We start from the raw sequence: 57,671 nt of genomic DNA on the forward strand, positions 1-57,671 counted from the left end.
CTGATGTATATGCAAGGGTCTATAAATCAGAAAATCCACATCCTAACCACCCTGCTGTGGTTTTTGTTCACGGTGCAGGTTATTTACAAAATGTACACTTTGGCTGGAGTACCTACTTCCGTGAGTTTATGTTCAATAATTTGCTGGCCGATAATGGTTACACCGTAATCGATATCGATTATACCGGAAGTTCGGGCTATGGTCGTGATCACCGTACCGGTATTTACCGCCATATGGGTGGAAAAGATTTAACCGATCAGGCAGACGGAGTTAAATTTTTGGTCGAAAAATACGGTGTTAATCCAAAGCATGTAGGCTTATATGGGGGATCGTACGGCGGTTTTATCACGTTGATGGCCATGTTTAACGAACCAGATGTTTTTGCCAGCGGCGCGGCTTTGCGTTCAGTTACCGATTGGGCACACTATAATCACGGCTATACATCGAATATTTTAAACGAACCATTTAACGACCCAATTGCCTATAAAAGAAGTTCTCCGATTTACTTCGCCGATAAATTAAAAGGCAATTTATTAATGGCACATGGTATGGTTGATGTAAATGTACACTTTCAGGACATTGTACGCCTAACGCAACGTTTTATCGAATTGGGTAAAAATAATTGGGAACTTGCGGTTTATCCGGTAGAAGACCATGGTTTTGTTGAGCCAAGCAGCTGGACAGATGAATATAAAAGGATATTTAAATTGTACGAGAATACATTGAAGAAGTAAATTTTCATTTTTTTGGTCGTCATTGTGAGGAGGAACGACGAAGCAATCTTACTATAGCTACCAGCGTGCGCTTTAGGATTGCTTCGTGCCTCGCAATGACGAGTTTTTTATTGGAGCTTATTAATGGTAAGCATAAAAGTATCCTTAAAAGATTTCCCAACTTCCTGTACTCCGCTCGAAATGAAGTAATCTTTGAAATAGAACTATACTATACTTCAAAACAACATTATAGTTTTCGTCTATATCCTTATCAATAAATACAATTAACTATTAACCTAACGGTGTTGATAGGCAACTGTTTTAGCCTTACCTTTGTGCCAACAAAAATTAAAGACAAAAAATTATGGCAATAGTAGGTAAAAAATTCCCAAGTGTTAGTATTGATGCAATGTCAGACATGGGTGATGACTTGAAAATCAACGTATTTGAAGAAGCTGTAAACAAAAATAGCAAAGTGTTATTATTCTGGTATCCAAAAGATTTTACTTTCGTTTGCCCTACAGAATTACATGCATTCCAAGCTGCTTTACCTGAGTTTGAAAAAAGAAATACAATCGTTATTGGTGCATCTTGCGATACCAACGAAGTTCACTTCGCCTGGTTAAATACACCAAAAGATAATGGTGGTATTGAAGGTGTTACTTATCCAATCTTAGCAGATACCCACAGACAACTATCAGGCATTTTAGATATTTTAGATCAGGAAGTTAACTACGATGAAGAAGGAAATGAATCTTTTTCTGGCTCTAACGTAACTTTCAGAGCGACTTACTTAATCGACGAAACCGGTAAAGTTTTCCACGAAAGTGTTAATGATATGCCACTAGGTAGAAACGTTAAAGAATATTTACGTTTAATTGATGCTTACGCTCACGTTCAGAAACACGGAGAAGTTTGTCCTGCAAACTGGGAAGAAGGAAAAGAAGCGATGAGTGCAAACAGAACTGGCGTAGCTGAATATTTAGCCGCTAACTAATTAAACAAAACGTTATGTTTTTAGAATTAACAGAAGATAATCTTCAGCAATACCTGGCCGATCACTCAAAGGTAATGGTTCAGTATGCTGCATCGTGGTGCGGAAACTGTAGAATCATGAAACCTAAGTTTAAAAAATTGGCTTCGGAGAATGAAGATGTAGCTTTCCTGATTGTTGATGCCGAAAAACTTCCAAACTCACGCAAATTTGCAAACGTTGATAATTTACCAACTTTTGCAGCTTTTGAAGGCGGAGCTTTGATAGATCAGGTACAAACCAACAAAGCAGAAGGCTTGATTGAACTATTTAACAAGATAAAGTAATGAAGATTCCGGTTATAAGACAATTATTTCAAAACACCACTCCCGCTCAGCTGGAGACCACTTTGGAGGTTTTGGAGGCTTTCTGCGAATTTAGAGGCGTTAGCGAGCACGAAGTTGATGTGGCGGGTGAAATGATTACCAATATCTGCGGTGCATTAGAAGTACACCAGATGGTAAGTGAAGGTGCTGCCGAAAAAGATGCATTAAATGCTTTTGGCCAAAAAGTAATGGGTTCGATTGACAGATAATCGTCTTAAGCTTTAAGCTGGCTTTTTCGAAATATAAAATCCTTGTAGACTGATCTACAAGGATTTTTTTTTATAAATGACTTCATTCTGAACGCAATCAAGAATCTGCTACCGAGGAACCATAAAGTTCTATATCACATGGTAACGCACAACTATGCAGCTTTTGTCAGAGATTCTTCGTGCCTATTATAGGCAGAATCTATAAGTACGGCGTCATTCTCGCGCAGGCGGGAATCTTAAAACGCCCGCATTACGATTCCTGGCACATTCCGCTAAAAACATCTATCATTCATATTGATTTTATACAATTAATTACCCCTAAGAATGACAAAGACAACAAAATTGGACAAAAAAAGGCCTGTGAGGACACAGACCTTGGAAATATGTTATAAACCTGTTAGGTTTTAAAAATCTTACAGGTTTGGCTTAACTAAGCCAAATTCCTTCCAGCATTCACAATACCAAATACTGTTCTTACCGCAAGCTTTTCTAAAGCATGCTGGTCTTTCTCGTTCTGATCGTGCTGCAGTTTCTCTAAAGCAAAATGCTGAATCAGTACTAATGGCAAAATAATTTTTTCGCGTGTAGCTATTGATTTTTTATCTACCGGATAATTTGCCATTAAAGTTGGCTGTCCGGATAGTTTTAAGAGCATCTCTTTAGTTAATTTAAACTCCTCGTGTAATTGAGTCCAAAAGGCACCAAACTCTTTATCATTGGCTAAATGAGCCGTAATCACAAAGTCTGATTTACTCATACTCATCATACAGTTATCCACTATGGTTTTGAGGTAATCAGAATCTGCATAAACCTTTGCTACTTTATCCCAGTTTCCGGCATTTTCCTGATTCTTCAAAGCTGTTCCCATTCCATAAAAGCCAGGTACGTTCTGTTTTAGCATGCTCCAGGCGGTAACAAAACTAATGGCCCTTAAATCTTCAAGTTTCATCTCGCCGCCCCCGTTTCTTTTAACCGGCCGACTGCTGATATTTGCCTGAGATAATAGTTTTAGAGGAGATAATTTCTCTAAATAACTTACAAATAATGGGTGTTCGCGAAGATCAACAAAAGCTTTATAACTATCTTCGGCCATTTCATCAAGCAGGGCTTTATTGTCAGGATCAATAAGAATATTATGTTTCTCTTTCAATCCGGACGTTAGTCCGGCATTGATTAATTGCTCAATATTGAATTCAGCACTTTCAACCGAGCCATACTGAGAACTGATGGTTTGACCTTGCACGGTCAGCTGCATATTCTTGTTCGCAATTTCCTTCCCCATGGAAGCATAAAAGCGGTGTGTTTTACCTCCACCACGTGCAGGTGGGCCACCACGACCATCAAAAAAAGACAGCTGAATGTTATGCTTTGCCGCAACCGCTGATAAGGATGTTTTACCATTAAAAATAGACCAGTTAGCCATTAAATAACCACCATCTTTGGTACTATCAGAATAACCCAACATGATGTGCTGTTTATTGCCGCGTTTAGCCAGATGTGCTTTATAAAACGGATTGCTATACAGCGTTTCCATAATGGCCGCAGCACCCTTTAAATCATTTACCGTTTCAAAAAGTGGTACGAAATCAATAGTTAACGAATCTTTGCTCCAACCGTTCCAGAGGAAAAGTTCGATCAACTGAAGGATATCACTCGCCTGCTGACAATTGCTGATAATAAAACGGTGACAAGCCTTTTCTCCATTACGCTTTTGGATACCTTTAATTTCTTTAATTACCTCAATCGTATCATTTGTTAAAGCATCAGCTTCACTGGCGTAAACAACGGTTGCTTCTTTAAATGAAATTAAAGCTAGTTTTTCTGCTTCTGAAAGCTGATCATAATTGGCAGGATACAATGACGAAATTGGTTTATTTTCACGACAATAAGCATGCACTTTCCTGAGTATACGGCTATCCTGACGGATATCCAACGATGCAAAATAATTGCCGTATAAGTCTATTTTGCGGATCAGATTATTAACCAGATCAACAAACAGACCTCCGTGTTCTGCCAATAAGGTTTCTTTGATTTTATTCAGGTTATCCCTTAATTCATCAGAAATATCATGAAGCTCACAGGTTTGATCGAAAGCGTTCTGATAAAGCACATCATGCAGTTTGGCAATATTTTCTTCAACACCTCTAAAAGTGATGCGGCGTTTAATCACCCTGAAATCGCGGTAATAACAGCGGAACAGGATTTGACGCAACATTTTAGAAACTTCTAAGGTCGTATCAGCGTGGATATTTGGATTTCCATCGCGATCTCCCCCAGGCCAGAAACCCAGTTCTAAAATTTTCTTGGTTTCCAGATTATATTCGTCAAGGTTCTGGTCTATTTCCTGCTGGATATTGGCCGCAGCAAAATAAAAAGTATTTTCCAAGAACCAGGCCAGATTTAGGGCCTCATCGACAGGCGTAGGCGATTTTTTATTGAAAAACGGTGTTTTACCCAGCTGCTGCAGCAATGAGTTCATCAGGGTAAGATCATTATCCCTGATGGCTTTGGTTAAATCGGTGATAATAGCTAAAACACTACCAGGGTAAAACTGCGTCGGATGTGCGGTTAACACCAGGCGGAGCGAAAGCTCATCAATCAATTTTTCAATTTTTGATAACATTGGTCTGTTATCGGCATTCTTATTTAGAATAAATGACAATGTACTCTGCTCGTCAGTGGTATTTAACTTCGTAAACGAGGCATCCTCTACGGCATCAAAAAGCACCACCTGTCTTTCGATATACTGAATAAACCGAAACAGAAGGTCAATAATATCTTTACGATCGGTATAACTGGTATACTTGGCGAAAAATTCTTCGATAATTTCTGCAGGTTTTGCCCCGTTGGCAATGCCTTCTTCACAGCTTTTAAAAAACAAAGGAAGTAACGTCCCGGTATCCTTAATTTTGTAAAAAGGCAAGGTTAGAAATAAACTGTTGAACAGTTCAAATTTTGAGATCACCTCATTATTGAAAATAGATTCCCGTTGTGTAGTTAAACGAAGTTTCGGCATAGTTTACGCAATAGTTTTGTGTACCGTAATACTACAAAAAATGCATAAGGTATTAAAATTCTAAGGCTTACAATTTGGAAAATTGTAGAATAAATTTTATTTTTAAAATCTTATTTGGCCACTATGTGGTTAAGTAAGAACATTTGCAATGTTTAAGGGCATTGCATTGATTGTTAATTTTTTGGGTTAAAACAGCCGATGTAATAAAATACACCGGCTGTTTTTAGTTTTTGCCATTATTTTTGGCTTTTTGTTGCAAACTTTAGTGCACATCCGCAGGAATGTTTGCGTTTTTCTTAAACTTTTGAAGATATAGTAAAGGTATGGAGAATAACATAATCAACCCTGCAATCCAATAGGCATCATCATAAGTAAGTAACATAGTTTGCCTGGTTACGATTCCTTCCATCGCCTTTGCTGCCATAATTTTCGCATCGAATAAAGTCTGGCCTTTAGCCATAAAACCTTTAATCAAACCATTAAAACGATCAACGAATGGTTGGTTATACTCATTAAGAGTGGTTAGCAGGTTGCTTCTGTGGAAACCCGAACGGATATGGATCAGGGTAGTTAAAGCTGCGATACCAAAAGAGCCACCCAACTGGCGCATCATGTTGTTTAAACCTGAACCCTGACCGATTTCCGGTCCTTTCAAATCCTGAATAGCCAGTGTGGTTAGTGGAACAAACAATAAGGCCATACCTATCCCCCTAATTACCAATGGTAAAAAGAAATCACCGGTACCTGATTGAAGTGTTGATTTACTCAGCATCCAGCAAAAAATAAAGAACGCCAGCATACCAAAGGTAGCCATGAACTGTGCAGGAATACCTTTTTTAAGCATAATACCAATAAAAGGCATCATGATAATGGTACACAAACCACCAGGGAATAATAATTCTCCTGTTTGCAGTGCTGAAAAGCCCAGTAAATTTTGACAGAATACGGGAAAGATAAACACAGAGCCATATAAGCCAAAGCCTAGAATAAAAGAGGTAAACATACCCACAGCAAAACTTCTGTGGCGCATAATCTTAAAGTTCACAATTGGGTGGTCGGTACTCATTTCCCTCCAGATGAAAAGCAATAAGCCAAATACCGATGTTGCCGCCAAAGCTGTAATGTAAGGCGTAGCAAACCAATCTTCGCTCTCTCCTTTTTCAAGCAATGTTTGTAAACTACCTACTGCTATTGCCAGTAAAGCGATACCCCACCAATCGACAGGTTGACCCTGCCCTTCTTTCGGGGTGGCCCGTACAAAGGAATAGGTGCAGTATGCCGCGAGTATTCCGACGGGAATATTCACATAAAAAATCCACGGCCATGAACTGACATCCAAAATGTATCCTCCAATGGTTGGTCCAACAGTTGGTCCAACTACCGCTCCCAAACCAAACAAAGCCGTTGCGATACCCACATCTTCACGTGGCCAGGTCTCAATAAGAATAGCTTGTGCTGTCGATATTAAACCACCGCCGGCCAATCCCTGAATAACCCTGAATAAAATAAGCTCGTTCAATGAGGTGGCATTTCCGCATAAAAAGGAAACGAGTGTAAAAACGATAATGGAGGTAAGAAAATAATTTTTCCTGCCGAACCGGTTACCCAGCCAGCCCGACATTGGCAATACAATAACGTTTGCTACCGCATAGCCGGTGGAAAGCCAGGCCACATCCTCAAGGGTGGCGCCCAGGTTTCCCTGTATCTGTGGAATTGCCACATTCACGATAGTCGTATCAATCAACTCCAGCAATGAAGCTGTGATTACCGTAAATGTAATAATCCACTTTTTTAAACCTACTTCGGCCATTTTTAATATTATTTAGTAGATACTGAAGCTTTAACGCTCATTCCTGGACGTAATTTAGCCAACAGCTCTTTTGATGGATGGATTTTGATTTTTACCGGAACACGTTGTACAACTTTAACAAAGTTACCGGTAGCATTATCGGGTGGCAATAAAGATCCTTTTGCACCAGTAATTGGTGAAAAATTATACACTTCACCTTCAATTTTTTCATCAGGATAAGCATCTACTTCAATTTCTACTTTAGAACCCTCTTTAATTTTTTCCAATTGGGTTTCTTTAAAGTTTGCCGTTACATAAATACTTCCATCGTTTACGATAGAGAATAAAGACTGACCTGCCTGAACCAATTGTCCTTTTTGTACATTCTTTTTAGAAACAATACCGGTTGCAGGGGCTTTAATATCCGTATAAGATAACTGAAGCTTTGCAAAATCGATATCACTTTGGCGCTGGCTGATTACATTGCTGCTAACCGCCAGTTGCGATTGGGTGGTACCCACTTGTTTAACCGCTGCATTATACTGATCTACCGCTGCCTGGTAAGCCGCTTGTGCTGATTCCTTAGCTGCTTTTGCCTGGTCGAAAGCCTGTTGGGTGATCGATCCGTCTTTAATCAGATTGGCGTAACGGTCATAATCTTTTTGTGCAAGATTTAATTTAACTTTTGCTGCTGCTACGTTTGCTTTTGCAGTACTGGTATTGGCTTCTGTTGCAGCAATTTGAGATTGCGCCACACCCAACCCTGCAGTAGCACCTTTTTGACCGGATTGAGCCTGCTCTAATTTTACTTTGTAATCGTTATCATCAAGTTTAACCAAAACCTGCCCCTCGGTTACATGCGTATTTTCTTCAAAATTAATGTCTTTTACATAACCGCCAACACGCGCAACAACAGGACTAATATCACCATCAATCTGTGCATCGTCTGTATCCACGTGTTTGCTATAATAATTCCATTCTACAATCCCGAAGATTATACCTATTACTAGTAAAACACCTAAAATGATGGGTACTACTATGTTCTTTTTTTTCTTTTCAGTTGTCATTGCCGTATTTATTGCGTTATTTTTCCTGTTGATTTTAATAAAGTATAGTAAGCCAAACCTGCGTCTGCCTTTGCTATCTCCAAGTTTATTTTTGCCTGATATAATAGCGTTTCAGCATCGATACGGTCGGTAACCGAAGCCACATTGTTTTTGTATTTCGATGCCAATAATTTATCGTTTTCAGTAGCCTGTGCAATTGAGGTTTCCAAAACCTGTATTTTGTTCATGGCCACCTGGTAATTTTGAAAGTTTTTATTGATGTCGGTTTTTACCTGATCAGATAAAATATCTTTCTGAATAGTAATTTCCTTTTGCTCAATTTTGGCCTGGCTTACTTTATTTTTATTTGTCCATAGGTTTCCAAAATTCCACGAAACCGTTGCGCCTACTGTAATAGGCATGAGGTACTGGTTTACCGGCGGAATAAAATTACCGCTTGGATTAATGTAATATAAGTTGGCGCCAATACCAACAGTAGGTAAAGTATTTGCCTTAACGGTTTTGATATTAAAATCAGCAACTTTGTTCTGTACATCAAGTTGCTTTAGCTCCTGGCGGTTAGCCATTGCCAAGCCGATGTATTCGTTTAATGAACCTGATGTTTTTATGCCGGCAGTTGGGTCAACAATTTTAACTTCAGTATCTTCCGGTAAACCCAAAAGGATATCTAAGTTATAGTTGATTACTTTACGGTTGCTTTCAATATCCATTTGTGTAAGCGTAACATTTGCCTGTTGCAATTGAAAGCGCAACACATCATTTTTGGTTACAATGCCTTGTTCAAAGAAACGCTGCGCCTGTTTAATCTGCGCGGCAATCGATTCTAAATTCTGCTCAACTACTTTTCTACTTTGTAAAACCTTGTATAAAGAATAGTAAGTATTGATCACCGCATAGGTGATTTCTTCTTTACTCTTATCGGCGTCCAGACGTGCAACTTCAGCCAATAGCTTGGTTGATTCTTTTGCGTATTTTAATTTACCACCACCATAAACGAGTTCCTGCACCGCTGCCGTACCTACAAAAGCATCGGCCCTTTTAGGCAGGCGAAAAGCTGATTCGCTACCTGGTAAAGCAAAAGTTGTGGTTGGTATTTCGGCATGATTGTACATAAAACTCGCATTTGCCGTTGGCAAGGCATTGTCTTTAACCACCTCCAGTTGGGCTGCTGCCTGGTCGATTTTGTTTTGGGAGAGTTTTAGGTTTTTACTATTGGCTATGCCAAGTTCTATTGCCTGATTGATATTTAATTCCTTGCTATTCTGTGCAAACAAAGCAGCTGGAATTAATGATGCCGCAAGCATTAATTTTATTGATCTGGGTATCATTTTTTTGTTGTTAAATAAACTGTTGTTAGATCTTGTAAGTGAGCGATTGCCCGCTCCTTAATCATTTTTTTATCTTTTGGGTCGTTCAGGTCGAAGTTGGAGCATGAGATCACCTTTTGGGGCGCAATAACAATATTGGTTATCGTACCCATAATGGTTGCAATTACCATCCTTACATCTACTTTATTAAAGGTACCATCTTCAATTCCGCCAGTAATAATGCGGTCAATAAGCTGCATGTTGTGGCTCATGGCATCCTTAATTTTATCATACATTGCTGGTCTCTGGGTTAAAGAAAGCTCCCGGTGCATCATTTTATGAAATGCCGTGTTATTCAATATCCTGTTAACATAGCCTTCTATAACCCTGTGCAGTTTTTCCAATGCCGAAATCTTATCTTCATTGATGATTTTCAGCTGAGAAGCAAAACCAGCAATACGCTCGTTCATAATCTCTACAAAAACTCCTTCTTTAGAACCGAAATAATAATTTATCATCGCCATATTCGCTCCAGATTCCTTCGCAATCTGCCGGGTAGAGGTACCTTCATACCCGGTTTCGCAAAACAGCTTTTCAGCTGCTTCCAGAATGGCCTGTCTTTTATCTACTTTTTCTGTTTTCATTTCTTTTTAACGGCACAAAATTAATCAAACGATTGATTAACTTCCAAATGTTTCTTCACTTCTTTTACATTATCTTGATAAAACCCTGATTTATTAGGTAGAATGCTTATTGAACGGGGATTATTAGAACAGTAATTTTAAAAGCAAATTTTACTGGATTTGATCTTTAATTAGATTCGCCAGATAGATTAAAATTTAAAATAAATATTAACTTTGCCTCCAAATAACAGAAAACATGAGTGTACAACAGAACAGCAGCAATAATTTCAACTGGTTATATTATGCTTTAGGTTTATTCTTCGGGGTGCTAACCGGAGCAATTATTACGCAAAACTATATTTTTGCTTTATTAGGTGGTGTTTTAGGTTTGTTAACAGCAGGCTTATTTTTAAACGCTATCGTAAAAGGAAGAAAATACTAGTTTTAGCCCTTTTAACCAGATCTTAGGGATCCAGAATAATTAAGCGATATAGCTTTAGTATTTTACAACAAAAGTAAAATCATAACTACTCATCGCGAATGAAAACAAAAGCCTACAAATGAGAAATATCTTCATTATTGTTTTCGCTCTTTTTTGCTTTAATGCTAAAGCCCAACAAAGTGCTTCTGCTGAAGTAAAATTTCCTGCTGCAGATCCAAGTCCGGCAGATATTGTCTATTTTCCGCTAAATGCCCCTAAAGCAAAGGCCGGAGATCCGACAAAACCAGTGATAAAAATTGTTTACTCGCGTCCACAAAAAAAAGGCCGTGATATTTTTGGTGTTCTTGAGCAATATGGTAAGGTATGGCGTTTTGGAGCCAATGAAAGTACTGAAGTACGTTTCTTTAAAAAAGTAAACATTGGTGGCAAAAAAATTAAACCGGGAACCTATAGCCTGTTTGCCATTCCAAACAAAGATTCGTGGACAATTATAGTGAATAGCGAAACAGACAAATGGGGTGCTTTCACCTACAACCAGGCTAAAGATATTGTTCGCGTAAATGTTCCTGTGAAAACCTTGTCTAAGCCGATTGAATACTTCTCTTTAACCTTTACAGAAATTAACGGGGGAGCCAACCTGATTATGGGCTGGGACAGAACCCAGGTAGAATTACCAATTACTTTTTAAGTAAAAACGCAATAAAAATATAAGTCCCGACAATAGCAGCCGGGACTTTTTGTTTAAATCGGTTTTTTATCTTCGTACGATTACCAATAGCATGTAAAGGCCAATAAACATAAGTTCTACCAAAGAATACCCTTCTTTTGAGCGATATTTATTTAAACGTTGCCCATGTACGGATCGGTTTGTGTTATTTCTCCGGTTTCTATTTTGCCTGCATAACGGTGTTTAAATGTCGGATTTCCTTTCTGTACCATACTGAAATCGTACCAATTCGCATTCTTTGCCAGGTTAAACGAAATATTTGCATTGGATTTTGGCCTGATGTTTACTGTTTGACTTCCCGATTTATATTTGTTGTCTAAAATTTGAAGTGTAACCAAGCTGGTACCTGTATTTTCAACAGCAAAAACCAATTTACCTGTAAGCTTTTTGTTTATCAAACCAGTGTGCTCCGGATATACCTTAACAATAATGGAAGGATTTTTTTTGCTACCTGCAAAATTCCTGTAAAAACCATTCGGACCATTTACGGTAAGATCATAAATTTCATCATCGAAATCATCCAGATTAATGGTATCCTTTAGTACATCACCGGCTTTTACCGCATAGGCCCATGATTTACCCTTAACACCTTTAAACCTGGCAATCGTATTCATGTTAAAAGGTGCACCAACCGTTTCAAATTCGCTGCCAAATAAAGTTTTTACCGATTGAAAAGTAAGTACAATTTCATGATTGATTAAATTTGCATCAACCGTTAAGTGATAGGGCAATGCACAGGCATGTTTAGTGCCATTTTCCTGCCTGGGGCATGACTGGAAGTTTCACGTGAAAAAGACTCAAATTTATTGATTTTATCTACTTCCGTTTTATTTAATGCAGTAGGACCAACCTGGGCAGGCTTGTTTCTTGCGTTACCAATATTGGCCACCACAACATCGCGTTTTAAGGGTTCCGGAGATTTAATTTCTTCTCCGTGATACGGCCTGAAAACGGAGGTTAGATCGCCACAGATATTTCTTCTCCAATCGCTAATGTTATTGCTTTTTATGGTTTTGCCTGTCTTCTTCGCCAGCCATTTTTCCATAAACATGATTGATGACGTATGATCAAAAACCTGTGAGTTTACAAAACCACCTTTGCTCCATGGGGAGGCAATGATCAATGGAACACGGTAACCCAAACCTATCGGACTTCCTTTTCTCGCTTCAAAATCAGTAGCATAATTTATACCTTCGGATGTTTTTCCACTGCCTGGATCATCAGGATTCGGAACTACAAAAGGTGGCTGGTGATCAAAATAGCCGTCATTTTCATCGTAGGTTAAAACAAAAATTGTCTTCTTCCAAACTTCAGGGTTTTTGGTTAAGATATCCAGTGCTTCACTTACATACCAGGTTCCATATAATGGCGAACTGGTGTGGTCAGAAAAACGTTGAGGGGCTACCAACCATGAAACAGTTGGTAATTTTCCACTATCCACATCCTTTCTGAACTGGTGAAAAATATCTCCTTTTGGAATATTTATGGTTTCCGATTCTCCCTGATCGTTTTTGAATGTGAAGGGTTCGAGTTCTAAATAATCTTTTTGAGAAATATTGGTGGTAAAGGCTTTATCAATTAGATTCTTTTCTCTTTGCGATAGTTTATCGTATTTAGCCTGTACCTCTTTTGCAGTTAACGCTGGTTTAACCGTATTATCGCCATTTTTTCTAAAATAAGCCGATAACTTAACATTGTGCCGGCTCACATATTCTACAGGATTATCACCATAATTTCCCAACCAATCATCTATTTCACCCTCCGGAAGTTTTGATGTCCAAAGTTCATTTTGGTAAATGCGCCAATCGATGCCATTATCCTCTAACGTTTCCTGAAAAGTTGGCCAATCTACGAATACATTATTCTGAGATTCCGCCTGGTCGTTGTTCACCACTGCAATCCGATTGGCACTTTTTTCTCCGCGAATAGTACCTGTAAAAAAGAATAGTCTGTTAGGCGTTGTTCCGGTCAATGACGAGCAAAAATGCTGGTCACAAATGGTAAAAACATCGGCCATGGCATAATAAAAAGGAATATCATTCCGGTCATAATATGCCAGGGTCATTGCTGTTTTAACAGGCAGCCATTTATCGTAACGGCCACCGTTGCGGGCAGCTACCTGATCATTCCACGAATGGGGCAAGCCCCCCTGCCAGGTAATTTTTGTTTTGTTGATATCAACATGAAAGGGAGCATAAGTATAGCCCTGCCCATCTTTTTGCAACCAAACTTTGTTGCCATCAGGCTGAATATGTGGGTGTGGATCGTTAAATCCGCGTACACCTTTCATTTTACCAAACATGTGGTCAAAAGACCGGTTCTCCTGCATCAGGAAAACAATGTGCTCTGCATCATAAAATGTACTGCCCGGTTCAGGGTTGATGGACATCGCTTTCAATACTGAACTGGGCAAAGTATTGGCTATGCCGGTAGCTCCGGCAAACAAAGCTGCTTTTTTTAGAAATTCTCTGCGTGAATCCATAAATGATACGATTTAGCTTAGATACTGTTTTTGAAGTTTTCAGTTACCATGTTACGGTTGACAGTTCGTCATCAGTTAACCGATTTAAACAATTAACCATTTAACCGAATAATAGACAATGAATGCTCGAATTACTTCTGGAACACCCTTACATAATCCACTTTCATAGTCGCAGGGAAAGCAGCATCATCCACCCCTTTTTTTCCACCCCAATCGCCACCTACGGCAACGTTTAAGATCAGATGGAAGTTCTGATCAAATGGCCAGTCGCCAGATCCCTTTTTGGTATTTTTAAAAGTGAGGTATTTTTGATCGTCGATAAAGAAATCGATATGATCGGTAAACCATTCTATCGCATAAACGTGGTATGTGGCATACGGATTATTAACCTTTAGGGCCTTACCCACCTGTGTATGAATTACATGGTTGAATTTTTCGGTGTGTACGGTTCCATGAACGCTATCAGGATCGTAACCTACATGTTCCATAATATCGATTTCGCCACTCCTGGGCCAGCTACCATATTTCGAATCCGTTGGAAGTGCCCATATGGCAGGCCACAAGCCTCTGCCCTTAGGTAACATTGCACGGACTTCAACCCTACCGTATTTAAAATCGAATTTATTTTTGGTTACCAACCTGGCTGAAGTGTAGTTCCTGTTTTCCTTATCAGCTTTTAGCGCTATAATATTCAGGTTTCCTTTTTTAACAACTGCATTTGCAGTATCGGCATCGGTATAATATTGCAGCTCGTTATTCCCCCAACCTCTGCCACCTACATCGTAGCCCCAGTTTTTAGTTAACGGCAATCCGGCATCGTCAAATTCATCTGCCCATTTTAACTTCCATCCCTGGGCAACCGGTGTTTTTTTAATCTCGTCGAAAAGCAATTCAGGCTCGTTGGTGGTAATGTATTCTACATTGTGGGCCAATAACCACTGCATTTCAGGCACTGTATTTACCGTCCATGCATTTACCGTTAAACCCAATTTTTGCGCATTTTCAATCCAATTATCTTTTTGGTAAACACTATAATGGTAATCAACACCCGTTAATTTATCTGCCTTCATCTGCTCAGCACTAATTTCACCTTTTAAATAAGCAACTTTTGCATTTGGCAATAAAGTTAAAATGCGTTTGCAGTAATCGTAATCAAAGCTGATGTATTCAACCCAATCAGTTACTTTTAGTTTCTTAACCATTTCTATGCATTTATTAGTTACCTCGATACCACGTTCTTTGCTGATCAATGAGGGTTTTATTTCCAAAATCAGCTTGGTGGTTTTCTGTTTTTTACCTGCTAATAAATAAGCTTCCAATGTTGGAATTTTTTCACCATTGCTCATGTTTTTGGTCAACAGATCTGCATAATTTACCTTCTCGATGGTTAAACCCTGAAACTCGGGATCGTGGTTAACCACCAGAATATTATCTGCCGTCATCCATACGTCGAATTCCGAACCATAACAACCCAGTTTTACGGCTTCATTTAATGAAGCAATGGAATTTTGAGGAAAATTGTTTTTTTTCCACGCACCACGGTGAGCAATTACCTGATTTTTATTCCAGTTAAATTTCTGGCCGAAAGAAGCAGTAAAAAAGAATAACATTAGTGTAGAAATAAGAATTCGTTTCATATGGGCATGATTATACAAAAAGCCAAAAGTAGATTTTTATCAGAATACTCGTTTAAAATCTATGTAACCTTTGTATTAATATAACAAGATAAAGATTTTCAAATTAACGCGTGGTTAATGTGATCATAATTTGTTGCAGAAACCTTGGTAGCATGCTTCCCTTTATAAAAACGATGTTTTAGAAGCGCTGAGCTGGTACGGCTATTAAAGGTTTTTGCCGTACTGCACCTTATCCTTTCACGGTGCTACAGGGATGCCGCTACGTCCCGGGCTAAAAACTTCTGATCTTTAAGAAAGAACCCCATTCTTACATTCACTATTTAAACCCAGGCTGAGTTCAATATCCTTTTTCATTAAAGCTTACCTGGATAATAAACAATTTGAAATAAACGCGTTACCTTAAATACTTTCCTTTTAATTGACTGGAACAATTTTTACATTTACGGAGATATGGTGAGCAATAATTACAACGATTTGTTGCGGAAGATAGATGAGTTTATCCGCAAGTTTTACCTGAATAAAATTTTGCGGGGCAGTATTTATGTTGCGGCCATACTTCTGGCCCTGTATCTCATTGTTTTTTTAAGCCTTTATTACCTGAACCCAACAGCTGGCTTTAAAACCTTTGTATTTTTTGCTTATCTGCTTACAGGTGTATTGCTGGTCGGCTTTTTAATTGTTAAGCCACTGCTTGCCATGCTAAAATTAGGCAAACACCTTACTTTGGATGAAGCATCGGTTATCATCGGAAATCACTTTTCCGATATTAAGGATAAATTATTGAATACGCTGCAGCTTCATCATTTAGCGGAGAAAAATCCTGAAAATAACCGCCTCATTATGGCCAGCATTGATCAAAAGATTATTGAACTCAGGCCCGTTCCATTTTACACGGCAGTTAAGATTAACGATAACCGGAAATATTTAAAATATCTTTTTGTTCCCCTATCCATCATCCTGCTCATTGCCATTATAGCGCCCACAATTTTACGCGACGGTACAAACAGTTTCTTTCGGTACGATGAATATATTGCCCCAAAAGCGCCATTTAGCTTTACCATTCTAAATAAAAGTTTAACCCCTACACAAGGTGATGATTTAACACTGAACCTAAAACTGACCGGTGATGAACTTCCTGCAGAGATTTATGTAGAAGATGGCAAGAACACCTATAAATTGGAAAAAGAAAGCATTAACAAGTTTAATTATAGTATCAAAAATATCCAGAATGATAAAAAATTGATTTTCAAAGGCGGTGGTTTTAGTTCTGCCGTGTTTACCGTTACCGTTAAACCTCGCCCGGAATTGCTCAATGCCACAGCTACATTAAATTATCCTGCTTATTTGGGCAAAAATACAGAATCGGTTGACAATGTCGGAGACCTGCTCCTTCCCGAAGGTACCAAAGTAACGTGGAGCTTAAAGACTGAAAAAAGCGACCAGGTCCTGTTTATGCTTAATGGATCCGAAAACCTGCTTAAAATCAATAACGATGTGGCTCATTTTAGGGCTACTATCAAAAACAATTCAAGATATAGTATCGTTCCAAAAAATCAATATGTTACCATAAGAGATTCTCTTTCACATCAGGTTACGGTAATCAAAGATCAGGCTCCACAGATTAATGTAGAAGAAAAGCTGGATTCTCTTAGCAACAAAGTATTATATTTTAGCGGACAGGTAACTGATGATTACGGATTTAGCCGCTTGAGCTTTAAATACAACCTCAGAGAAAATAACCGTATTGTTGGTACCGTTACCAAAAACATTGCCATTAAAAGTAATGCGACTTCAAATAATTTTTTTTATTTCTGGGATTTAAAAGTTGTTGCCGCCAAACCTGGTCAGAAAATTGAATATTATTTTGAAGTAGCCGATAACGATGGCGTAAATGGTGCCAAGGCTACCCGATCTGAAATTAAAACCTTTAAACAGCCAACTAAAAAAGAATCCGCCGAACAGGTAAATGCAAGCAATCAGGCGTTAAAGCAGAAAGTGCAATCGGCCATACGCCTGGCCAACACGATCGAAAAAGAAAGCAAAAAAGTAGCCGAAAGCCTTATTGATAAAAAACAGATATCTTTTGAAGATAAAAAACAGATTGAAGCCCTTCTAGATAAACAGAAGCAACTGGATGAGGCTATGAAGGAGATTAAAGCGCAAAATGATAAAAATATCCGGCAACAACAGGATCAAAAACAGACAGAAGAACTTATAGAAAAACAAAAACAGATCAAAGACTTGTTTGACCATGTATTGGATGACAAAACAAAAGAACTTTTGCAAAAACTTCAGGACCTGATGAATGAGAAAAATAAAGATCAGACGCAGAATGAACTGTCAAAAATGCAATTGGACAATAAAACCCTTAAAAACGAACTTGACAGAATTTTAGAGCTTTATAAACAGCTTGAATTTGAGCAGAATCTGCAAAATGACATTGACCGGCTAAATGAGTTGGCAAAACAACAAAAAGAACTTTCACAGCAAACAAAAGATAAAAAGCAAGATTATGAATCGTTAAAGCAGAAACAGGATGCACTAAATAAGGAGATGAAAGACCTGAAGGATGACCTGAAAAAACTGGAAGAAAAAAATAAATCCTTAGACCGGCCAAATCCTTTCGAAAACCCGGAAAAGGATATTCAGGATATACAAAAAGATCAGCAAGACAGTAAAGATGCCCTGGATAAAAAAGACGCTAAAAGTGGAAGCCAGAAGCAGCAAAAAGCAGGTGAGCAGATGGAAAAACTTGCTAAAAAGATGAGTGAAATGCAGCAACAGGGCGAGGAAATGGAGAATAACCTGAATGCTAAGGAACTGAGACGACTACTTGAAAATCTGCTGACCACTTCTTTTGATCAGGAAAAAGTAATGCTCGCTTTAAAGAAAATGTCTGCAACTGACCCATCTTACACCAGCAACGTTCAAAAACAACGAAGCATTAAAGATAATCTTAAAACCATTTCTGACAGTTTGTATAGTTTAAGTAAACGCGTTCCGCAGATAGAATCCACTGTTAACGAGGAAATGAATAAAATTAATTTTAACCTTGATAAAAGCTTAGAAAATCTAGGCGACAGAAGAACATCGGAAGCTAACCGTTTCCAGCAATTTACCATGACTTCTATCAATAATTTAACTTTAATGTTAAGCGAAGCACTCAGTCAATTGCAAAATATGCAGAAAAACAGCAAAGGTGGTAGTGGGAAAAAACAAAAACAGGGTATGAAACAACTGTCGCAAATGCAGGAACAACTAAATAAGAGCATGCAAAAGGCCCGTGAACAGCTGCAAAAACAAGGCGGTAATCAAGGTACAGTTGGTAAAGGACAAATGAGCCAGGAATTTGGTAAAATGGCACAGCAACAACAAATGATACGTCAGGCTTTAGAAAAACTTAACCGTGAAGAAAATAAAGACGGTACCGGTAAGTTGGGTAACCTAAATGAGGCCATTAAAGAAATGAAACAGACGGAGAGTGATCTGGTAAACAAACGTCTACAACAGGAAACCTTAAACCGACAGAAAGATCTCCTGACCAAATTGTTAGAAGCGGAGAAAGCAGAGCGCGATCAGGAAGAAGATTCGAAACGGGAAAGTAAGGCAGCAAAAGAGTTTCCTCCATCCTATCAAAAAATGCTGGATCAATTTAAAAAACAGCAGCAAAATGGCAGTGATATACTGCAGAAAATTCCTCCTGGTTTAAATTATTACTATAAAAATAAAATAGCAGAATATTTAAAATCGTTGAATGTAGAGCGATGACATGCTCGTCATCTCAATCGAAGAGCAGTCCCGAACATTAGAGATAGACTAAGACAGAAAGATTTCTCGACTTCATTGCACTCCGCTCAAAATGACGAAAATATATTTCTTAAATTTGCAGCCATTAAACACTACAGTATGCCTGCAATTTCTTTTTTTACCGAATCCATTAGCTATAGCCTTCCTCAAAAATTAAAAATCAAAAAATGGGTGAAAGCCACTATCGAAAAGGAAGGGTATCAACTGCAGGAACTTAATTTCATTTTTTGTAGTGATGAATATCTTTTAAGCATCAACCAACAATATTTAAATCACGATACCTATACGGATATCATTACCTTCGATAATTCTGAAGAAGAAAAACTGATCATAAGTGATATATTCATCAGTATTGAGCGTGTAAAAGAAAATGCTAAAACCTATAAAACTTCAGCATTTGATGAGGTTTGCCGCATTATGATTCATGGAACCCTGCACCTGTTGGGTTATAAGGATAAAGGAAAAGCTGCAAAAACCCTGATGACACAAAAAGAAGATGAATATTTAGCTTATAGAAGTGAATTTGGATTAGTTTAGCCTCCCATTTCTAATTCTAAATGTCATTCTGAGCGCAGCGAAGAATCTTTACCTTTAGTGTATTTGTAAAATACGCCTCGTCTATTTATTCTGTTCGTCTAAACGATACTGGTGTTCGTCGATAATTATACACTACTGGTATAATCCTGTGAACCTCTCTGCAACATTTCCCAATTATTAAAGTCTCATTTTAAAAGCAACGATAATAACAACGGGCATAAGTCATTATTCTTAGCCATTATTCAAGATAAAGTTTAGTTTTAGTTAATGATTGAAGCAGCGGTGGAGCGAGTCCAACCGCTGTTTTGTTTTAGAACCACCATTGATGACATTCAAAACAATCACAATACATCAAGTTTTTGCCATTTTAGCTGATACACAATAGCTTTAAGATATCTGTTTAGCGTTGCAAATAATTTATACTTACCTTTGCAATAATTTTCTTTTATAAATCCGAAACACAGAAAAATTGAGCACATTAATTGCGGCAGAAGGCTTAGGACATGGTTATCATGATGAATGGTTATTTAAAAATTTAACCCTCGGTATTAATTCCGGTCAACGCGTGGCGCTGGTTGGTATTAATGGCGCAGGTAAGAGCACGTTATTGAAATTATTGGCTGAGCGGTTTCCTCCGCTTGAGGGTAAAATAGTAAAAAATAAATCCGTTAAAATCGGTTTTTTGGATCAGGAACCTCAGTTCACAGCGGGATTTTCTATCAGCGACCATATCTTTTCGCTTGAAAATAAGCAACAACAGCTCATCAAAGAATATGAAGAGTTAATTGAACAACCGAACCCAGATGAAAACACACTCAATCGCTTATATGAAGAATTAAGTGAGCATAATGCCTGGGAATACGAACATGAAATTAAAACCATTCTGAACCGGATGGGAATTACTCATCTTCAACAAAAAATTGATACGCTTTCTGGTGGACAAAAGAAACGTTTGGCTTTAGCAAAACTATTAATTGAAGATCCTGAAATCCTGGTACTCGATGAACCTACCAACCATTTAGACATCGATACGATTGAGTGGTTGGAGAAGTTATTAACTACCGGACAAAAAACCATTCTGTTGGTTACACATGACAGATACTTTTTAGATAATGTTTGTAATACCATTGTAGAACTGGATAGAGGAAAAATTTTCAATTACAATGGAAATTATGCATACTTCCTCGAAAAGAAAGCAGAAAGGGAGGCTTTGGACGCAACTGTTTTACACAAGAACCAACAGCTATTAAAGAAAGAATTAGAGTGGATGAGACGCATGCCACAAGCGCGTGCAACGAAATCTCAGGCCAGGATTGATGCTTTTTACGATTTGGAGGAAAAAACCAAGAAAAAGTCTGAAAATCAAAGTGTTACCCTTAAAATGAAAATGTCTAGGCAGGGTGGCAAAATCATTGAGTTAGATCACATAAAAAAAAGTTTTGAAGGTCGTCCAATCATTAATGATTTCAGTTATACTTTTAAAAAAGGTGATCGTATTGGTTTAGCAGGAAAAAATGGAACAGGTAAATCAACACTTTTAAATATCATCACCAACAATTTAAAGCCAGATGATGGTAAAGTTGAAATTGGCGAAACAACCGTATTTGGATATTATAAACAAGGTGGTTTAACTTTCGATCCTAAAGAGCGCGTAATAGACATTGTAAAATCAGATGCCGAATATATTAAAATGGCAGATGGTTCCGTTATTACCGCTTCTGCCCTATTAACACTTTTTCTTTTTCCTCCCAAGAAACAACATGGCATGGTAGAGAAATTAAGTGGCGGCGAAAAAAAGCGTTTAAACCTGATGAAGGTCTTGATGCAAAATCCTAATTTTCTGATTTTGGATGAACCAACAAATGACCTTGATATTGACACCTTAAATGTGCTTGAGGAATTTTTAGAAAATTTTCCGGGCATATTGATGTTAGTTTCCCACGACAGGTATTTGCTCGACAAAATGAGCGATCAGCTTTTTATTATGGAGGGTGAAGGTGTTGTTAAAATATACAATGGTAATTATTCAGAATACAGGTTAAGTTTAGAACAGCCCAAAGCTAAAGAAACAAAAAAAACTTCTGTTCCCAACACTGACCAAGTCCAGCCTAAAGCAACAAAAAAGCTAAGCTTTAAAGAACAGAAAGAATTGGAAGAAGCTGAGAAAGGAATGGAAGAAACGGAAAATAAAATAACCGAATTAACCAACACCTTAAATAACATCAACGCTTCTGATTATATTAAAATCCAAGAAATATCGACTGAGATTGAAATGCTCCAAACTAAATTAGACGATTATACAATGCGGTGGCTGGAGCTTTCAGAATAATAACCATATTGAAATTAATAGTATGTTTCACGTGGAACATATGAGCAACAGAAAAGAAAGTTAAATTTTAACGATAAAAAATAACATTGTTTCACGTGAAACAATTAAAATATAATAAAATGTTTTCAAAATACGATTTGATTGTTGTTGGTGCAGGACATGCAGGATGTGAAGCTGCTGCTGCTGCTGCCAATTTAGGATCATCTGTTTTATTAATTACTATGAACATGGGTACCATCGCCCAAATGAGCTGCAACCCTGCTATGGGTGGTGTTGCTAAAGGCCAGATTGTTCGTGAAGTTGACGCCATGGGTGGTTATTCAGGTATAATATCTGATAAATCAACCATACAATTCCGCATGCTAAATAAATCGAAAGGACCTGCTATGTGGAGCCCGAGAGCGCAAATAGATAGAATGCGATTTGCAGAAGAGTGGCGCTTGGCATTGGAAAGAACTCCAAATCTCGATATCTGGCAAGATAGTGTTGTTGGATTACTAGTAGAAGATAATACTGTATACGGCGTTAAAACTTCATTAGGTATTGAAATCAAAAGTACTGCCGTAGTATTAACTAATGGTACATTTCTAAACGGAACTATATACGTTGGCGAAAAGAAATTTGGAGGAGGCAGAACGGGAGAAAAATCATCAACAGGAATTACAGAACAATTAGTAGAATTAGGCATGGAAGCAGGCCGTATGAAAACCGGTACCCCACCCCGTGTTGATGGAAGAAGTCTAGATTACACGAAAATGGAAGAGCAATGGGGAGACGAAAACCCAGGAAAATTCTCTTATACTGATACTCTTGTTTCAACCGATCAGCGTTGCTGCTGGATTACCTATACCAATAGTGATGTACATGAAACATTGAAAGAAGGCTTTGAAAAATCACCAATGTTTACTGGTCGTATTAAAGGTTTAGGTCCGAGATACTGTCCTTCTATTGAAGATAAAATCAATCGTTTTGCTGAACGTGACAGACACCAAATATTTGTTGAACCTGAGGGATGGAATACCTGTGAAATTTATGTAAATGGTTTTTCAACTTCTCTTCCAGAAGACGTCCAATTTAAAGCATTGAGGTTAATTCCAGGTTTCGAAAAGGCTAAAATGTTCAGACCTGGTTATGCTATCGAGTACGATTTCTTCCCACCTACTCAATTATCTTTGACGTTAGAAACTAAATTAATCAGCAATTTATTTTTAGCCGGACAAATAAACGGAACAACAGGATATGAAGAAGCTGCCTGTCAAGGTTTCATGGCAGGGATCAATGCACACCAAAAAATAACCGATAAACATGAATTGATTATGAAAAGATCTGAAAGTTACATCGGTGTTTTAATAGATGATCTCGTTACTAAAGGCACAGAAGAGCCTTATCGAATGTTTACTTCTAGAGCTGAACATCGTTTGTTATTAAGGCAGGATAATGCAGATATACGTCTCTCTCCTATCGGACATGAACTGGGATTAATTTCCGATGAGCGATTGGACAAGGTGAATCAGAAAATTGCTGATGCTGAAGCCCTGGTAAAATTTACCAAAAGTCAGGGAATTGAAATGGGCGATGCAAATCCGATGCTTGAAAGTTTAGGCTCGAGTGCTTTAAACCAAAACGTAAAAATTCACAGTTTGGTCGGCAGACCTCATGTCGGCTTACAAGATATCATTAAGGTTAGTAAACCTTTAGCTGAAGCGACCAAAGCCTTAGACAAAGAAACTATTGAGCAAGCAGAAATTAAAATTAAATACGAAAGCTATTTCGAAAAAGAAAATGAAATTGTAGCGAAAATGCTAAAAATGGAAGATAAAGAAATCAAGCCAGATTTTGACTATAATAAAATTGTGTCCATCTCCAAAGAAGCACGCGAAAAATTATTTAAAATAAAACCCCGTACTTTAGGTCAGGCTTCAAGAATTTCAGGTGTTTCTCCATCAGATATTTCCGTTTTAATGGTCTATATCAATAAATAACTGATTATCAGTTACTTAAATAAAATAAAATAAACTTAAAATAAAGCGATTTAAGCGATAAAAAATATTTTTTAAACATAATATTCAAAAAAGCACAAAAATCCGTCAGAACGATTAAAATATGCCAAATTTAAAAGATCACTATTTTAACCTTAAAAATTTAGCGGTTATTGTCACCTTGCTCCTACTTTTTGGTTGTGCCAGTATGCAGACACCACAGGGTGGACCAAAAGATACCAAGCCACCAAAAGTTTTAAGCATGACGCCGAAAAATCAGACAAGGAATTTTAATGCAAAAAAAATAGTAATAGAGTTTGATGAGTATTTTAATCTGAAAGATGAGTTTAAAGAATTTTCGATTTCACCTGATCAGGAAAAAGTTCCGGAGTTAAAAAAGAGGCAGAAGAGATTGGAAATTATTCTTAAGGATTCTCTGGAAAAAAATACAACCTATACCTTGAATTTTGGCAAATCTATTGCAGATGTAAATGAAGGAAATGTGGTTAAAAATCTATCTTATGTTTTTTCAACAGGCCCAGATATTGATTCATTATCAATCAGTGGTAAAGTTATTAATTCACTAAGTGACGAACCTGAAAAGGAAGTTACCGTATTTATTTTGCCTTTAGAAAGAGATACGATTTTCGGTAAAAAACGTCCATCAATATATACCACTACTGATAGTGCCGGTACGTACAAATTGAGTAACCTCAGAAAAGGTACCTATAAAGTTTATGCCATTAAAGAAAGTACCGGAGGTGGCGATAAAATATACCAACAGATTTCTGATGAAGTTGGATTTATAAAAGAACCCATCGTAATTGATAAAAACCTGGAAAACATTAACCTGCAGATATTTAAAGAGCTACCTCCAGAGTTCCGCGTATTGGACCGAAAACTGAATAATGATGGCAGTATCTCAATCATCTTTAATCAGCAGCTGAAACGCCCTAAAATCACAGTTACCGATCCTCCGGCAGCAGATATAGGGAAGTATGTCCACTTTACCAAAAATAACGATACTGCTAAAATATGGCTGAATGACATGAGTTTTGATTCAGTGAAGGTGGCTGTTGAAGATCAAGGAAAGCTTCTTCAGACCTTAAACTTTACAAGGGGTAAAAAAGATACTTACACTCGCGAAATTACCATTTCGGATAACTTAACAGGCGGTAAATTAAATCCTTTCCAGCAGCTGACATTAACCTCATCTTTCCCGATTACGGCTGCAGATCCAACTAAAATCACCCTTTTAGAAGACTCTGTAAAAAGAACAAATTTTGAGTTGGTGAAAGATAGTACAGATTTTCTTAAATACTACATTAAGTATCCTTGGAAAAACAAAAGAAACTACGATTTAAAATTGGGTACAGGCGCATTTACCGCGATATTTAATGCCAAAAACAAAGATATCACGAAACGTTTTACGCTTGAAAGTCAAGACGCCTATACTACTTTAATATTAAATGTAACCGTTCCGGACACTTCTAAAAGATATGTGGTTCAGTTCCTAAACGAAAAAAAAGATGTCATAAAATCTTTTCCGGTTAGCAAAAACTCAAAAATTACTTTTTCTAAATATCCTGCAGGTAAATATATGCTTAGGGTTATTTATGACGAAAATAAAAATGGCATCTGGGATACGGGAAATGTTAAGGAAGGATACCAGCCTGAAAAAGTATGGTATTTAAAAGCATTGATGGACTTGAAACCAAACTGGGAACGTGAAGATCCATTGGTAATACCACCGCCAACGCAGTAATGTAGTTTTATCTCTAAAAAATCGTCATGCTGAATTCATTTCAGCATCTTTATAGCATGATAGACCCTGAAATAAATCCGATAGTTATCGGATCACGGTAACGAATATAAAGCAAAACTTCAGTTGAAAGGACAACCTTTTATTTTGTAAACCAGCCCGAATACATGATATAATTATCAGGCAATTTATTAAGTAAAGCCCTTTGCTCTTCGGTAATGGGCTTTATTTTTTTTGCAGGCGTACCTGCATATAAGTAACCCGTTTCGCAAATTGTATTTTCCAATACGACAGATCCCGCTGCTATTATGCAATACTCTTCTATTATAGCATGATCCATTACAATGGCACCCATACCGATCAACACATGATCTTGAACGGTACAGCCATGCACAATGGCATTATGTCCAACAGATACCCTATTGCCAACATGTGTGGAGGCTTTTAAGTAAGTAGCATGAATTACTGCACCATCCTGGATGTTTGACTCATTTCCGATCGTAATGGCATTTACATCGCCTCTGATCACGGCATTAAACCATATGGAACATTTATTGCCAATGGTTACATCACCCACAATCGTGGCGTTCTCCGCTATGAAATTATCTTTTCCTATTTCAGGATATTTATCTTTTACAGGTAGTATTAAAGGCATAAATCAGTTTTAACGTCACCCCGAATTTATTTCAGGGTCTTTTTATGTATTGTGTATCTGATGGTGTTCAGATGCTGAAATAAATCCGATATCTATCGGATCAGCATGACGGAAATATTAAAAAACAGTATCTACCAATTCATTAGCATGTTCAGGATAATCGGTAGTATAGTGTAGTCCCCTACTCTCTTTTCGTTGCATGGCCGATTTAATTACTAAATAAGCCGTTTGAATTACGTTTCTCAATTCACACAGTTTAACTGAAACTTTATTTTTTTTATAAAACTCTTCCGTCTCCTGGTAAATTAAAAACAAGCGACGATGTGCCCGTTCCAAACGGAAATCAGAACGTACAATACCCACATAATCGCCCATAACCTTCTGTAACTCCCTCAGGTTATGCGTTACCAATACATCCTCATTACTTTGGGTAACACCTTGCGAATCCCATTCCGGAATATGATCAGGAATAACATTATTTTTAAAGTTCTCGATAGCATCCTGATAGATCCGGTGAGCAAAAACTGTCGCTTCCAATAATGAATTGGAAGCCAATCGGTTAGCTCCATGCAAACCTGTTGAAGAACATTCTCCACAAGCATATAAATTTTTAATGGAAGAACGACCATATTCATCCACCAGGATACCGCCACACATATAATGAGATGCAGGTGTAACTGGTATATAATCTTTAGTCATATCTATTCCTATAGATAAGCATTTAGCATAAATATTGGGAAAGTGTTTTAATATATCAGCCTTACTGCGCATGGTAATGTCAAGATAAACAAAGTCATCGCCCGATTTCTTCATTTCATTATCCACGGCACGCGCAACAATATCACGTGGTGCCAATGACTTACGTTCATCATACTCATGCATAAATTCTTCACCATTCTTGCGTCTTAAAACACCCCCAAAACCCCTAACGGCTTCAGAAATCAGAAACGACGGATACTCTCCGGGATGATATAACGCAGTTGGATGAAACTGAATAAACTCCATATTTCTTACTTTACCTTTTGCCCTGTAAACCATGGCCATTCCATCGCCTGTTGCAATAACCGGGTTTGTAGTAGCCGAATAAACATGTCCCGCACCACCCGAAGCCATCACAGTCACATTTGCCACAATCTTTTCCACATCGTTAAGCTCTGTGTTAAAGGCATATATGCCATAACAGTTAATATCTTCAGTACGTTTATCCACAAACTCACCCAGGTGATGTTGGGTAATTAACTCCAGTGCGAAGTAATGTGTTAATATCTCTATGTTGCTATTCTTGTGAATTTCATTTAACAACACCCGCTCAATCTCATATCCGGTGATGTCTTTATAGTGCAAAACACGGTGTTCAGAGTGCCCCCCCTCTTTAGCCAAATCGTAAAAACCAGCATTGTCTTTATCGAAGTTTATGCCGTAATCAATGATCTCCTGAATACGCTGAGGCCCCTCTTTTACAACGATTTCCACAATTTTTTGATCACATAATCCATCTCCTGCAATCAAAGTATCTTCAATATGTTTCTCAAAAGAATCACCTTTATCTACCACAACTGCAACACCGCCCTGAGCGTATTTTGTATTCGATTCATCTTCATTCGATTTGGTAACAATTAAAACCTTACCAAACCTGGCAGCTTTAAGTGCAAAACTCAAACCTGCTATACCTGAACCAATTACCAGAAAATCTACTTTCTTCATTAATAAAAAACATTTACTTTATCCACTATGTTAACAACTAGTTAATAAATGTTAGCCTTGTGTCTAAATTATCCTAACAAATAAATTTGAATGTTTAAAGCTACTCTAAAAACACAATTTGCCACAATCTTTTGCGCAATTTTTAAGCAGCTTTATACAAGTAATTAACTTTTTCCCCACTTATAAACAATTAACATTCCACTATTGATAAAAATTGAAGCAATTTTCGATAGCGCTGAAAATCAAACTTATAATATTAGATAAATGTAATCTAAATGTTAGTAAACAATTAATAACTTATCTAAACGAAAGAAATTTCTAAACTTGCCAACAATATTAACACACTAATAAACAAACAAGATTTATTTATTTAAAATAACTTATTAATTATTGAGACGTGGAAAGCTTTATCTTTGACCAACGTCAAAATTCAAAAAAGGAAAATTTTAAAATGAACATAGATGTCTTAGAAGAAATCAATAAAAAAGGTTTCGCAGAAGAAGAAATTGACCCTACGCTTGATCTTTTTGCAGAGATTGAGAAATTAAAGAAGGAAAAAAATGCCATAATCCTAGCTCACTATTATCAAGATCCTGATATACAAGATATTGCGGACTATATTGGTGATAGTTTAGGCTTATCACAAGAAGCTGCAAAAACGGATGCTGACGTAATTGTGTTTGCTGGTGTACACTTTATGGCCGAAACAGCAAAAATCTTATCTCCTGGCAAAACTGTTTTATTACCGGATGTAAAAGCAGGTTGCTCATTGGCAGATAGTTGTCCACCACATCTGTTTAAGAAGTTTAAGGAAAAATATCCTGATCACCTGGTCATCACTTATGTAAACTGTACGGCCGAATTAAAAGCTTTAAGTGACATTGTTTGCACGAGTACTAACGCGGTTCAGATTGTTGAGAGTTTACCTAAAGACCAAAAAATAATATTCGGACCAGATCGTAACTTAGGGGCTTATGTTGCAAAAAAAACTGGTCGGGATTTAGTATTGTGGAACGGTGCCTGTATGGTACATGAAATTTTTTCGCAGGAAAAAATTACAAAATTGAAAGAACGCCATCCTAATGCTAAATTTATTGCCCATCCGGAATGTGAAGAGGTCGTTTTGAAAATGGCTGATTATATTGGTTCTACAACCGGGCTTTTAAAATATACCATTACTAACCCTGCTACAGAATTTATTGTAGCTACAGAAAGTGGCATTATCCACCAGATGGAAAAGGCGAATCCGACAAAAACATTTATTCCGGCGCCACCAAATAACAGTTGTGCCTGTAACGATTGTCCGTATATGAAAAGAAATACTTTAGAAAAACTATATTTATGTATTAAAAATGGTTTGCCAGAAGTAACTGTTCCTGAGCATATTATAGAGCAGGCACGCAAACCGATCCAGAGGATGCTGGATATTTCAGCAGAATTGGGATTGTAAAAATAAAAATCGTCATTGCGAGGAGGTACGACAAAGCAATCTTACAACTATTGCTACTGGGGCGTATTAAGATTGCTTCGTGCCTCGCAATGACGAAAAAGATCATATGAAAAACAACAACATTCTTAAAAATTACTCAGGCTTACTATGGCTTTTGGCGGGAATCTCCGTAGGAAGTATCGTGGGCTTAATTTTTGGAAGAAGCGTTGAGAGTATCAAACCATTAGGAGATATATTTTTAAACCTGTTGTTTACAGCTGTTATTCCGTTGGTATTTTTTGCGGTTTCTTCAGCTATTGCAAATATCGATAGAACAAAAAAGTTAGGCAGATTATTAACCATTATGGTTTTGGTATTTCTTTCTACCATACTCATTTCTGCGGTTTTAACTTTGTTTGCGACATGGATCTTTCCTATCCATCAGCAATTAGGAAGTGCTGCTTTGCCAGCCGAACCTGGAAAAGTACAATCATTTGGTGAACAAATGACACAACTTTTAACAGTTGGTGAATTTTTCGAAATCGGAAGCAGGAAAAATATGCTGGCGCTGATTATTTTTTCAGTTTTGGTAGGTTTTTCAACTTTATATGCTGAAAAAGAAGGTGAAAATTTTAAAAAATTCCTGGTTTCAGGCAATGAAGTGATGAAAAAACTCATCATCTTAATTATGAAGTTAGGTCCGGTTGGATTGGGTGCTTATTTTGCCTACCAGGTTGGGGTATTTGGTCCACAGCTTTTTGGTACCTATGGTAAAGCCCTGGGTTTGTATTATGGTGTTGGGGCATTTTATTTTATTGTTTTTTTTACTTTTTATGCTTTCGTTGCGGGTGGATTTAAAGCAATAAAAGTATTTTGGAAAAATAATATTGTACCTTCTTTAACTTCAATTGGAACCTGTAGCAGCATTGCCACTATTCCGGCAAATTTGGAAGGAACTATGAAAATGGGCGTACCGGCATATATCACCAATGTAACGATTCCTTTGGGATCAACTTTGCATAAAGATGGCTCAAGCATCAGTTCCATTATCAAAATTGCAGTCGTTTTTGCCATTTTTGGTAAAGATTTAGTGCATGTAGATACGATTGTACTGGCTCTTGGCATTACCGTTTTGGTGAGCATTGTTGAGGGTGGAATACCCAATGGCGGTTACATAGGCGAACTATTGATGATTTCTGTCTATCAGTTACCACCCGAGGCATTACCACCTGCGATGATTATAGGTACTTTGGTTGATCCGATGGCGACATTATTAAATGCCACAGGCGATAATGTTGCGGCGATGTTAATTGCCAGGTTTACCGAGGGAAGAAATTGGATGGAGAATAAAAATCTGTCATCCTGACGAAGGAAGGATCTTCAACTATGAAGCACCTGCTTTAAGGTAAAGATTCTTCGCTGTGCTCAGAATGACAATTAAAATTTTAAAAATAAAAATGAGGCTTTGTCCTTAAGTATAAGTTATGTTTGAAAATAAAGAACGCACAGATATTAATGAATTAGGTGAATTCGGCTTAATTAAACACCTGACAACTAATTTTAAAATTAAAAACGATTATTCGGTAAAAGGAGTTGGCGATGATGCTGCAGTACTGGATGCAAGAGGTAAACAGACTTTAATTTCGACCGATTTATTATTGGAAGGAATCCACTTTGATTTGGCTTACGTGCCGTTAATGCATTTGGGTTATAAGGCCGTACAGGTAAACCTGAGTGATATTTATGCCATGAATGGAAAGGCAAGTCAGATTACCGTTTCGCTGGGTTTGTCGAGCAAATTTCCGTTAGAAGCCGTTGAAGAAATTTATAAAGGCATTGAACTGGCCTGCAATAAATACAATATCGATTTGATAGGAGGTGATACTTCATCAAGTAAGCAAGGTTTGGTGGTCAGTATTACCAGTATTGGTTATGCCGATGCAGATAAAGTGGTGTACAGAAACGGCGCACAGGAACATGATTTGTTATGCGTTTCAGGCGATTTGGGCGGAGCCTATTTAGGCCTGCAGATTTTAGAAAGAGAGAAATTGATCTATCTTGAAAATCCTCAGATCCAGCCGGATTTAGAAGGAAAGGATTATATCATCGAACGACAACTGAAGCCTGAAGCCAGGATGGATATTGTTGCGCTTTTAGATGAAATGAATATAAAACCAACCGCTATGATTGATGTATCAGATGGTTTAGCTTCAGAAATTCTGCATCTGGCCGAACAATCAGATAAAGGGATGACCATTTATGAAGAGAAAATTCCTTTAGATCCAATGACTTATGAAACTGCACGCGAATTGGGTATTGATCCAACTGTTTGTGCGCTAAGTGGTGGTGAAGATTATGAATTGTTATTTACCATTAGCCAGGATGATTACAAAAAACTCAAACATGATGTAGATATTACGGTAATCGGACATGTAACGGATAAAAATTCGGGTTGCAAAATGGTGTCCAAATCAAATAATGTCCACGAGCTGAAAGCCCAGGGCTGGAATGCTTTTAAGAAATAAAAACAGCGCGTCATTTCGAGCGGAGTGCAACGAAGTAGAGAACCCGAAGGCTCAGCGAAGCTAAATCTGTTTGTATAGATATCTCCATTCCACTGCGTTCCATTCGAGATGACGATTTTACTTTGTAGTCGATATTGCTAAGAAAATATAAAACGTTCTCAGCTACATCGACTTTTTTGTTTTAAAGCCATCTATATTGCTTATAGGCAAATAAGTGTATCCTATTCACTGAAAAAAAAAGAAAAAAAAAGAAAAAAAATCTTCCTAAGGCTATCAGAAAAATCACTAACTCTGCAAGTTTTACCTTTTAATTATTTTTCCCGAAAAATCCAGAGGCCTTGAGTCATAACTATAAATTTATAAATCCTGTATTTCATTCAAATCCAAATACTTTGTATCAATCTGTTTCGAAGTCTTTGCACCCAATTTTTTTATCTTTTCTGAAGTATTGGTTAAATTTCCTGCACCTGCTGACAATTTATTAATGGCTTTATCGTAGGCATCCTGACCATTTCTAATATGTTTTCCAATGTTTTCCATGTCAGCAATAAAACCTACAAACTTATCATACATGCTGCCGCTTAAACGGGCAATTTCCATTACGTTGCGGTTTTGACGTTCCTGTTTCCATATACTGGCTATAGTGCGCAAAGTAGCCAGCAAAGTAGATGGACTTACGATTACCACCCTCCTGTCCCAGGCGAAATTGAACAGTTCGGCATCTTTTTGTACTGCTATGCTAAAAGAAGATTCGATGGGTACAAACAATAAAACAAAGTCCGGAGAATTAATTTTATATAAATCCTGGTAGTTTTTTGATGAAAGTTCCTGAATATGGTTCTTAATTGATGCCAGATGCTGCTTTACATAGCTTTCACGCTCTTCATCAGTATCTGCAGATACGGAGCGCTCATAAGCAACTAAACTTACTTTAGCATCAACAACGAGGTGTTTATCGTCTGGAAGGTCTATTACCACATCTGGCTGGTAACGGCTGCCTTCTGCTGATGCATGCGAAGCCTGGATACGGTATTCCTGATCCCGGACCAAACCAGACCGCTCCAAAACCTTTTCCAATATAATTTCGCCCCAATTGCCCTGTTTTTTACTATCGCCTTTTAGCGCTTTGGTTAAATTATTGGCGTCTTCCTGAATAAGTTTACTTTGAATCTGTAGTTCCGAAATTACACCTTTGAGTATATTTCTTTCATCAGATTCAGCTTTATAAACCTTTTCTACCTTATCTTCAAAAGCCTTGATATTCTCTTTCAAAGGATTAAGGATAATATCCAGATTGGTCCTGTTCTGCTCAATAAATTTGGTCGATTTTTCCTCCAGAATTTTATTGGCAATCAGTTCGAAATCTTTATTCAGTTTTTGTTGCGACTGCTCATAACTTAATTTTTGTTCTGCTAACTTTTCTTTCTCGGCCAGGTAAAATGATCTCGTACTTTCGAGCTCACGGTTGGCATCTGCAAGCCGGTCGCGCTCAGCCTGTAATTCATCAATTAAACGCCGTTGTTCATCTTTAAGCAAAATGGTAATATGCTCTTTTTCTGCAGATAAGTTAGAAACACGTTCGTCCGCTTTGGCTAATCTTATTTTTAAGGTTTCATTTTCACTTTTTGTCCTTTCAAAATCTTCTAACGAAACGATGGGGATTGAAGCCTGAGGTTTCTTTAGTAATAAAATAAACAGGACAATTAAAATTACAATTAGTAAAGCAATACCAGCGATCTCCATAATGATAAGAATTTTAGCAAAAATGGAGATTTAAAATAGATATACCAAAAGAAATTAGTCAGTTTTAACCGTAAAAAACCGTAAAAATTATTTATAATTGGATATTAGTATTTTAAAAATGAACGCTTTAACTGTCCTTATTTCCTGTCGAGATCAAGTGGGTTTGGTTACCCATATTACCCGTGTGCTGGCTGCTCATCAACTGAATATCATTGCCATGCGCGAATTTGTAGATGAAGCCAATAAAGCATTTTTTACGAGAATTGCCTGTACCGGAGATCTGGAAAATCCTGAAAAATTAAAGAAAAAACTGTTAGAAAATTTACCACATGCTGCTGAGGTAAATCTAATTACCAAACAGGAAAAACAGATCGCTGTTCTGGTGACTAAAGAGTATCATTGTTTGGCAGAAATACTGATTAAAAATCACTTTAAAACTTTAGGTGCAAATGTTCAATGTGTAATTGGTAACTACGAAAGCCTTAAAGATTTTACCGGGAAACTGGGGATTCCCTATTTTTATGTAGATCATAATAATAAAGATAAAAGTGACTTTGAAGCTGAAGTAAAAACGATCATTAATCAGTTTGAGGTAGACTACCTGGTATTGGCTAAGTTTATGCGAATTCTTTCAGCTGATTTTGTAAAGGATTATGCAGGTAAAATCATCAACATCCATCACTCCTTTTTGCCTGCTTTTATAGGTGCCAATCCTTATCGGCAGGCTTTTGAGCGTGGGGTAAAAATTATTGGTGCTACCGCACATTTTGTTACCGATAGTTTAGATGAAGGGCCTATTATTGCGCAGCATACCAATCATGTAGACCATAATTTTGGTGTGAAGGAAATGGTGCATGCTGGTAAGGAGATAGAAAAAAAAGTATTATTGGAGGCTTTGGAACTTATTTTTGAAGACCGGGTTTTTGTGAGTGGAAATAAAACGGTAGTGTTTAAATAGGCGATAAGCGTTTAGGGGGTAGCGTATAGCGAAGCCGAATGGTGTCGTCATTGAGAGAAGGCTTTTCAGCCTACGAAGCAATCTTATGCCCAGGGCTATCATCGACCGCTGTAAGATTGCTTCGTCGTTCCTCCTCGTAATGATGATGAATCTTAAAGGATCTTTAAAGAAAACCAAACTCTGCGCCCTCTGTGCTTTCCTCTTTGTTCTCTGTGGTAAAAGAACTGCTATAGTTTATTTAACAACAAATTCGCCACATCTTCTCCGGTTTGCGAGCCAATAGCTACGCCCATACCATTACACCTGGTTGCACAAAATACATTTGGACGGATTTCTTCGATATGCGGTTCAAGTGTTTTACCAAAAGCCATAATCCCACTCCAGCGGTAATCAATTTCATATTTAGTGGTTGGTAAGATTACTTTTTTTAGCAGATGCTCAAGCGCAGATTGCACTGGTTCGGTGTGGTCAAAAGTAGTAGTTTGTTCAGCTTTGAAATCAATATTTCTACCACCACCTAATAAAATTCTGTTATTTATATTCCGGAAATAGTAATAACCTTTATCATAATGGAAAGTACCCGCAATCTTTAGATCTTTTATCGGTTTAGTTATTAAAACCTGACCGCGACCTGGGTTGATATCCACATCAGGGTACAGATCTTTGATAAAGGCATTGGTTGTAAGAATCAATTGTTTACAAGAAAAATTTCCATTTTTGGTAATCAGGCAAAAACCTTTTGATTCTTCTTCAATCCGGTCTACAGTACAATTATTAAAAATACCAATGCCTAGTTGTTGTGCATATTGAATCAAAGCGTACATCATTTTACCACTATCAATCTGGGCTTCATATTTATTTTCGATTAAAGTACTTACCCCTTCGAAACCAGATAAACTGATTTTTTTATTGTTTACACGAAAAGCATTGGATCCGACAATATCATTAACCAAAAGGTTAAAATGTTCAATTTTGGATACACCTAATTCAGCTAAAGAATGATCTTCTTTTTTAAATAGTTCATATCCGCCCAGGCATTGATAATCAATGGTATTATCACCCAACAAATAACGTAGTTTAAGCAGACCTTTCCACCGTTTTTCGATGAGCATTGCAAGTCGTTCGCTGCCCATCCTTTTCTCTTGCTCAGTTAGTTCAGAAATGCTTCCAAAGCAGGCGAAACCAGCATTTTTTGTGCTTGCACCGGTAGGTAAAAATCCCTTTTCAAGTATGACTATCCTTAACGAAGGAACTGTTTTTTTAAGGTGAATGGCGGCATTTAATCCTACTATTCCACTGCCAATTACAATCGCATCATAATTACAAAAAAATGAATCTTTTTCCCAGTATGAAAGTTCGTTTGGCATAACATAAATGTACTGTTTTTTAAATTTTAAATAATATGGGAACGCTTTTTGATATAGGCTAAATGAAAAACATACATAAGAAAATGGGAGTTTATTTAATATTAATCATCCCGGTATTATTGCTGAGCATGTTTGTACAATGGCGATTTAGAAACAAGTTTTCTAAGTATGCTGAAATGCAATTAAGCTCTGGTTTATCGGGCAAAGAGGTAGCAGAAAGAATGCTGCATGATAATGGAATATACGATGTGAAGGTGATGAGTACCGAGGGACAATTAACAGATCATTACAATCCGTCAGATAAAACCGTTAATTTAAGTACTGATGTATACTATAGTCGTAGCGTAGCAGCTGCAGCGGTAGCGGCTCACGAATGTGGTCATGCGGTGCAACAGGCGAAATCATATAACTGGTTGCAGTTAAGAAGCAGCATGGTGCCAGTAGTGAGCATATCATCTAATCTTTTGCAGTGGGTATTATTAATAGGTGTATTGTTAATAGGTTTTACCGGAAACCCGATTGTTTTGGCGATTGGTGTAGTGGGTTTAGCATTAGTAACCGTATTTAGTATCGTTACCCTACCTGTTGAATTTGATGCCAGTAACCGGGCCTTAGCCTGGCTCAGGAACAATAATGGTGTGATGCAAACACAGGAAGAAAATGCGCAGGCCAAAGATGCACTTTGGTGGGCGGCCATGACTTACGTGGTTGCGGCTGTGGGTGCATTAGCCAATTTATTATATTACGCATCAATGCTTTTTGGACGGAGCAGGGATTAGGAAATATTGAATACGACAAATACAACGCGGCCAGGATCATGATCCTGGCCGTTTTTTGTTTATTAATTTAACCCGATCGTCATGCTGATCCGATCCATCGGATTTGTTTTACAAGTAGAGGTAGTATTTTCAATTGTCTTGTAGCGATTACGTGGTCAGAATCTTTCCAACTAAATAAAACTGATTGAAATCCGGTATCTATCAGACCAGGTGATGACTATAGTTAAAATATCTATTTGGAAAGCAGGTTTTGTGGTAATAGGAAAACTTCGGTCCCGCTCCCGCTTCTGCCGATGAAAATATCGGCATTTCGCTTTGATCGGGTTTAGGTGGCACGGTAGCTTGTACTATTTGGGGTTGCAGGATGCATAGATAACTTAAGCCTTTGATATTGATGTAAAAGCTCAAAGCGTGGAGAATACCTGGAGCAATAAAGCAGGAATAATTAGTAAAATGGAATACTGAATGTGCTTTTCTAAAATGAATGTTGGTCTAGCCGTTCGACTATTCCATGGATGACAAGAGTAAGTAAGAGATTAGTTTAACCTATAAGGGGCTACCAATTGAAATTCTGGGATGTCAACATCAAATTCAGAGCCATCTATATCGCGTTTCATCAGGTAAGTGCCTTTCATGCTGCCCATATCGGTTTTGAGGTTACAACCTGAAACGTATACATGCGTTTCGCCAGGTTGGATAATGGGTTGTAGACCTACAACACCTTCACCTTCTACTTCTCTACGGCTTGAGTTCGAATCGAAAATCAACCATTGGCGGCGCATTAACTGGACAGCATAATCAGAAAGATTTGAAATTTCTACGCGATAGGCAAACATATAATGTTCGTTCGCCGGATTTGAATATTCTGGCTGGTAGACGGTTTCTACCGAAACCTTAACACCATCTGTAATTGCTGTAACCATGATAATAACGAATGTAAGAAAAAACTTTCAAAAATCAAGCCAGTACACTGGTAGCATCATAGTTGGCAAATTTTTCTGCCACTTCTTCTAAAATGCTGTAAATGTTGCTGATATCTGATTCAGCAACCAATCGCATGCGATACGGTTTAAAATCTGGCAGGCCTTTAAAATAGTTGGCATAATGGCGACGCATTTCGAAAATACCGGTTTTAGGACCTTTCCATTCCAGCGATTTATCCAGGTGTATACGGCAAACCTCAATTCTTTCTTCTATGGTTGGTCCGGCCAGGTGTTTTCCGGTTTTGAAGAAGTGTTTTACTTCGCGGAAAATCCATGGATAACCAATTGCGGCACGGCCTATCATAATGCCATCTACCTCATATTCCATGCGCCAATTGGCTGCTTTTTCAGGACTATCTACATCACCGTTACCAAAAATCGGAATTTTAATGCGAGGATTGCGTTTAATTTCACGGATTAAACTCCAATCGGCCTCTCCCTTATATAATTGTGCCCTGGTGCGGCCATGAATGGTTAGTGCCTGGATACCTACATCCTGAAGCCTTTCGGCTACTTCATAAACATTTTTGGTATTGTCATCCCAACCCAAGCGGGTTTTTACGGTAACAGGTAAATGCGAAGCTTTAACCACCGCATCAGTCATTTTTACCATTTTATCAATATCCTGAAGCAAACTTGAGCCTGCACCTTTGCAAACTACATTTTTTACCGGACAACCATAATTGATGTCAACCAGATCGGGACCTGCTGCAGAAGCAATTTCTGAGGCCTCGCGCATGTGTTCGATATCGCCGCCAAAAATCTGGATGCCAATTGGTCGCTCATATTCGAAAATATCCAATTTTTGCAGGCTTTTTGCAGCGTCCCGGATTAAGCCTTCCGAAGAGATAAATTCGGTATACATCATATCTGCACCGTTTTTTTTGCATACATAACGGAACGGTGGATCACTTACATCCTCCATTGGAGCCAGCAATAACGGGAACTCACCTAAATCTATATTTCCTATCTTTACAGACATTTTCTATCTTCAACGATTAATAAAAACATACAAAGGTACAAATAATGAGTTTTGTAACACCTAAACACGAGGAAATCAATCCTTTCTTGCAATTACTTTTACTTTTATTTTACGCAGTTGCCGGAGCTTTTGTTTTCGGTATCATTGGAATCGTAATCTGTATGGCCATGTATGGAATGGGATTAGTAAGTAATTTCGCCCTGCTTATATCGGGTGATGCGAAGTATATTTCTGGTTTTAAGGTGATACAGATTTTAAGTTCAATAGGAACATTCATTTTACCACCCCTTGCCCTTGCCTTAACAGAAAGAACAAAAATTACCCGGTTTTATAGCTTCAAACAACCAAAAGTTTTACTGCTTTTGCTGGTAATCTTGATAATGATTGCGAGTATGCCTTTTATGGAGTGGACAGTAATCTGGAACCAAAAAATGGTTTTGCCCGACTTTTTAAAAGGGATTGAGGCATGGATGAAAGAAAAAGAAGAACTGGCAGCAAAAATGACCATCCAACTGATCACAGTGAGGAATAATTGGGATTTTGTGGTTAACCTGATTATGATTGCAGTTTTACCAGCGATTGGTGAGGAGTTGATGTTCAGGGGTGGTGTGCAACGTTCATTGGAGCGATCTTTTGGTAATCCGCACCTGGCTATCTGGTTATCTGCTATAATTTTTAGTGCCATACATGTACAGTTTTATGGTTTTGTGCCGCGGATGTTATTGGGTGCAGGCTTTGGCTACCTGTATTATTTTAGCGGAAGTATCTGGTATGCCATGTTTGCGCACTTTTTAAACAATGCTTATGCGGTTTGCGCGGCTTTTTATATGCAAAAGCATCATATGCCACTTGATAAAGCTGATGAGCCGATTGGTTTTCCTTGGTATGGGTATTTAATTAGTGCAATAATTACCATAGCTTTGTTTAAATTTTTTAAAGATAGCGCATCAAGTGAGCGAAAATTGGGTTAAGGTATACACCACCAGTAATGCCTTTGCGGCAGAGGTATTAAAACAGGGATTAACAGAAGCAGGTATTCCCGCAGTGACGATAAATAAACAGCTCTCGGCATATAACATTGGCGAAATAAATGTTTTGGTGAGTAAGTTAGATTTCAATAAAGCCATAGAATACATCGTTGAGAACGAAATTGAATAGTAATAATGACCTTAAACCTTATACCCCTTACCTCTTAACTTAAATGAAAACCAGGGCAATAACCGCTTTCTTTTTTACCATTGTGATGCTTGGCTCTATCTTATTGGGGAGTTATGCATTTACTATTTTCTATCTTATCCTGAGTGGTTTATCCTTATTTGAATTTTATAAGCTGATTAAAAATGCTGGTATCAGGCCACACCGAAACATCGGTTTAATAGCAGGATCTTTAATTTTCCTAATGGCCGCAGGCTTACATTATTTAGAATACGATGTTAAGTATCTGTTGCTTTGTATCCCGCTGATTTTCTCTGTTTTTATCACTGAATTGTATAAGAAAAACAAAATTCCATTTGCCAATATCTCTTATACATTTGTTGGCTTTGTTTATGTAACTATCCCTTTCTGTTTTTTCCATGCCCTCGGTTTCTTAAAAAACTGGAATGAATATAACTTTCATTTACCGCTCGCATTTTTGTTAATGCTTTGGGCAAACGATACCGGAGCCTATCTTTTTGGCGTAAAATACGGTAAGCGCAAACTGTTTGAGCGCCATTCGCCGAAGAAAAGTTGGGAAGGATTTTTCGGCGGGATGTTTACCAGCATTTTGGTCGCTTTTGCTCTGTCTTTTCTTTTTATTGAAAGCCCGTCCTGGGTTTGGATGGGTATGGCTGTATTAATTGCAGGTTTTGGAACATTGGGCGATTTAGTAGAATCGATGCTTAAACGAAGTTTAGATACTAAAGACAGTGGCGGTCTGTTGCCAGGGCACGGCGGTTTGTTAGATCGTTTTGATGGCTTATTATTGGCTGCACCGGTAGTTTATGCGTATTTGTATCTGATTTTGTATTAGATTAATCACAAAGACAGGAAGACACAAAGAAATAACTTATCTATTGTCCTCGTTTGTAACGAGGATGAATGGGATTCACATTTATAATGTGGTTTTTGTTATTAGCGATACAATCGCTATTCTCGCTAATCCTCGTTACAAACGAGGACTATAATGTGTTTCTCATGCTGTAGCCGTTACAACATGATATTCCCTTTCTACCTGTTCGCCAGTTTTGCTTTTTATCTGTTCGGTTTTACTAAGAATATTTTCAACTTTAAATCCGCCGTTTTTTAATAGTTCTTTTACCTCTTCTACTTCATAAAGTTTAAAACCATAAGGCGTGAAAGGAAGATTTTGCATAAAAGTTTTATTGGCAAAGCAAATTACAAGAGTGCCATTAAGTTTTAAGGTTCTTTTAATTTCGGTGAGATATTCGCTTGGATTTTGCCAAAAGTAGATTGTATTAACTGTAAAAATTTTATCGAACCGATTTTCATCAAATGACAATGTAATTCCATCTGTCAGTTTAAATTGGACATTTCCCTGTGCTAAGAAAACTTGATTGTTTTTTTCAGCCTCGGCAATAATGGTAGCAGAAATATCGGCACCAAAATACCTGAGGTTTTCGGCGTTTGATAATAGTTGTGCGATGTGCCCACCGTTGCCATGACCGATTTCTAAAACAGTTTCATTGTTTTTGAGATTTAATGCATCAATTGCAGAAGTGGTCATGCCGATGTTGCTGGTATGCATCATCTCCGCTGTTTTAATGCCATGTTCGCCTTCCGGGCAGCTTAGCTGTTTCGCAATGTTTTTTAATTCTTCTTCGGAATGTTGATGCTCCATGATCAAATTAAAAATTTAAGTCTGATAAAATGTATCGGGTTATTTGATTACCTGAACTGGCTTTTTGTTTTCATCAATAGCTACAAAAGTAAAATCGCCATGTACGGCTAATTCTCTCCCTTCAGCGTACATCTGCTCGATATAAATTTCTACGTTAACTTTTAAACTGGTATTGCCTACGTGGTTCACCTTGCCAATAAGTTCAACAATGGTACCTGCTGGAATCGGTTTTTTAAAATCGATCCTGTCGCTGCTTACCGTTACCATAATTTGGCGGCTGAACCGGGTTGCGGTAATAAAAGCCACTTCGTCCATCAAATGCATGGCGGTACCGCCGAAAAGCGTATCGTAATGGTTGGTTGTATTTGGGAAAACGGCTTTAAAAATACTGGTTTTTGAGTTTTCTATTCTTTCTGCTAAGGTCATGGGGTAAATATAGGGTGAGTAAAAAGCTTTGACAACTTTCTGATTAGAAAGTTGTCAAAGTTGAGATCAGGATAAAACTATCGTAAAGATATCATCCCGAAGATTTTCTTAATACAATTTATTTCAGTTATTCATGTTGAAGAGTCTTCGACAGGCTCAGACTGACAATGAGTGAATGTTTAACACCAATTATATTAATTTACCTGAAGATCTGCCGAAGGTACTTTTTCCGTTTTACGCATCTCTTTTGCGGCTTCAACCATTTCGATCAATGCTTTTTTGGTCTCGTCCCATCCGCGGGTTTTTAAGCCACAATCAGGGTTTACCCAAAGTTGTGCAGAAGGAATAACGGCTTTTGCCTTTTTAAGCAACTGAACCATTTCTTCGCGTTTCGGAACTCTTGGAGAGTGAATATCATAAACACCTGGTCCGATTTCGTTTGGATATTTAAAATCGGCAAAAGCATCTAATAATTCCATCTGCGAACGCGAGGTTTCGATCGTAATTACATCTGCATCCATATCAGCAATGTTTTGGATGATATCGTTAAACTCCGAATAGCACATGTGCGTATGGATCTGTGTATCGTCTTTTACCCCACTTGCTGAGATTTTGAAAGCTTTCACTGCCCAGTTCAGGTAATTTTGCCAATCTGCTTTGCGCAATGGCAATCCCTCTCTAATGGCCGGTTCATCAATCTGGATAATTTTAATGCCTGCATTTTCCAGGTCGCAAACCTCATCGCGGATAGCCAGGGCAATCTGTGTACAGGTTTCCGATCGTGGCTGATCATTCCGTACAAATGACCATTGTAAGATAGTTACAGGACCCGTTAACATGCCTTTCATGTATTTGGAGGTTAGCGACTGGGCATAGGCTGTCCACTTGATCGTCATGGGTGTTGGGCGCGAAACATCGCCAAAAATAATCGGTGGTTTTACACAGCGTGATCCGTAGCTCTGTACCCAACCATTTTTAGAAAAAGCAAAACCGTCTAGCTGCTCTCCAAAATATTCAACCATATCATTGCGTTCAAACTCGCCGTGAACCAAAACATCCAGACCGATTTCTTCCTGCCACTTTACTGCTTTTTCAGTTTCTTTTGCAATGAGATCATCGTATTCTTCAATAGTGAGCGCTCCGTTTTTAAGTTTTGCTCTCCAGCTTCTTACCTCTGCAGTTTGTGGAAACGAGCCGATAGTGGTAGTGGCATAAATGGGCAGATTAAGTTCCTGTTGTTTAATTTTTCTGATCGAAAATGGACTCAAACGTTCGGCATCCTGCTCTTTTAAGTCTAAAACCCTTTGTCTAACTGCCGGATTATGGATGATTTTAGAAACTTTACGGTTAGCAATTGCGATCTTATTTTCTTCGAGTTTTTGCAGGGTAGATGCAGGGCTTTCGTTGGTGATCAGTTTTTTTAAGGTAGCTACTTCCGCAATTTTCTGTTTTGCATAGGCCAGCCATTGTTTAATTTCTGGCGATAAATTTTTCTTATTGGTTTCATTGTCCAGATCAACCGGTGAGTGAATTAACGAACAGGATGGAGCAATCCATATTTTATCAAATCCTCTTTTGTCTACCGCATGGCTAATGATCGAAAGAGATTTCTCAAAGTCATTTTTCCAAATGTTTCTTCCGTCTACCAAGCCTAAAGAAAGAATGGTATCTTCTCTTAACGAAGCTAAAACATCGTCTAATTGATCTTCAGCACGGACTAAGTCGATATGTAGAACATTTACAGGTAATGAAGCCGTTAATGCTAAATTATTACCTAATCCTTCAAAATAAGTAGCTAAAACAATTTTTAATCCTGGAAAGGCTTTCCTGATTTCTTTATAGGCATATTCATAAGCTTTTTTGTCTTTTTCCGTCAAATCCAAAGTCAAAAATGGCTCATCAAACTGAATATATTCTACATCCAGCGCTTCTAAGCGAGATAAAATCTCGATATAAACCGGAAGCAGGTTTTTAATCAGGTCTATTTTTTCAAATCCAGCCTCTTTTTCCTTACCCAATAAAAGGTAAGAAACCGGTCCAATCAGTACGGGTTTAGTATTAATTCCTAATTGTTTTGCCTCATAAAACTCGTCGATAATCTTGGTAGAAAAAAGTTTAAAAGGTTGATTTTTGTAAAATTCGGGCACGATGTAATGGTAATTGGTATCGAACCATTTGGTCATTTCCATCGCTACCACATCCAGTCCTTCTTTTTGGTAGCCTCTTGCCATCGCAAAATAAAGATCCAGTTCCTCATTTCCTTTTTTCAGGATCACTTCGTTGTATCTTTTTGGAATGGCTCCAAAAGTTAAGGAATGATCAAGTACGTGATCGTAAAAAGAAAAATCGTTTGATGGAATTACATCAATCCCGGCTTCTTTTTGAAGTTTCCAGTTTTCGTGGCGGATATTTTTGCCCACCTGCAGTACACTTTTGTACCCAGTTTTATCTGCCCAATAATTTTCGCAGATTTTCTTTAATTCCCTTTGGCTACCTATTCGCGGATAGCCTAGATTTTGCGTTAGCATCTCTCTTAAAGATTAAGTAAATAAATCATTTAAAAGCTCTTAAAGCAATATTTGTAATACTCTTTGTTAAAATTAAAGGAAAGGTTATGGCACAGCCTGCCCACTCATCAGCAAAAACTTTAAGCAAGCCTATAAAATTTAAATTTTATCGTGTACAATCAGACCTGACCAATTACTTTATAACGCGAAAGCACCGTCAATTCAACATAGGCAGGTCTCCTGACTTATTCCCGATCCCATCGCCTTCCCATACCGGTAAAGGCACAGTGGCATAAATGATAAGACCGTTGTCTTCTTGTTAAAGACAGAATTTACAGTTGCGCGACAGCTCGTGATTTGCACACGATTCCCTATTAATCCCGGTTGTATTCCGGGAACCTGTATCGGTTGATGAAAATAAAGTTAAGAACTTATATCAGGGCAAATGTATGGATTAGGATTTAAAACTTGTAACAAATTTACAGTAAGCCGTTTTTGGAAATTTTCTCTATTATATTTGATTACCCTACTAAACTATCAAATTATGATGAAAACCAACTTTATCAGGCTTTGTATCGCTTTTTTATTGGTAAGTAACGTTGCAGTGCTGGCACAGGAAGTACCAACGCCCAGATCACATTTCGGTTTTGATATTGGTGATGATTACCAATTGGCCAATTATACCCAGACAGAAGCTTACTTTAAGAAACTCGCAGCAAATTCTGACCGCATTAAACTGGTTGAGATCGGTAAAACCGAAGAAGGCAGAAGTCAATACATGCTGGTTGTTTCTTCGCCGGAAAACCTAAAGAAATCAGATCGTTATAAAGAGATTTCGCAACAGTTGGCTCATGCAGAAATTGCGCCAGAGCGGGCCAAAGTTTTGGCACAAGAAGGTAAAGCAGTGGTATGGATAGATGGCGGATTACATGCAAATGAAGTAGTTGGGACCCATCAGCTGATTCAGACGATATATGAATTTGCCTCCAGAACAGACCCGGAAACCTTGCGTATTCTGGATAATGTGATCATCCTATTTACACATGCAAACCCCGATGGACAGGAGTTGGTGAGCAATTGGTACATGAGGGAAAAAGACCCAAAGAAAAGAACAACTTCAGGCTTGCCGGTTTTGTATGAAAAATATGCGGGACATGATAATAACCGCGATTTTTTTATGTTAAATCTTAAAGAAACACAAAATATCGGTCGCCAGCTTTTTATAGAATGGATTCCACAGATCATGTATAACCACCACCAGGCCGGTCCGGCGGGAACGGTTGTGGCAGGTCCTCCTTACCGGGATCCGTTTAATTATGTTTTTGATCCAACCTTGTTAACCAGTTTAGATGCGGTAGGTGCGGCCATGCATAACAGGATGAACGTAGAAAATAAGCCCGGTTACACTCAACGTGGCGGATCGGTTTATTCTACCTGGTACAACGGCGGATTAAGGACAACTACCTATTTTCATAACATGATTGGACTGCTGACGGAAATTATCGGTAATCCTACTCCCTCTGAAATTCCATTGGTTCCATCGCGTTTGCTGCCAAGTGGCGATTCACCAAACCCAATCACTCCCAGAAAATGGTATTTTAAAAATTCGATTGATTATTCTGTATCGTTAAACTATGCCGTTTTGAATTACGCAGCGCGATACCATGATGAGTTACTGTATAATATTTATCAGATGGGCAGAAATTCGATTGAAAGAGGTAAAAAAGACAGCTGGTCTTTCTCCCCAAAGAAGATAGAAGCCATTAACAGCGCTGCAAAAGGTGAAAAGGGCGCCGCAATGTCCGGAGGCGATGCAGGTTTTGGATCCCGGCGTCAGATTAGCATGAAAGCTTTCGATACCGTGATGAAAGCGCCTGCAAACCGGGACCCACGTGGATATATCTTATCCGCAGATCAGCCTGATTTTAATACTGCCATTAAGTTCTTGAATGCATTGATCAGAACGGGTGTTGTCGTTCAAAAAGCAACCGCTCCATTTACCGTTGCGGGGAAAAACTATCCTGCCGGAAGTTATGTGGTTAAAACTGATCAGGCTTTCCGCCCACACGTTTTGGATATGTTCGAACCACAGGATCATCCTAATGATTTTAAATACGAAGGTGGTGCGCCAATTCCGCCTTATGATGCCGCCGGATGGACATTGGCTTATCTCATGGACGTGAAATTTGATCGCATGCTGTATGACTTTTCAGGTCCGTTTGAGAAAAATCCTTACGGAAAACTCTTACAACCAGAAAATAAATTGCCAAATGGGCCGAGTTATGTATTAAGTGCTGCACAAAATGATTCTTATACTGCAGTTAACGATTTATTGAAAAACAAAGTTGAAGTTTACCGCTCTCCTGAAAATGGCGATTTTTATGTTTCATCAGCAGGAAAAGCAGTACTTGAAAAAGCAAACATCAAACTAAAAATTGCTGTTGCCCCTAAAAATAAAATTAAAGTTTCGACGGCTAGAATTGCCCTTTGGGATGCTTATGGTGGTTCTATGGCATCCGGCTGGGTGCGGTTTCTAATGGAACAGTACCATTATGCTGCCACGGTAATTTATCCGCAGGATATTGATGCCGGAAATTTAAAATCTAAATTCGATGTGATCATTTTTGTGGGCGGTGCCATTCCATCGGTTCAGGGCGGAGGCAGTGGAAACAGATCTGTCGGACCAAAGTCAGATGAAATTCCACAGGAGTTTAGAAACCGTTTGGGCAGGATTAGTGCTGATCAATCCATCCCTGAATTAAAGAAGTTTTTAGAAGCCGGAGGTAACATTGTAACCATTGGGAGCAGTACCAACCTGGCTTATCACTTAAACCTACCCGTGCGTAATGCAATGGTCGAAATTATAAATGGTGAAGAAAAACGATTACCTGCTGAAAAATATTATGTTCCGGGAAGTGTTTTAAATGTTGGTGTAGATAGCACTTTACCAGCCAATTGGGGCATGGAAAAAGAAGCTGACGTTTATTTTGATAATAGCCCTGTTTTTAAACTCACCGGCGACGCCATTGCGGCTGGGAAGATCAAGCCTTTGATGTGGTTTGAAAATGCAACACCATTGCGTAGCGGCTGGGCCTGGGGCCAGGCTTATTTGCAAGATGGGATAACTGCTTTTGAAGCCAGGGTTGGTAAGGGTAAATTACTTGCTTTCGGGCCGGAAATTGCGTTCAGGGCGCAAACGCATGGCACTTTTAAATTGATATTTAACCAGTTGTATAAATAGTTATAGTTGAGTTTGCCATGTTGAGCTTGTTCAAAAACGAATTTACGCTGTTTCTTAAAAGAATACCACTTACAAATCTAATATAAAGGTCGTCTTTTCTACTGAAGCGTAGCAAAATCGAGAAATCTTTTTAACATAGTCCAAAGATTTCCCCACTGCGGTCGAAATGACGATATCTGGATATAAACTTTTATTGAGATATGGGGCCACTATCCTTAACGATAGTGGCTTTTTACTTTACACTTACTATAGCAAGTTATAATCAGCTTAATTTTGTATTATGAAAGTAGAAATTTGGTCGGACGTAATGTGTCCGTTTTGCTATATCGGGAAAAGACATTTTGAGCAGGCGATAGAGAAATTGCCTTTTAAAAATGAAATTGAAGTGGATTGGAAGAGTTTTCAGCTTAATCCGGAATATCATAATGCTAATAATGAAACGGTGTACGATTACCTTTCAAGAAGTAAGGGAATGCCGGTTGATCAGGCTAAACAGATGACCAAACAAGTGGCAGACATGGCGGCAAATGCAGGCTTAAGCATCGATTTCGATACCAATATTCCTGCAAATACATTCAACGCGCATCGTTTGATTCATTTGGCGGCAAAACACGGCCTTCAGGATTTAGCTGAAGAAAAATTGTTTGAAGCTCATTTTGTGAACAGCAAAAACATTGGCGAAACAAATGTTTTAGTTGATCTTGCAGTAGAAATAGGATTGAATAAGGACGAAGCTGTGGCCGTTTTAAATAGCGACGAGTTTGCTGAAGCTGTTCGTTATGATATTTATGAAAGTCAGAATTTAGGAATCCACGGTGTGCCATATTTTGTTATGGACCGTAAATATGGTGTTTCTGGTGCCCAACCTGTTCAGGCTTTTACTGATGCGCTTACCCAGAGTTTTACCGAATGGAAAGCCGCTCAGCCTAAAACCACGATTACTTCATTAAATAAAAATAATGATGCGGTTTGTGATGAGAATGGTTGTGAGATATAGATTTGTTTCCTGCAGATATAAAAACCGTCATTTCGATTGGAGCGTAGCTCAATGGAGATATCTATCTTGAGACAGGTTTAGCTTCGCTGAGCCTTCGGGTTCTCGACTTCGGTGCACTTTGCTCGAAATGACGGTAACTGAGGGGTGTTAAATCCTGAAAAAAAATTCAGGAGGACGACCGTTTTTAGGTTCTTCGACACTCCGCTACCATTGACAGAATCTCTAAAAAAGCCGTCCTTGCGAGGAGGAACGACGAAGTAATCTTTCATGCTAATGATCCTTGCTGTAAGATTGCTTCGTCGGCTGAAAAAGCCTTCCCGCAATGACGATCCTCTTAGAAGCTTATTTCCATTAAATACTTCTGTCAATCATATTGATTTTTATATCATAAATTATTCCTCAGGATGACAATGGCTCGGGAAACTTACCGTTGCTGATTCTTCAACGGCGTTAATAAATACTCCAAACCATTCACCCTGATTTCAAACATAGTAGCCATTAAATCGCCTAATTTGCCTTTCGGGAAACCCTTATCCTTATACCATAGCAAATAGCTTTCAGGAATATTACAAATCAGGTAACCTTTATATTTTCCGTAAGGCATTTGCATTTTTACTAAATCAAGTAATAAGGAGGGATCTAACATTTATAATATAAAATCTAAATAATTTTCTTTGTTAATTACGGAGAAACTGGCTTGAGGATAGTTTTTGGCAAAAAAGCCCGGGATTTTCTTCTTTTGGTTTCCCCATTTAAAATCGGCAGCTAACATTTCTCCGTTGTTAATTTCAATAAGGTCTATTTCCTGTTGATCATAGGTTCTCCAAAAGAAATAAGTGGCACTTTGCTGTTCGTACTCCATTTTTTTAATGCGTTCGCTAAAGCAGTAGTTTTCCCATAAAATACCCTGATCGTTCCTTAAGGCTAACAACCTGAAATCATTTACGATTGCGTTCCGGATCCCATTGTCGTAAAAATACCATTTGGATGATTTCGTAACTTCTTTCCGTAAATTATTACTATATCCGCCAATTTTATAAATGATAAAAACCTTTGACAGTAAATCAAGGTAACGATCTACCGTATTTTTGCTGATACCCAAATTACGGGAAATCTCATCAATTGAAACTTCGGAACCAACCTGATAGGCAATCAGTTTTAATAATTCCAGTAGTTTAGCGCTATTTTGGATGTTCTCATACATCAAAATATCTTTTAACAGATATGATTTAACCAGTTCTGTTAAATACTGTGCTTTTTCAGCCAATGAATTCAGGTGGAATAACTCAGGATAAGAACCAAAAATTAATCTTTCTTCCAGATTTTGTGTGGTTTGTAAAGCATTTTCCTGTTTATCCAACTCAACCTGTGCTATGGGGTAAAGATGGTAAGTTAAACTTCTTCCGGTTAAGGGTTCACCTGTTTGGTTTGATAAATCGAAAGTAGATGATCCACTTGCGATAATGGTAAGATCTTTAAAAGTATCGATGAGTAACTTTAATATTTTTCCGATTTCAGGTATAACCTGGGCTTCGTCAATAATGAGTAGCTTGGCATCACCCAAAACCCTTTTGTAATTGGCAGCTGTTCGGGTTGAAAGTAATACCTGTACATCCTGGTCTTCCCCATTTAAAGAAAGGTAGTTGATGTTCGCATCTTTGGTAATGCTTTCTACCAACCAGGTTTTACCGACCCGCCTTGTTCCGAATATTAGGATTACTTTGTTCTTCCCAATTTTGTGGAGGATAACCGGCTTCAAAGCTCTAACAATTTCACTTTCCATTTAAGCCAAATATAGGTAAAAACGTTAATTCAGTCAATAGACTGACTCAATTAACGTTAATTCAGTCAATAGACTGACTCAATTAATGTTTTTTAATCGATCAGCTCTAAAGTTTCAATCGCTTCTTCAACGGTTTTTACATTATCAAAAGCAATTCTAAGTGTATTCTTTACTTCTTTTAAATTGCACATGCGCGGATGGTTCTGCGCAAAAGTTAAAATTTTGGTAAAGGTATTTGAGTCGAAATAAGCTGACTGTTTATCACTTAAAAAATATCCTCTTAAACTATTTTTCTTAAAACTGATTTTTTCGAATCCTAATTTTTTACCCAACCATTGTAACCGCACTACGCTGAGCATGGTTTTTACTTGCGGGGGTATAGGTCCGAAACGATCGGCCAGGTGTTTTTCGAAAACGGCTAATTCAGCTTCGTTGTCAAGCTTAGAAAGCTCGGTGTATAAATTGTAACGCTCAGTAATATTGGTAATGTAAGCATCAGGAATATATAATTCAAGATCGGTATCTACCTGTGTAAAGCCTACAAACGGACGGGCAGGTTCATTTTCGAACAGGCCTTTAAACTCAGCTTCTTTCAATTCCTGAATGGCTTCATCCAGTATCTTATGGTACATTTCAAAACCGATTTCGGCGATGAACCCACTTTGCTCGGCACCTAATAAATTTCCACTTCCACGGATATCCAAATCGCGCATGGCCACATTAAAGCCACTGCCCAGATCAGAAAACTCTTCAATGGCACTTAAACGTTTCCGGGCCTCAGAAGTTAAGGTAGATAAAGGAGGCGAAAGTAAATAACAGAAAGCTTTTTTGTTGCTCCGGCCTACACGGCCACGCATTTGGTGCAGATCGCTCAAACCAAACATGTGTGCATGGTTGATGATGATGGTATTGGCATTTGGAATATCCAAACCTGCTTCAATAATAGTTGTGGCTACCAAAACATCTTTTTCTCCGTTAATAAAATCAAGCATCACATCTTCCAAAGCATCTCCATCTAATTGGCCATGCGCAATACCAATCCTTGCTTTTGGAACCAATTTCTGGATTAACCCACCCAATTGCATCAGGTCATTTACCCGGTTATGGATAAAGAACACCTGTCCGCCGCGATCCAGTTCAAACTGCACGGCTTCCTGGATTAATTTATCGTTAAAAACATGCAATTCGGTGCTAACGGGCTGCCGGTTCGGCGGTGGCGTACTTATAATAGATAAATCCCTTGCCCCCATTAAAGAAAAATGCAGCGTTCTTGGAATTGGAGTGGCTGTAAGGGTTAAGGTATCAACATTTACCCGTATGGCTTTTAACCTTTCTTTTGCAGTAACGCCAAACTTTTGCTCTTCATCAATAATCATGATGCCAAGATCTTTAAATTTGACATCCTTGCTAAGCAAACGGTGTGTTCCAATTAAAATGTCAACTTTGCCGGCTGCGGCCTCAGCCAGGGTATCTTTAATCTGTTTATTCGTTTTAAAACGGTTAATATAATCGACCGTTACCGGGAAATCCTTTAAACGGGAGGAGAAAGTTTTAAAATGTTGTAAAGCCAAAATGGTTGTTGGTACCAGAACGGCAGCCTGTTTACCATCAGCTACCGCTTTAAATGCAGCACGTACTGCAATTTCTGTCTTTCCAAAGCCAACATCACCACACACCAAACGGTCCATTGGATGTGGCGATTCCATATCCTTTTTCACGTCCTGGGTGGCTTTTAACTGATCGGGGGTATCTTCATAAATAAAAGAAGCCTCTAATTCGGTCTGTAAATAACTATCTGGAGAGAATGCTGTTCCGGCCTGGGTTTTGCGCAAGGCATAAAGCTTGATCAAATCCCGCGCGATATCTTTAACTTTTTTTTTAGTGGTTTTTTTTAACTTATCCCAGGCATCGGTACCCAGCTTATTCATTTTAGGAACGCCGCTTTCCTTACCGCTGTACTTGGCAATCCGGTTTAGGGAGTTGATGTTGACGTAAAGCAGGTCGTTATCGGCATAAATTAAACGGATCATTTCCTGGGTTTTGCCGTTCACCTCAACCTTTTCAAGTCCGGCATACTTACCAATACCATGGTCGATATGGGTAACATAATCGCCGGATTTTAGTTCCCTCAAATCTTTTAGGGTAATGGCCTGACTTTTCTGATAACCTTTTTTAAGCTTGTATTTGTAGTAACGGTCGAAAATCTGGTGATCAGTGTAAAATGCCGTTTGGATCTGCGGATCAACAAAACCCTCGCGCAGCATGCTGTTGATTGGTGTAAACTTGGCCGTTTTGTCAATATCTTCTAAAATGGCATATAAACGCTCAATCTGCTTAGGCGAATCGGTAAAAATAAAATTAACGATCCCAGCCTTTTCATTTTCCTTAAGGTTGTGAATCAGCAGATTGAAATCTTTATTAAATGATGGTTGTGGCTTGGTTTCGAATTCAAAACGATTATCTGTTTTATAGAAAAACTGTTTCCCGAATTCTACCAAAGGGAAATCCTGAAGGTGATCGCCCAATAACTTTTCATCCGTAAAGGCAAATTTAGGATCAATCCACTCCGGGTTTTGACTTTTATCTGCCGCTGGCAAGGCTTTCCAAAGTTCAACAGCCTTTTTAAAACCGGCTTTAACAATATCCAGGGTAAATTCTACGTCTTTAAACCAGAGTTGCGTGTCCTGATCGATATAATCGAGAATACTGATGTTACTTTCAGTTAAAAACTTGGCCTGAACATTTGGAACAATGGTAAGCGATTTAACTTCGGCAACCGACAGCTGGCTTTCAATTTCAAAACTTCTGATGCTTTCTACTTCGTCACCAAAAAACTCGATGCGATAAGGAAGATCAGAGGAGAACGAGAAAATATCTACAATGCCACCTCGGATGGAAAACTGCCCGGGTTCGTAAACAAAATCTCTTCTGTCAAAATCATAATCAATTAGAAATTCATTGATAAAATCGATGCCCAGTTTGGCGCCCAAACTGATTTCTAAAGTGTTTTTTTCAAGCGCGGAGCGATCTATCACCTTTTCGGCAATGGCTTCAGGATAGGAAACTACAATTTTTCCGTATTCTGAATCATGATTCAGCTCGTTCAATACTTCCGCACGGGCCAGCACGTTAGCGGTATCTACCTGGGTGAAATCGAAAGATTTTCGGTACGATGAAGGAAATAGTAAAACCTGTTTATCCAATACACTTTCGAGGTCAGACTGAAAATAAGCGGCTTCTTCCCTATCAGGCAAAACGAACAGAAGGGGCTTATGTAACAGGAAATAAGAAGAAAGTGCAACAATAGCATCAGCCGAACCCACCAACCCCTTTAATTGTATCTTTGGGTTTTTGCTGCTGTTCAACGCTTTGGTAAATTGGGTTACCCTATCGTCGGTTTTGTATCTGTTTATTAAATCGCGAATGTTCAAGGCACAAAAATAAGCTTATCTTTTAATATTAACCCGCAATTTGTGTAAAGGTTTTTTTAACTATTTTTGGCAGGGTTGAGATAGAATAATCAGATTTGGGAAAAAACGAAAACTTATTCTTAGATGGGATCGTTCGTTTGGTCGAAATATATTCCCCTTTCGTCGATTAAGGGCAAATCGGTGTAACAAAGGTAGTTCTATAGCCTCTAAATGTTATAAAAAGTGAAACAATGAAGTACATTAAAAGCTTTCCACTGGAACTTTTTTTCTGGTTAACAGCTTTAATATTACTGGCAACGGCGGATAGCCACCAACATCATTTTACACTTTGTCCTTTAGCCAATTTGGGCTTTGAGGATTGGTGTCCGGGGTGTGGCATAGGCAGGTCAATCAGTCATATTTTACATGGCGAGTTTACCGAAAGCTTTTCCGAACATTGGTTTGGTTTTCCGGCACTTTTAATTATAATTTATAGAATTTGCACATTGATAAGGAACAAAAAGAAGTTTAAAGTTTTAACCACAAATACATAGAAACCATGGATATATTTCAATCACCTCTAATGTCGTTACCAGGTATAACACCAGAGGAATACTCATATTTACAACAAGCCACTACCGGTTTAACTGAAGAGCAGTTACGTAATTTCCTGATGGTTTACAGCAGCAAAAGAAAAAATCCATCAGATATGTTGATTTTTTGTTTAATCGGATTGTTTGCTGTTCCAGGCTTGCAAAGGTTTATCATAGGCCAGATCGGTATGGGTATTTTGTACCTTTTAACTGCCGGTTTATGCTTTATCGGTTCGATTATCGATGTGGTAAACCACAAAACACTTGCTTTTGAATACAACCAGAAAATGGTTTTCGAAAGCTTACAGATGGTAAGAATGGGAGGTGGATTCCAACAAGCGGGAAAATTCTAAGATAATTAATCTCAATACTTAGGTCCGTATCCAAATAAATTGGATGCGGACTTTTTTGTTAAATGAACTTTCATGACAGAAAAAAGAAAACAATGAAATTTCTATATTTATCGAATGAAATTAGCTGAAATTACCAATTATTTAGAAAGCATCGCTCCGCTTAATTATCAGGAAGACTATGATAACTCTGGTTTAATTGTGGGCGATCCAAACATGGAAATCCGTGCTGCTTTGGTGGCTTTGGATTGTGTAGAGAAAATTGTAGATGAAGCCATTTCGACAGGATGCAATTTGATTATTACCCATCACCCGATAGTTTTTAAAGGACTAAAAAAGCTTAATGGTAAAAACTATGTAGAGCGTGTGGTTTTAAAGGCAATCAGGAATAATATTGCACTATATGCCATTCATACCAATTTAGACAGTATTCATACAGGGGTAAATGCCAGGATCTGTGAACGTTTAGGTTTAACAGGTACTAAAGTACTTTCGCCGAAAGCAGGGCTGTTAAAGAAATTGGTTACTTATTGTCCACAGGTCCAGGCGGAGCAACTGCGGTCGGCATTGTTTTATGCTGGTGCAGGTACCATTGGTAATTATAGCGAATGCAGTTTCAACGCTGATGGTTTTGGCACATTCAAAGGAAATGAAGATTCTGACCCTTTTGTTGGTGAAAAAGGTGTTCGCCACCGGGAGGCTGAAATACGGATCGAAATGGTTTACCCTACCCAGGCTGAACGAAAAATCCTCGTTGCTTTGTTTGAAAACCATCCATACGAGGAAGTGGCCTACGACATCTATAAACTCGAAAATAAACATCAGCTGGTGGGTTCGGGTATGGTAGGCTGGCTGGAATACGATATGGATGCTTATGATTTTCTGCATCTGGTGAAAGATAGGATGCAGGCTAAAGTGGTTAGGCATACAGAAGTAATTGGCAAAAGGATTAAGAAAGTTGCGGTTTGCGGAGGTTCGGGAAGCTTCCTGTTAAAAGAAGCCATAGCTGCCGGGGCCGATGCATTTATTACCGCAGATTTTAAATACCACGAGTTTTTTGACGCGGAAGAAAAATTGATCATTGCAGACATCGGACACTTTGAAACTGAACAATTTACCTCAAATTTATTGCTTGAAATTATTCAGAAAAAATTTACTAACTTTGCAATCCGTTTAACGGAGCAAAATACAAACCCCATAAATTACTTGTTTTAATGGAACAAACCGTAGAACAAAAGCTAAAAGCTTTATACGAATTACAAAATATCCACACGAAAATTGATAAAATCCGCCAGGTACGTGGCGAGTTACCAATGGAAGTTGCCGACCTTGAGGATGACGTTCTAGGACTCGAAACTAGAATTGCAAAAATTAAAGGTGAGCTTGATGATCTTGAAGATTCGATCGTAACGCGTAAAAATACAATCAAAGATGCGCAGGCTGCCATCAAAAGATATGATTCTCAATTAAAAGAAGTTAAAAATAACCGTGAATACGATGCTTTAACCAAAGAAATTGAGATTCAGGGTTTAGATATCCAGGTTTCTGAAAAGAAAATTAAAGAACATGGTTTCGAAATCACTTCAAAAACTGAAATCTATGAAGCTGCTAAAGCCGAATTAGATGGAAGAAAAAAAGATTTGGAAGCTAAAAAAGCAGAACTGGATGTAATTACTGCCGAAACTGAAAAAGAGGAGCAGGATTTACAAAAGAAAGCAGATAAAGCGGAACCTCAAATCGAAGAACGCTTATTGGTTGCTTATAAACGTTTACGCAAAAATGCTGTGAATGGTTTAGCTGTAGTAACCATTGACCGCGATTCTTGTTCCGGATGTTTTAACCAGATTCCACCACAACGCCAGTTAGATATTCGTCAACGTAAAAAAATTATCGTTTGCGAACACTGTGGTCGTATTTTGGTTGATGAAGCGCTAACACACGAAGTAGCAGAGGCTTAAGCTAAATAATAAAAGTATTTGAACGTCCCGATTTAATCGGGACGTTTTTTGTTTAAGGCTATTTTCTTGGCCTTACTCAAAACAAGAATATGATTTTATCGTTTAGTGTAGATATTTGTTTGAATGTGAGCGATTGCTGCAGCATAGAACCAAACCGAAATAGAATCCCTGATGAATAAAAATTTCCGTTTTTCCTTAACGTTTCTCCTGCTCCTCTCCCCTTTGTTTTCACTTGCAAATTTCGATTTTAACAGCAACTGCTTAAATGCTTATAAAAGCATATTCGAATTGAAGTTGGGCAATGCGAGGGCTTATATCTCTACCGAAAAAAAGCAGCATCCCAATAATTCCATTATTCCGCTTCTGGAAAATTATGTTGATTATTTTACCGTACTTACTTCAGAAAGCAAGGCTGATTTTGACCGTTTGAAAGGAAATAAATCTAAACGTTTGGATCAGATAAGCGACGATGATAAAAATTCGCCTTACTACCTGTATGCGCAGGCAGAAATCAATTTGCAATGGGCGCTCATCCGAGGCCGTTTTGGTGAATATTTTAATGCCGCCATGGAAGTTAAAAGAGCAAACAATCTGTTACAGGATAATAGTAAGAAGTTTCCAAATTTTCACCTGAACTTGAAAGGTTTGGGATTGATT

General features: G+C 38.1%; 46 protein-coding genes and 1 riboswitch (2 of these 47 only partly in view). Of the genes, 26 read left to right on the forward strand and 20 right to left on the reverse strand.

All coding sequences use genetic code 11. The features are described 5' to 3' along the window. The 4 genes from DV942_RS12995 to DV942_RS13010 all read left to right on the forward strand — a co-directional run. Positions 1–734: the final stretch of a S9 family peptidase gene (locus tag DV942_RS12995; protein WP_186462307.1), read on the forward strand. It extends 1,651 nt beyond the left edge of the window; 734 of the gene's 2,385 nt are visible here — the last part of the coding sequence; its start codon lies off the left edge, out of view; its stop codon occupies positions 732–734. A 343-nt stretch (positions 735–1,077) separates the two neighbouring features. Beyond that, positions 1,078–1,710 carry a peroxiredoxin gene (locus DV942_RS13000; RefSeq protein ID WP_090983385.1) on the forward strand — a complete coding sequence of 211 codons (633 nt, stop codon included), beginning with the start codon at positions 1,078–1,080 and terminating at the stop codon, positions 1,708–1,710. Between the two features lie 14 nt (positions 1,711–1,724). Further along, on the forward strand, positions 1,725–2,033 hold the full coding sequence (locus tag DV942_RS13005) for a thioredoxin family protein (protein ID WP_145858085.1): 309 nt from the start codon (positions 1,725–1,727) through the stop codon (positions 2,031–2,033). Further along, entirely contained in the window at positions 2,033–2,281 is a 249-nt protein-coding gene (locus DV942_RS13010; RefSeq protein WP_010599336.1) for a DUF6952 family protein, read from the forward strand. The genes DV942_RS13005 and DV942_RS13010 overlap by 1 nt, the downstream gene beginning before the upstream one ends. A gap of 430 nt (positions 2,282–2,711) precedes the next feature. On the opposite strand, the gene DV942_RS13015 is transcribed toward DV942_RS13010, so the two are convergent. From DV942_RS13015 to DV942_RS13035, 5 genes are all read right to left on the reverse strand, one after another. After that, positions 2,712–5,297 carry a phosphoenolpyruvate carboxylase gene (locus tag DV942_RS13015; protein ID WP_145858087.1) on the reverse strand — a complete coding sequence of 862 codons (2,586 nt, stop codon included), beginning with the start codon at positions 5,295–5,297 and terminating at the stop codon, positions 2,712–2,714. Between the two features lie 262 nt (positions 5,298–5,559). After that, entirely contained in the window at positions 5,560–7,107 is a 1,548-nt protein-coding gene (locus DV942_RS13020; RefSeq protein WP_145858089.1) for a DHA2 family efflux MFS transporter permease subunit, read from the reverse strand. A gap of 8 nt (positions 7,108–7,115) precedes the next feature. After that, positions 7,116–8,153, reverse strand: coding sequence for an HlyD family secretion protein (locus DV942_RS13025; RefSeq protein ID WP_145858091.1), 1,038 nt, complete (start codon positions 8,151–8,153; stop codon positions 7,116–7,118). 8 nt (positions 8,154–8,161) lie between these two features. Further along, positions 8,162–9,481: a TolC family protein gene (locus tag DV942_RS13030; protein WP_145858094.1), complete on the reverse strand. Its 1,320-nt coding sequence runs from the start codon at positions 9,479–9,481 to the stop codon at positions 8,162–8,164. Continuing rightward, the gene (locus DV942_RS13035; RefSeq protein WP_090983373.1) at positions 9,478–10,104 is read right to left on the reverse strand and encodes a TetR/AcrR family transcriptional regulator; all 627 of its coding nucleotides are present in this window, start codon (positions 10,102–10,104) and stop codon (positions 9,478–9,480) included. Before DV942_RS13035 ends, DV942_RS13030 begins: the two co-directional genes overlap by 4 nt. A 235-nt stretch (positions 10,105–10,339) precedes the next feature. Here DV942_RS13035 and DV942_RS13040 point away from each other — a divergent pair, with 235 nt between their 5' ends. Beyond that, complete coding sequence (locus DV942_RS13040) at positions 10,340–10,525, forward strand: hypothetical protein (protein ID WP_090983371.1); 186 nt, start codon at positions 10,340–10,342, stop codon at positions 10,523–10,525. A 118-nt stretch (positions 10,526–10,643) separates the two neighbouring features. Continuing rightward, entirely contained in the window at positions 10,644–11,213 is a 570-nt protein-coding gene (locus DV942_RS13045) for a DUF2911 domain-containing protein (protein WP_090983369.1), read from the forward strand. Positions 11,214–11,365: 152 nt separating this feature from the next. On the opposite strand, the gene DV942_RS23825 is transcribed toward DV942_RS13045, so the two are convergent. From DV942_RS23825 to DV942_RS13055, 3 genes are all read right to left on the reverse strand, one after another. Further along, positions 11,366–11,983: a phospholipase domain-containing protein gene (locus DV942_RS23825; RefSeq protein WP_244950687.1), complete on the reverse strand. Its 618-nt coding sequence runs from the start codon at positions 11,981–11,983 to the stop codon at positions 11,366–11,368. Then, positions 11,968–13,734 carry a phosphocholine-specific phospholipase C gene (locus DV942_RS13050; RefSeq protein WP_244950688.1) on the reverse strand — a complete coding sequence of 589 codons (1,767 nt, stop codon included), beginning with the start codon at positions 13,732–13,734 and terminating at the stop codon, positions 11,968–11,970. The genes DV942_RS23825 and DV942_RS13050 overlap by 16 nt, the downstream gene beginning before the upstream one ends. 131 nt (positions 13,735–13,865) lie before the next feature. Further along, positions 13,866–15,371: a family 16 glycosylhydrolase gene (locus tag DV942_RS13055; RefSeq protein ID WP_145858098.1), complete on the reverse strand. Its 1,506-nt coding sequence runs from the start codon at positions 15,369–15,371 to the stop codon at positions 13,866–13,868. A gap of 450 nt (positions 15,372–15,821) precedes the next feature. On the opposite strand from DV942_RS13055, the gene DV942_RS13060 reads away from it, so the two are divergent. The 5 genes from DV942_RS13060 (at position 15,822) to DV942_RS13080 (ending at position 25,788) form a co-directional block, all read left to right on the forward strand. Next, on the forward strand, positions 15,822–19,139 hold the full coding sequence (locus DV942_RS13060; RefSeq protein ID WP_145858101.1) for a DUF4175 family protein: 3,318 nt from the start codon (positions 15,822–15,824) through the stop codon (positions 19,137–19,139). A 138-nt stretch (positions 19,140–19,277) separates the two neighbouring features. Continuing rightward, a complete protein-coding gene (gene ybeY / locus DV942_RS13065) occupies positions 19,278–19,715 on the forward strand; it encodes an rRNA maturation RNase YbeY (RefSeq protein ID WP_145858107.1) in 438 nt (145 codons plus the stop codon). Positions 19,716–20,184: 469 nt separating this feature from the next. After that, the gene (locus DV942_RS13070) at positions 20,185–22,044 is read left to right on the forward strand and encodes an ABC-F family ATP-binding cassette domain-containing protein (RefSeq protein WP_145858108.1); all 1,860 of its coding nucleotides are present in this window, start codon (positions 20,185–20,187) and stop codon (positions 22,042–22,044) included. A gap of 119 nt (positions 22,045–22,163) precedes the next feature. Next, entirely contained in the window at positions 22,164–24,026 is a 1,863-nt protein-coding gene (gene mnmG / locus DV942_RS13075; RefSeq protein ID WP_145861738.1) for a tRNA uridine-5-carboxymethylaminomethyl(34) synthesis enzyme MnmG, read from the forward strand. 121 nt (positions 24,027–24,147) lie between these two features. Beyond that, positions 24,148–25,788: an Ig-like domain-containing protein gene (locus tag DV942_RS13080; protein WP_145858112.1), complete on the forward strand. Its 1,641-nt coding sequence runs from the start codon at positions 24,148–24,150 to the stop codon at positions 25,786–25,788. A 139-nt stretch (positions 25,789–25,927) separates the two neighbouring features. On the opposite strand, the gene DV942_RS13085 is transcribed toward DV942_RS13080, so the two are convergent. Both DV942_RS13085 and nadB read right to left on the reverse strand, forming a co-directional pair. After that, complete coding sequence (locus tag DV942_RS13085; RefSeq protein ID WP_145858115.1) at positions 25,928–26,440, reverse strand: gamma carbonic anhydrase family protein; 513 nt, start codon at positions 26,438–26,440, stop codon at positions 25,928–25,930. Between the two features lie 117 nt (positions 26,441–26,557). After that, complete coding sequence (gene nadB / locus DV942_RS13090) at positions 26,558–28,144, reverse strand: L-aspartate oxidase (RefSeq protein ID WP_145858119.1); 1,587 nt, start codon at positions 28,142–28,144, stop codon at positions 26,558–26,560. A 451-nt stretch (positions 28,145–28,595) separates the two neighbouring features. On the opposite strand from nadB, the gene nadA reads away from it, so the two are divergent. From nadA to thiL, 3 genes are all read left to right on the forward strand, one after another. Beyond that, positions 28,596–29,594, forward strand: a complete 999-nt coding sequence (gene nadA, locus DV942_RS13095) for a quinolinate synthase NadA (protein WP_090981453.1) — start codon at positions 28,596–28,598, stop codon at positions 29,592–29,594. A 106-nt stretch (positions 29,595–29,700) separates the two neighbouring features. Next, a complete protein-coding gene (locus DV942_RS13100) occupies positions 29,701–30,939 on the forward strand; it encodes a dicarboxylate/amino acid:cation symporter (protein WP_145858123.1) in 1,239 nt (412 codons plus the stop codon). A 118-nt stretch (positions 30,940–31,057) separates the two neighbouring features. Then, positions 31,058–32,098 (forward strand): thiamine-phosphate kinase, encoded by a 1,041-nt coding sequence (gene thiL / locus DV942_RS13105; protein WP_145858126.1) that lies wholly within the window; start codon positions 31,058–31,060, stop codon positions 32,096–32,098. A 357-nt stretch (positions 32,099–32,455) separates the two neighbouring features. On the opposite strand, the gene DV942_RS13110 is transcribed toward thiL, so the two are convergent. Further along, complete coding sequence (locus DV942_RS13110) at positions 32,456–33,841, reverse strand: DNA recombination protein RmuC (RefSeq protein ID WP_145858130.1); 1,386 nt, start codon at positions 33,839–33,841, stop codon at positions 32,456–32,458. A gap of 118 nt (positions 33,842–33,959) precedes the next feature. On the opposite strand from DV942_RS13110, the gene purU reads away from it, so the two are divergent. Continuing rightward, a complete protein-coding gene (gene purU / locus DV942_RS13115; protein WP_145858133.1) occupies positions 33,960–34,799 on the forward strand; it encodes a formyltetrahydrofolate deformylase in 840 nt (279 codons plus the stop codon). Between the two features lie 227 nt (positions 34,800–35,026). Here the strand turns inward: purU and DV942_RS13120 are convergent, their stop codons facing one another. Continuing rightward, entirely contained in the window at positions 35,027–36,166 is a 1,140-nt protein-coding gene (locus tag DV942_RS13120) for an NAD(P)/FAD-dependent oxidoreductase (protein ID WP_145858136.1), read from the reverse strand. Positions 36,167–36,249: 83 nt separating this feature from the next. Between DV942_RS13120 and DV942_RS13125 the strand changes: the two genes are divergently transcribed. Continuing rightward, positions 36,250–36,945 carry a zinc metallopeptidase gene (locus DV942_RS13125; protein WP_090981452.1) on the forward strand — a complete coding sequence of 232 codons (696 nt, stop codon included), beginning with the start codon at positions 36,250–36,252 and terminating at the stop codon, positions 36,943–36,945. 536 nt (positions 36,946–37,481) lie between these two features. Here the strand turns inward: DV942_RS13125 and apaG are convergent. Further along, the gene (gene apaG, locus DV942_RS13130; RefSeq protein ID WP_090981381.1) at positions 37,482–37,868 is read right to left on the reverse strand and encodes a Co2+/Mg2+ efflux protein ApaG; all 387 of its coding nucleotides are present in this window, start codon (positions 37,866–37,868) and stop codon (positions 37,482–37,484) included. A 34-nt stretch (positions 37,869–37,902) separates the two neighbouring features. Then, a complete protein-coding gene (gene dusB, locus DV942_RS13135) occupies positions 37,903–38,910 on the reverse strand; it encodes a tRNA dihydrouridine synthase DusB (protein WP_145858138.1) in 1,008 nt (335 codons plus the stop codon). Positions 38,911–38,954: 44 nt separating this feature from the next. Between dusB and DV942_RS13140 the strand changes: the two genes are divergently transcribed. From DV942_RS13140 to DV942_RS13150, 3 genes are read left to right on the forward strand one after another with little or no spacing between them, the layout of a single operon-like run. Further along, the gene (locus DV942_RS13140; RefSeq protein WP_145858140.1) at positions 38,955–39,881 is read left to right on the forward strand and encodes a CPBP family intramembrane glutamic endopeptidase; all 927 of its coding nucleotides are present in this window, start codon (positions 38,955–38,957) and stop codon (positions 39,879–39,881) included. Then, on the forward strand, positions 39,862–40,068 hold the full coding sequence (locus tag DV942_RS13145; protein WP_134204437.1) for a putative signal transducing protein: 207 nt from the start codon (positions 39,862–39,864) through the stop codon (positions 40,066–40,068). The genes DV942_RS13140 and DV942_RS13145 overlap by 20 nt, the downstream gene beginning before the upstream one ends. Before the next feature lie 43 nt (positions 40,069–40,111). Next, positions 40,112–40,921: a phosphatidate cytidylyltransferase gene (locus DV942_RS13150; protein ID WP_145858143.1), complete on the forward strand. Its 810-nt coding sequence runs from the start codon at positions 40,112–40,114 to the stop codon at positions 40,919–40,921. Positions 40,922–41,083: 162 nt separating this feature from the next. Here the strand turns inward: DV942_RS13150 and DV942_RS13155 are convergent, their stop codons facing one another. The 3 genes from DV942_RS13155 to metE form a co-directional block, all read right to left on the reverse strand. Next, entirely contained in the window at positions 41,084–41,749 is a 666-nt protein-coding gene (locus DV942_RS13155) for a class I SAM-dependent methyltransferase (protein WP_145858145.1), read from the reverse strand. A 39-nt stretch (positions 41,750–41,788) separates the two neighbouring features. Further along, the gene (locus tag DV942_RS13160) at positions 41,789–42,175 is read right to left on the reverse strand and encodes an acyl-CoA thioesterase (RefSeq protein WP_090497417.1); all 387 of its coding nucleotides are present in this window, start codon (positions 42,173–42,175) and stop codon (positions 41,789–41,791) included. Between the two features lie 194 nt (positions 42,176–42,369). After that, complete coding sequence (gene metE / locus DV942_RS13165; protein WP_145858147.1) at positions 42,370–44,703, reverse strand: 5-methyltetrahydropteroyltriglutamate--homocysteine S-methyltransferase; 2,334 nt, start codon at positions 44,701–44,703, stop codon at positions 42,370–42,372. A gap of 192 nt (positions 44,704–44,895) precedes the next feature. Continuing rightward, a riboswitch (cobalamin riboswitch) is annotated at positions 44,896–45,100 on the reverse strand. A 126-nt stretch (positions 45,101–45,226) separates the two neighbouring features. Here metE and DV942_RS13170 point away from each other — a divergent pair. Both DV942_RS13170 and DV942_RS13175 read left to right on the forward strand, forming a co-directional pair. After that, positions 45,227–47,923 (forward strand): M14 family metallopeptidase, encoded by a 2,697-nt coding sequence (locus DV942_RS13170; protein WP_145858150.1) that lies wholly within the window; start codon positions 45,227–45,229, stop codon positions 47,921–47,923. A gap of 280 nt (positions 47,924–48,203) precedes the next feature. Beyond that, entirely contained in the window at positions 48,204–48,920 is a 717-nt protein-coding gene (locus DV942_RS13175) for a DsbA family oxidoreductase (protein ID WP_145858151.1), read from the forward strand. Between the two features lie 424 nt (positions 48,921–49,344). Here DV942_RS13175 and DV942_RS13180 read toward each other — a convergent pair whose 3' ends face one another. The 3 genes from DV942_RS13180 to mfd form a co-directional block, all read right to left on the reverse strand. Beyond that, on the reverse strand, positions 49,345–49,524 hold the full coding sequence (locus DV942_RS13180) for a DUF3820 family protein (protein ID WP_342354882.1): 180 nt from the start codon (positions 49,522–49,524) through the stop codon (positions 49,345–49,347). Between the two features lie 42 nt (positions 49,525–49,566). Then, complete coding sequence (locus DV942_RS13185) at positions 49,567–50,703, reverse strand: ATP-binding protein (protein WP_145858155.1); 1,137 nt, start codon at positions 50,701–50,703, stop codon at positions 49,567–49,569. A gap of 92 nt (positions 50,704–50,795) precedes the next feature. Next, positions 50,796–54,134 carry a transcription-repair coupling factor gene (gene mfd, locus DV942_RS13190; RefSeq protein WP_145858158.1) on the reverse strand — a complete coding sequence of 1,113 codons (3,339 nt, stop codon included), beginning with the start codon at positions 54,132–54,134 and terminating at the stop codon, positions 50,796–50,798. Between the two features lie 230 nt (positions 54,135–54,364). Here mfd and DV942_RS13195 point away from each other — a divergent pair, with 230 nt between their 5' ends. The 5 genes from DV942_RS13195 to DV942_RS13215 form a co-directional block, all read left to right on the forward strand. After that, positions 54,365–54,667: a DUF2752 domain-containing protein gene (locus tag DV942_RS13195; protein ID WP_145858160.1), complete on the forward strand. Its 303-nt coding sequence runs from the start codon at positions 54,365–54,367 to the stop codon at positions 54,665–54,667. Positions 54,668–54,672: 5 nt separating this feature from the next. Continuing rightward, on the forward strand, positions 54,673–55,059 hold the full coding sequence (locus tag DV942_RS13200) for a TM2 domain-containing protein (protein WP_090981355.1): 387 nt from the start codon (positions 54,673–54,675) through the stop codon (positions 55,057–55,059). 114 nt (positions 55,060–55,173) lie between these two features. Further along, a complete protein-coding gene (locus DV942_RS13205) occupies positions 55,174–56,271 on the forward strand; it encodes a Nif3-like dinuclear metal center hexameric protein (RefSeq protein WP_145858162.1) in 1,098 nt (365 codons plus the stop codon). Further along, on the forward strand, positions 56,271–57,014 hold the full coding sequence (locus DV942_RS13210; RefSeq protein ID WP_090981351.1) for a zinc ribbon domain-containing protein: 744 nt from the start codon (positions 56,271–56,273) through the stop codon (positions 57,012–57,014). The genes DV942_RS13205 and DV942_RS13210 overlap by 1 nt, the downstream gene beginning before the upstream one ends. 171 nt (positions 57,015–57,185) lie before the next feature. Continuing rightward, positions 57,186–57,671: the 5' portion of a tetratricopeptide repeat protein gene (locus DV942_RS13215; protein ID WP_145858164.1), read on the forward strand. Its footprint extends 1,002 nt past the window's final position; only the first 486 of its 1,488 coding nucleotides appear in the window; the start codon lies at positions 57,186–57,188; the stop codon falls past the right edge of the window.

Origin of the sequence: Pedobacter suwonensis (assembly GCF_007833675.1) — a bacterium.
In the GTDB taxonomy this organism is placed as follows: Bacteria; Bacteroidota; Bacteroidia; order Sphingobacteriales; family Sphingobacteriaceae; genus Pedobacter; species Pedobacter suwonensis.

Coding starts and splice junctions, on each gene's coding strand:
- DV942_RS13000 (WP_090983385.1), top strand. CDS start 1,078: ATGGCAATAGTAGGTAAAAAATTCCCAAGTGTTAGTATTGATGCAATG.
- DV942_RS13005 (WP_145858085.1), top strand. CDS start 1,725: ATGTTTTTAGAATTAACAGAAGATAATCTTCAGCAATACCTGGCCGAT.
- DV942_RS13010 (WP_010599336.1), top strand. CDS start 2,033: ATGAAGATTCCGGTTATAAGACAATTATTTCAAAACACCACTCCCGCT.
- DV942_RS13015 (WP_145858087.1), bottom strand. CDS start 5,297: ATGCCGAAACTTCGTTTAACTACACAACGGGAATCTATTTTCAATAAT.
- DV942_RS13020 (WP_145858089.1), bottom strand. CDS start 7,107: ATGGCCGAAGTAGGTTTAAAAAAGTGGATTATTACATTTACGGTAATC.
- DV942_RS13025 (WP_145858091.1), bottom strand. CDS start 8,153: ATGACAACTGAAAAGAAAAAAAAGAACATAGTAGTACCCATCATTTTA.
- DV942_RS13030 (WP_145858094.1), bottom strand. CDS start 9,481: ATGATACCCAGATCAATAAAATTAATGCTTGCGGCATCATTAATTCCA.
- DV942_RS13035 (WP_090983373.1), bottom strand. CDS start 10,104: ATGAAAACAGAAAAAGTAGATAAAAGACAGGCCATTCTGGAAGCAGCT.
- DV942_RS13040 (WP_090983371.1), top strand. CDS start 10,340: ATGAGTGTACAACAGAACAGCAGCAATAATTTCAACTGGTTATATTAT.
- DV942_RS13045 (WP_090983369.1), top strand. CDS start 10,644: ATGAGAAATATCTTCATTATTGTTTTCGCTCTTTTTTGCTTTAATGCT.
- DV942_RS13050 (WP_244950688.1), bottom strand. CDS start 13,734: ATGGATTCACGCAGAGAATTTCTAAAAAAAGCAGCTTTGTTTGCCGGA.
- DV942_RS13055 (WP_145858098.1), bottom strand. CDS start 15,371: ATGAAACGAATTCTTATTTCTACACTAATGTTATTCTTTTTTACTGCT.
- DV942_RS13060 (WP_145858101.1), top strand. CDS start 15,822: ATGGTGAGCAATAATTACAACGATTTGTTGCGGAAGATAGATGAGTTT.
- ybeY (WP_145858107.1), top strand. CDS start 19,278: ATGCCTGCAATTTCTTTTTTTACCGAATCCATTAGCTATAGCCTTCCT.
- mnmG (WP_145861738.1), top strand. CDS start 22,164: ATGTTTTCAAAATACGATTTGATTGTTGTTGGTGCAGGACATGCAGGA.
- DV942_RS13080 (WP_145858112.1), top strand. CDS start 24,148: ATGCCAAATTTAAAAGATCACTATTTTAACCTTAAAAATTTAGCGGTT.
- DV942_RS13085 (WP_145858115.1), bottom strand. CDS start 26,440: ATGCCTTTAATACTACCTGTAAAAGATAAATATCCTGAAATAGGAAAA.
- nadB (WP_145858119.1), bottom strand. CDS start 28,144: ATGAAGAAAGTAGATTTTCTGGTAATTGGTTCAGGTATAGCAGGTTTG.
- nadA (WP_090981453.1), top strand. CDS start 28,596: ATGAACATAGATGTCTTAGAAGAAATCAATAAAAAAGGTTTCGCAGAA.
- DV942_RS13100 (WP_145858123.1), top strand. CDS start 29,701: ATGAAAAACAACAACATTCTTAAAAATTACTCAGGCTTACTATGGCTT.
- thiL (WP_145858126.1), top strand. CDS start 31,058: ATGTTTGAAAATAAAGAACGCACAGATATTAATGAATTAGGTGAATTC.
- DV942_RS13110 (WP_145858130.1), bottom strand. CDS start 33,841: ATGGAGATCGCTGGTATTGCTTTACTAATTGTAATTTTAATTGTCCTG.
- purU (WP_145858133.1), top strand. CDS start 33,960: ATGAACGCTTTAACTGTCCTTATTTCCTGTCGAGATCAAGTGGGTTTG.
- DV942_RS13120 (WP_145858136.1), bottom strand. CDS start 36,166: ATGCCAAACGAACTTTCATACTGGGAAAAAGATTCATTTTTTTGTAAT.
- DV942_RS13125 (WP_090981452.1), top strand. CDS start 36,250: ATGGGAGTTTATTTAATATTAATCATCCCGGTATTATTGCTGAGCATG.
- apaG (WP_090981381.1), bottom strand. CDS start 37,868: ATGGTTACAGCAATTACAGATGGTGTTAAGGTTTCGGTAGAAACCGTC.
- dusB (WP_145858138.1), bottom strand. CDS start 38,910: ATGTCTGTAAAGATAGGAAATATAGATTTAGGTGAGTTCCCGTTATTG.
- DV942_RS13140 (WP_145858140.1), top strand. CDS start 38,955: ATGAGTTTTGTAACACCTAAACACGAGGAAATCAATCCTTTCTTGCAA.
- DV942_RS13150 (WP_145858143.1), top strand. CDS start 40,112: ATGAAAACCAGGGCAATAACCGCTTTCTTTTTTACCATTGTGATGCTT.
- DV942_RS13155 (WP_145858145.1), bottom strand. CDS start 41,749: ATGGAGCATCAACATTCCGAAGAAGAATTAAAAAACATTGCGAAACAG.
- DV942_RS13160 (WP_090497417.1), bottom strand. CDS start 42,175: ATGACCTTAGCAGAAAGAATAGAAAACTCAAAAACCAGTATTTTTAAA.
- metE (WP_145858147.1), bottom strand. CDS start 44,703: ATGCTAACGCAAAATCTAGGCTATCCGCGAATAGGTAGCCAAAGGGAA.
- DV942_RS13170 (WP_145858150.1), top strand. CDS start 45,227: ATGATGAAAACCAACTTTATCAGGCTTTGTATCGCTTTTTTATTGGTA.
- DV942_RS13175 (WP_145858151.1), top strand. CDS start 48,204: ATGAAAGTAGAAATTTGGTCGGACGTAATGTGTCCGTTTTGCTATATC.
- DV942_RS13180 (WP_342354882.1), bottom strand. CDS start 49,524: ATGCCTTACGGAAAATATAAAGGTTACCTGATTTGTAATATTCCTGAA.
- DV942_RS13185 (WP_145858155.1), bottom strand. CDS start 50,703: ATGGAAAGTGAAATTGTTAGAGCTTTGAAGCCGGTTATCCTCCACAAA.
- DV942_RS13195 (WP_145858160.1), top strand. CDS start 54,365: ATGAAGTACATTAAAAGCTTTCCACTGGAACTTTTTTTCTGGTTAACA.
- DV942_RS13200 (WP_090981355.1), top strand. CDS start 54,673: ATGGATATATTTCAATCACCTCTAATGTCGTTACCAGGTATAACACCA.
- DV942_RS13205 (WP_145858162.1), top strand. CDS start 55,174: ATGAAATTAGCTGAAATTACCAATTATTTAGAAAGCATCGCTCCGCTT.
- DV942_RS13210 (WP_090981351.1), top strand. CDS start 56,271: ATGGAACAAACCGTAGAACAAAAGCTAAAAGCTTTATACGAATTACAA.